The organism is Nocardia sp. TBRC8007 (assembly GCF_056629435.1).
Window position 1 is genome coordinate 115,344 of sequence record NZ_JBWSOR010000006.1, and the last position, 57,671, is coordinate 173,014.

At 64.1% G+C, this 57,671-nt stretch carries 32 protein-coding genes, 1 tRNA gene and 1 pseudogene (2 of these 34 cut by a window edge); 15 read left to right on the forward strand and 19 right to left on the reverse strand.

Annotated features, from left to right (window positions below; translation table 11 throughout):
- The 4 genes from ACX4ZE_RS08955 to ACX4ZE_RS08970 form a co-directional block, all read right to left on the reverse strand.
- Positions 1–706, reverse strand: partial view of an amidohydrolase family protein gene (locus ACX4ZE_RS08955; protein WP_480272864.1) — the 5' portion only. 107 nt of this gene lie to the left of the window's left edge; the window shows 706 of its 813 coding nt (coding positions 1–706); it begins with the start codon at positions 704–706; its stop codon lies off the left edge, out of view.
- A 121-nt stretch (positions 707–827) separates the two neighbouring features.
- The gene (locus tag ACX4ZE_RS08960) at positions 828–2,687 is read right to left on the reverse strand and encodes a hypothetical protein (protein WP_480272865.1); all 1,860 of its coding nucleotides are present in this window, start codon (positions 2,685–2,687) and stop codon (positions 828–830) included.
- A 112-nt stretch (positions 2,688–2,799) separates the two neighbouring features.
- Positions 2,800–4,125 carry a cryptochrome/photolyase family protein gene (locus ACX4ZE_RS08965; protein ID WP_480272866.1) on the reverse strand — a complete coding sequence of 442 codons (1,326 nt, stop codon included), beginning with the start codon at positions 4,123–4,125 and terminating at the stop codon, positions 2,800–2,802.
- A 52-nt stretch (positions 4,126–4,177) separates the two neighbouring features.
- A complete protein-coding gene (locus tag ACX4ZE_RS08970; RefSeq protein ID WP_480272867.1) occupies positions 4,178–4,816 on the reverse strand; it encodes a lipocalin family protein in 639 nt (212 codons plus the stop codon).
- A 359-nt stretch (positions 4,817–5,175) separates the two neighbouring features.
- Here ACX4ZE_RS08970 and ACX4ZE_RS08975 point away from each other — a divergent pair, with 359 nt between their 5' ends.
- Positions 5,176–5,400 carry a hypothetical protein gene (locus tag ACX4ZE_RS08975; RefSeq protein ID WP_480272868.1) on the forward strand — a complete coding sequence of 75 codons (225 nt, stop codon included), beginning with the start codon at positions 5,176–5,178 and terminating at the stop codon, positions 5,398–5,400.
- Positions 5,401–5,488: 88 nt separating this feature from the next.
- Complete coding sequence (locus ACX4ZE_RS08980; RefSeq protein ID WP_480272869.1) at positions 5,489–6,334, forward strand: MerR family transcriptional regulator; 846 nt, start codon at positions 5,489–5,491, stop codon at positions 6,332–6,334.
- 577 nt (positions 6,335–6,911) lie between these two features.
- On the opposite strand, the gene ACX4ZE_RS08985 is transcribed toward ACX4ZE_RS08980, so the two are convergent.
- On the reverse strand, positions 6,912–8,261 hold the full coding sequence (locus ACX4ZE_RS08985) for a TIGR01777 family oxidoreductase (RefSeq protein ID WP_480272870.1): 1,350 nt from the start codon (positions 8,259–8,261) through the stop codon (positions 6,912–6,914).
- Between the two features lie 238 nt (positions 8,262–8,499).
- Between ACX4ZE_RS08985 and ACX4ZE_RS08990 the strand changes: the two genes are divergently transcribed.
- The gene (locus tag ACX4ZE_RS08990) at positions 8,500–9,306 is read left to right on the forward strand and encodes a nuclear transport factor 2 family protein (protein WP_480272871.1); all 807 of its coding nucleotides are present in this window, start codon (positions 8,500–8,502) and stop codon (positions 9,304–9,306) included.
- Positions 9,307–9,430: 124 nt separating this feature from the next.
- Here ACX4ZE_RS08990 and ACX4ZE_RS08995 read toward each other — a convergent pair whose 3' ends face one another.
- Together ACX4ZE_RS08995 and ACX4ZE_RS09000 are read right to left on the reverse strand one after the other, a co-directional pair.
- A complete protein-coding gene (locus ACX4ZE_RS08995; protein WP_480272872.1) occupies positions 9,431–10,237 on the reverse strand; it encodes a VOC family protein in 807 nt (268 codons plus the stop codon).
- 1,162 nt (positions 10,238–11,399) lie between these two features.
- Positions 11,400–11,473 (reverse strand) — tRNA-Met (locus tag ACX4ZE_RS09000).
- 550 nt (positions 11,474–12,023) lie between these two features.
- On the opposite strand from ACX4ZE_RS09000, the gene ACX4ZE_RS09005 reads away from it, so the two are divergent.
- A complete protein-coding gene (locus ACX4ZE_RS09005; protein ID WP_480272873.1) occupies positions 12,024–12,560 on the forward strand; it encodes a transglycosylase family protein in 537 nt (178 codons plus the stop codon).
- A gap of 128 nt (positions 12,561–12,688) precedes the next feature.
- On the opposite strand, the gene ACX4ZE_RS09010 is transcribed toward ACX4ZE_RS09005, so the two are convergent.
- The gene (locus tag ACX4ZE_RS09010; RefSeq protein ID WP_480272874.1) at positions 12,689–15,685 is read right to left on the reverse strand and encodes a UPF0182 family protein; all 2,997 of its coding nucleotides are present in this window, start codon (positions 15,683–15,685) and stop codon (positions 12,689–12,691) included.
- 228 nt (positions 15,686–15,913) lie between these two features.
- Between ACX4ZE_RS09010 and ACX4ZE_RS09015 the strand changes: the two genes are divergently transcribed.
- Positions 15,914–16,498: a PPA1309 family protein gene (locus ACX4ZE_RS09015; RefSeq protein ID WP_480272875.1), complete on the forward strand. Its 585-nt coding sequence runs from the start codon at positions 15,914–15,916 to the stop codon at positions 16,496–16,498.
- 4 nt (positions 16,499–16,502) lie between these two features.
- On the opposite strand, the gene ACX4ZE_RS09020 is transcribed toward ACX4ZE_RS09015, so the two are convergent.
- On the reverse strand, positions 16,503–17,543 hold the full coding sequence (locus tag ACX4ZE_RS09020) for a YlbL family protein (protein ID WP_480272876.1): 1,041 nt from the start codon (positions 17,541–17,543) through the stop codon (positions 16,503–16,505).
- A gap of 126 nt (positions 17,544–17,669) precedes the next feature.
- Here ACX4ZE_RS09020 and ACX4ZE_RS09025 point away from each other — a divergent pair, with 126 nt between their 5' ends.
- The 3 genes from ACX4ZE_RS09025 to ACX4ZE_RS09035 all read left to right on the forward strand — a co-directional run bounded on the left by ACX4ZE_RS09025 (position 17,670) and on the right by ACX4ZE_RS09035 (position 21,435).
- The gene (locus ACX4ZE_RS09025) at positions 17,670–19,082 is read left to right on the forward strand and encodes a zinc-dependent metalloprotease (RefSeq protein ID WP_480272877.1); all 1,413 of its coding nucleotides are present in this window, start codon (positions 17,670–17,672) and stop codon (positions 19,080–19,082) included.
- An 85-nt stretch (positions 19,083–19,167) separates the two neighbouring features.
- Positions 19,168–20,043 (forward strand): hypothetical protein, encoded by an 876-nt coding sequence (locus ACX4ZE_RS09030; protein ID WP_480272878.1) that lies wholly within the window; start codon positions 19,168–19,170, stop codon positions 20,041–20,043.
- Between the two features lie 48 nt (positions 20,044–20,091).
- Positions 20,092–21,435, forward strand: coding sequence for an ABC1 kinase family protein (locus ACX4ZE_RS09035; protein ID WP_480272879.1), 1,344 nt, complete (start codon positions 20,092–20,094; stop codon positions 21,433–21,435).
- Between the two features lie 424 nt (positions 21,436–21,859).
- Here ACX4ZE_RS09035 and ACX4ZE_RS09040 read toward each other — a convergent pair whose 3' ends face one another.
- Positions 21,860–22,183 (reverse strand): WhiB family transcriptional regulator, encoded by a 324-nt coding sequence (locus ACX4ZE_RS09040; protein WP_480272880.1) that lies wholly within the window; start codon positions 22,181–22,183, stop codon positions 21,860–21,862.
- Between the two features lie 591 nt (positions 22,184–22,774).
- Positions 22,775–24,922 (reverse strand): ATP-dependent DNA helicase UvrD2, encoded by a 2,148-nt coding sequence (locus ACX4ZE_RS09045; RefSeq protein WP_480272903.1) that lies wholly within the window; start codon positions 24,920–24,922, stop codon positions 22,775–22,777.
- A 134-nt stretch (positions 24,923–25,056) separates the two neighbouring features.
- On the opposite strand from ACX4ZE_RS09045, the gene ACX4ZE_RS09050 reads away from it, so the two are divergent.
- Entirely contained in the window at positions 25,057–25,287 is a 231-nt protein-coding gene (locus ACX4ZE_RS09050; RefSeq protein WP_480272881.1) for a mycoredoxin, read from the forward strand.
- 34 nt (positions 25,288–25,321) lie between these two features.
- Here ACX4ZE_RS09050 and nudC read toward each other — a convergent pair whose 3' ends face one another.
- Together nudC and ACX4ZE_RS09060 are read right to left on the reverse strand one after the other, a co-directional pair.
- Complete coding sequence (nudC, locus tag ACX4ZE_RS09055) at positions 25,322–26,227, reverse strand: NAD(+) diphosphatase (protein ID WP_480272882.1); 906 nt, start codon at positions 26,225–26,227, stop codon at positions 25,322–25,324.
- Between the two features lie 46 nt (positions 26,228–26,273).
- A complete protein-coding gene (locus ACX4ZE_RS09060; RefSeq protein ID WP_480272883.1) occupies positions 26,274–27,329 on the reverse strand; it encodes a potassium channel family protein in 1,056 nt (351 codons plus the stop codon).
- 169 nt (positions 27,330–27,498) lie between these two features.
- Between ACX4ZE_RS09060 and ACX4ZE_RS09065 the strand changes: the two genes are divergently transcribed.
- Positions 27,499–27,912 (forward strand): DoxX family protein, encoded by a 414-nt coding sequence (locus ACX4ZE_RS09065; RefSeq protein ID WP_480272884.1) that lies wholly within the window; start codon positions 27,499–27,501, stop codon positions 27,910–27,912.
- On the opposite strand, the gene ACX4ZE_RS09070 is transcribed toward ACX4ZE_RS09065, so the two are convergent.
- Together ACX4ZE_RS09070 and ACX4ZE_RS09075 are read right to left on the reverse strand one after the other, a co-directional pair.
- The gene (locus ACX4ZE_RS09070; protein WP_480272885.1) at positions 27,869–31,633 is read right to left on the reverse strand and encodes a UvrD-helicase domain-containing protein; all 3,765 of its coding nucleotides are present in this window, start codon (positions 31,631–31,633) and stop codon (positions 27,869–27,871) included. The two genes, ACX4ZE_RS09065 and ACX4ZE_RS09070, sit on opposite strands and share 44 nt — an antisense overlap.
- Positions 31,634–31,685: 52 nt before the next feature.
- Positions 31,686–35,141: an ATP-dependent helicase gene (locus ACX4ZE_RS09075; RefSeq protein WP_480272886.1), complete on the reverse strand. Its 3,456-nt coding sequence runs from the start codon at positions 35,139–35,141 to the stop codon at positions 31,686–31,688.
- A gap of 53 nt (positions 35,142–35,194) precedes the next feature.
- On the opposite strand from ACX4ZE_RS09075, the gene ACX4ZE_RS09080 reads away from it, so the two are divergent.
- The 4 genes from ACX4ZE_RS09080 (at position 35,195) to ACX4ZE_RS09095 (ending at position 38,940) form a co-directional block, all read left to right on the forward strand.
- Positions 35,195–35,971 (forward strand): alpha/beta hydrolase, encoded by a 777-nt coding sequence (locus tag ACX4ZE_RS09080; protein ID WP_480272887.1) that lies wholly within the window; start codon positions 35,195–35,197, stop codon positions 35,969–35,971.
- A gap of 22 nt (positions 35,972–35,993) precedes the next feature.
- The gene (locus ACX4ZE_RS09085; protein ID WP_480272888.1) at positions 35,994–36,332 is read left to right on the forward strand and encodes an MGMT family protein; all 339 of its coding nucleotides are present in this window, start codon (positions 35,994–35,996) and stop codon (positions 36,330–36,332) included.
- 27 nt (positions 36,333–36,359) lie between these two features.
- Positions 36,360–37,115, forward strand: a complete 756-nt coding sequence (locus ACX4ZE_RS09090; RefSeq protein WP_480272889.1) for a VOC family protein — start codon at positions 36,360–36,362, stop codon at positions 37,113–37,115.
- An 82-nt stretch (positions 37,116–37,197) separates the two neighbouring features.
- Complete coding sequence (locus ACX4ZE_RS09095; protein ID WP_480272890.1) at positions 37,198–38,940, forward strand: NTP transferase domain-containing protein; 1,743 nt, start codon at positions 37,198–37,200, stop codon at positions 38,938–38,940.
- A 53-nt stretch (positions 38,941–38,993) separates the two neighbouring features.
- Here the strand turns inward: ACX4ZE_RS09095 and ACX4ZE_RS09100 are convergent, their stop codons facing one another.
- The 4 genes and pseudogenes from ACX4ZE_RS09100 to ACX4ZE_RS09115 form a co-directional block, all read right to left on the reverse strand.
- Entirely contained in the window at positions 38,994–39,794 is an 801-nt protein-coding gene (locus ACX4ZE_RS09100) for a M15 family metallopeptidase (RefSeq protein ID WP_480272891.1), read from the reverse strand.
- 403 nt (positions 39,795–40,197) lie between these two features.
- Positions 40,198–41,058, reverse strand: a pseudogene (locus tag ACX4ZE_RS09105) (IS701 family transposase); the annotation flags it as partial.
- Between the two features lie 804 nt (positions 41,059–41,862).
- On the reverse strand, positions 41,863–48,336 hold the full coding sequence (locus tag ACX4ZE_RS09110) for an SDR family NAD(P)-dependent oxidoreductase (protein ID WP_480272892.1): 6,474 nt from the start codon (positions 48,334–48,336) through the stop codon (positions 41,863–41,865).
- A 353-nt stretch (positions 48,337–48,689) separates the two neighbouring features.
- Positions 48,690–55,223 (reverse strand): SDR family NAD(P)-dependent oxidoreductase, encoded by a 6,534-nt coding sequence (locus ACX4ZE_RS09115; RefSeq protein ID WP_480272893.1) that lies wholly within the window; start codon positions 55,221–55,223, stop codon positions 48,690–48,692.
- A gap of 1,353 nt (positions 55,224–56,576) precedes the next feature.
- Here ACX4ZE_RS09115 and ACX4ZE_RS09120 point away from each other — a divergent pair.
- Positions 56,577–57,671: the 5' end (the start) of a nitrate reductase subunit alpha gene (locus tag ACX4ZE_RS09120; protein ID WP_480272894.1), read on the forward strand. The gene runs 2,616 nt beyond the window's last position; only the first 1,095 of its 3,711 coding nucleotides appear in the window; it begins with the start codon at positions 56,577–56,579; the stop codon falls past the right edge of the window.

The window sequence follows — 57,671 nt, forward strand, 5'->3', positions numbered from 1 at the left end:
TCATCGGGAAGTTCGTGCCGAACATGACCTTTTCGCGCCCGTGCGCCTTCAGATAAGACACCAACTCCGGTGGATAGCGGCGGACGGTGTAGGCGGAGGTATCGATGTATACGTTCGGGTACTTTGTCGCCAACGCGATCATCTCGGCGGTCCACGGGTAGCCGATGTGCCCGGCGACGATGGTCAGCTCCGGGAATTCCAGGGCCACGTCATCGAGATATGGGATGGGACGACCAGTTTCGGAGGTGCGCAGCGGCCCGGTGTGTCCGACCTGGGTGCAGAACGGTATGCCGAGTTCCACGCACTCGGCATACAGCGGGTAATATCGGCGGTCATTAGGTGGTAGTCCCCATAACCACGGCACTATCCGCAGCGCCTTCATCCCTGATTCTGTCACCGCCCGACGTAATTCCCGCACCGCTGCCATCGGCTTGCGCAGATCTGCCGACGCGACACCGATCAGCCTGCCACCCGACTCCGCGACAAACGCGGCTACTTCGTCATTGGAGATCAGTGCCCCTCCTGGCCCGTACCAGGCGCTGATCAAAGCGAGGTCGACGCCACCCGCGTCCATTGCCGCCAATGTCGCCGAGACCGGCGGCTGATCGGTCGCCAGTGGCGCGCCCCAGCGGCGCAGCGAATCGAACATGTCGTGCTCGAGCATACGCAGCGTAGGATGTTGCGCCCATACATCGATGATGGTCATCTATATTCCTCACAGCGGTCCTGTCATTACCTGCCACGGTATCCGCCGCAGCTATCGGCCACCCGGCAATCAGCGGAGTCTCCGCAGGTCGAGCCCCTCGACCTGCGACGCCTTCGACAGTTCAGTTGTCATACGACGCGACGCCGACCGGTCCTGCCCCAATACACAGATCCAGTTCTGTTGCTCGAGTAGAGATCCGAAGTGCCGAACCACTGCCTTTGATGCGAACGAACACTGTGTGTAGACCTTTGCGGACCGACGCCGCAACTACCTCACCGTGCTCCAAACCGACGAGAATACGACCGTCGCGGTCGGCGAGATAGTTGATCTGGGCGGTCCATCCGTGCTCCAGCATCGGCCCATTGAGTGGCAGCCGGACCGGCGCGGTCCCGTGGATCCGGTAACCGCAGTCCGGCTCTGGTCCGGGGAGGATGGCGCGATTCCACCAGACCGCCGCTTCCACGATTTCTCCGGTGTCGGCGATCATCCGCAAATGTGACGTCGAATCAGCGAAGGTGCCCGTTTCGGCGACAGGAGCGAACACCTCGCTGACCAGATTCTGCGGATAGGACACTGGATTCAGGACATTCCACGGCACTTCCTGGTCGAGCAGAGGGACGCCGTCCCACTCGTTCAGCGCCGACCGCAGATTCGTGACATAACTTCTGGTCGGGCCTTCACGCCACAATTGAACATAGGTGTAGGTGGAGCACAGACTGCCCACTACGAACAGCACCGTCATCGAGATCATTGTCCAGGAACTGGGAAACCATCCAGATATCCAGCCGGACGACGGCGCAGGCCGCGGACGAGCGCGCACCAGCAGCGCGCCCGCGGCAGCCAGCACGACAGCCAGGTCGGCGAAATAGCGCAGGGATTGCATGAGTTCCGCCGCGGTGTTCGGTCCGCCACGGACCAACGCCACGGCCAGCTCGACAATCAAGACATAGGCCACAACCGCAACCACGATCGGCCATGCCCTGAGCCGAGCGCGTAGCACCGACACCACCAGCCCGGCCAGCGCGAGCCAGGCCGACACTACTACCCAACTCGGCGGATCCGCCCACGGCGTCGCCGGTAGCCACCGTTCCCAGGCCCAAGGCCCGCCGAACAACGCGGGAACGATCCCCATGGACGCGGCACTCGGCAACAGGTCCCGCAACTCATCCACGCTATTGTGCAGTCCGGGACTACCGGCCACCGTGAGATATCCGACCAGCCAGCACGCCAGCACCACACCCGATCCGGTCCACAGGGTCGCCCCGCGGCACGCCACCACACGTACCGTACCGTCGTGCCCATCGACATATCGAGCCAGTGCCACGACTGCGAATGCGACGAACGGGACAACCACCGACTTTTCGAAGAACAGCAGTGCCACCGCACACACCACGATCCCGGATAACGCATACCGCCGCCTGCCGCTTCGGACCAGCAGCACCGCGTCGGCACTCACCCAGGCGAGAGCGAACTGCAGCGGAAGCGCGTTCAAGGCGGCTGCCCACCACGCGAATGCCGGAAGCGTCAACGGACAGAACAGATAGAAGGCCATCGGGAGCAGAATCATCCACCGCGTACCCGCTAGTACGATGAGCATACGCAGTACAGCGACCGCTGCCCCGAGCTGCAAAACCAGTAGCGATACCACCGGTCCGACCCAAGCCAATGGCGCCAGCGCAGTCACCGCCCATGCCGTGGCAAAGGCCAACGGCATGAAGTGGCCGTCATGGTTGTACAGCAGTAGATCCGCGGACCACAGTGGATACCTGGCAGCTCGGCTGACCAAGATGAGATCGTCCCAATAGAAGTATCCGCTGTCGGCTACCCACCAGCGAAGCACCAGCTGCAGCAGGATGAGACACCCGGCCGCGATAACCACCGGCTGTGTGCTCCGAATTTTCCATGGAAACCGAATGGCCGCCGCGGCCCGCAGCGGAGGGATACCCACAGACACTGGCGAGGCAGGCGCGGCGGTGTCCATAGCCACTCCACCCTAGCGGCGCCTGCACAAGATCCCGTCGACAACCACACCAGAATGTTGCCCATTTGTAGCTCATGTTCGAATAGGCTCCCTGGTATAGCACGAAGTCGCGCTACATTCCAGCGACGTCGAGAAGCGGAGCCGGATAGCAGGTCAGGTCGATCCGCTCGCGCCAGGGCCGATGCGCACGGGCGTCGGATAGATGCGCCAGCTCAGGAATCCAGCGGCGCACGTACGTGCCATCTGGGTCGTAACGCTCGGCCTGGCGCAGCGGGTTGAGCACCCGGTTCGGCCTGGTGTCCGCTCCGGTACCCGCGATCCACTGCCAGTTGAGCTGGTTGTTGGCCAGATCCGCATCCACCAGCCAGCGCAGGAAGTGCTCGGCGCCGATGCGCCAGTTCACGCGCAACGACTTGGTCAGAAAACTGGCCGCGATCAGCCGGGCCCGGCCGGGCATCCAGCCTTCCGCGCGCAGCTGCCGCATACCGGCGTCCACAATCGGGTAGCCGGTGCGTCCATCCTGCCAGGCGTCGACAGCGTGCGGATCATCGCGCCAACGGTTCGAGCGATCGCGGTAGTCCGACCATGCCGCGGCCGGGCGGGCCGCCAGCAGTTGGTGATGGAAGTCGCGCCAGGCCAGCTGCCTGACGAATGCGTGCCCTCCCGCGGAGGCGGTATCTACCCGGTGCACCAGCTCTACTGGAGACACACAACCGAAATGCAGGTACGGCGACAGCCGCGAGGTAGCGTCGGCCGCTAGGTCATCACTGCGGCACGCGTAGTCGTTGATAGGCCCGGAGAGCCAATCGTGCAGCATCTTCTGCCCAGTACGCGCGCCTCCGACAGCCAACTGCGGCGACGACGGTCCGGTACAGAGCTTGCCCGCCTCCGGCAATGGCAGGCTCGCTATCGGCGGCACAGTGAGGTCGCGGGGCGCACCGAGCGGCTTGCGCCGGGGGGCTGTGATCCAGCGCTTGAAGTACGGAGTGAAAACAGCGAAATGATCGCGCCCGGTAGTGGGCAGGAGCACTGCCGGATCCGCGACGGTGATGGTCATCGGATGCGTGTGTACCCGGCAGTGCCGCTGGGCAAGACGATCACGCAACGCGCGCTCACGTCGACGACTGTAGCTGCTGACATCTGCGGCGATGTGCAGACTTTCAGCATGTACCTGCGCGACCACCGCATCGACAACATCGACTACATCACCGCGCCGCAGCACCAAATAGCCACCGATCGCACGGAGTTCGGCATCCAATTCGGCGAGCGCGGCGATGAGGAACCGAATCCTGTTCGCAGCGGCGCCGTGCCAGGCGATGATGGCTTCATCGAGTACGAACAACGGCACGATCACCGCGCCCTCCCGGTGCGCGGCGGTCAACACTGGGTTGTCGCGGACTCGCAAGTCCCTAGTGAACAGCGCGATCGTTACGGTCATCGAAGGTAATCCTGATCCACGGCGCGGCGCCCGCGACGCCGCGCAGGTGAACCTACAGCGTGCACAACGGCAGAATGCGTGATTCACCACCCGTCGTCGGTGAGGTCAAGTACGTGCACAGGTTCTGTCCTGCGGCTGTAATCGACGCGCGCACCTGCTGCCAGGCATTTGCATCCAGGGTGGCCGTACGGGACAGAACGAACCCCGATATCCGGCTCGGGTCGGTGACCACCGCCCAGGAGTAATCGGGGGCAAGCCCGGTGACGATATAGTTGGTCGGCCCCCCCGGACTCCCTGGAGACAACATGCCGGGGAAACCGACATGCAGCTGTGCCCCGGTCTCCTTGTCGTTGACGACTGCGGTGCCGTCGATCTCATTGAGCGTGTTTGCCCAGGTGACACAGGAATTGCGCACCGCGATATTGCCCTGGGGATCGAGCGAGTAGTTCGCTCGGGTGTCGCGCGCGCAGGCCAAGTTGAAGTATTGCGGGACGGCGGCGAGCTGAAGCCATGTGCCCAGATACCGGTCCAGATCTAGATACGGCACCGGCGCAGGCCCGGCAATCGGAACCGCATCGGTAGCAGGCACAACTCCGGCGACCGGAACCGCCTCGGGAGTCGCCGCCGCACCAGACGCGGCCAGAGTCATCCCGGCCAGAGCGATTCCTGCTGACGTGAACCTGACTGACATGCCCTTGATTGACATGCCCCTGACTGACATGCCCCTGACTGACTCGGCCACCGCGCGAGCAAGTAGGCGGATAGAGGTGGATGACATTCGGCGACAGGTCACGCTAACTCCTCGAAAAATCGACGATGCGGACCCACGTCATTATATAGCGATGCATAATTGATGCAATGTTGTCGACTGCAATGCCATCGTCCACGATGCACTGAAAGAGGGACGAAATCGACGAGGCGGATGATCGCTCCCGTATCGCGGGTATCGCTACCGCCGCATACGGTCTCGCAGTAGTACTGCGGCCAGCGGTCCTGCTCGCCCCCTGCGGATGGCCCGGCGCCGATATCGGGCGTACTACCGCGGCTGGGATGGTCGGAACACACGACCTCGCCTCCGGTCTCGCGCTGACTTTCGCACCGATGCCGGAAGCGATTCGGCTGACCATCGCAGTCCGGGTCGCCCCGGATCTGAGCGACACCGTAGTGCCCGGACGCGCATTGCGCGGACAACCGCAACACCCCAAGGCCATTGCGGTCACCGTTGGCTGGGGCCTGCTGTGTACCGCGACCGCCGCCGCGACTGGTCACGGGTGACGCCATGCCACGCTCACGTGACCCAACCGGGAAGCGCAACCTCCGAGGCGGGACGGCTCGCACCGGGGACGATAGGCAGAATAGAACGATGTCCGCCGGTTCCGCCCCCTTATCTGATGCGGCTGGATACACAGTGCGTGCGGTCGCCGAACGTCTCGGCATCCCGACCGCGACACTGCGTAGCTGGAACCGTCGCTACGATATCGGTCCTCGGCAGCACCAACCGGGCAAACATCGGCTCTACACCGAAGACGACATCACCATGCTGGAGCGCATGCTCACCCTGATTCGAGAGGGCCTGAGCCCGGCCGGAGCCGCAGCGGTAGCACGCAGACCCGCACCCGCGCTCGGCGAACACTCATCCCTGCTGACCGCGGCCTTCGCGTTGGATACCAGGTCGGTATCGAATCAGTTGGAGGCGCATATCGACACATTCGGTGTAGTGGACACCTGGGACCTGCTGTGCCGCCCGGCTTTTGCCGAAATCGTCGAGCGCCAGCTCGACGGTGAAAGATGCATCGATGTCGAGCATCTGCTGTCTTGGTGCGTCATCTCGGTACTGCAACGCACCAATCCGCCGCCGCAGCACCCCAGTCCGAAACCGGTGGTATTGGCTTGCACCAGCGGTGAGACTCATTCGCTTGCCATGGAGGTGCTGCGTGCGGCGCTTGCCGAACGTGGCGTCGGAGCGCGCATGCTCGGCGCCGACGTCCCCACCAACGCGCTCATCGACACTCTGGCCAGGCTCGACCGCCCCGCCGCGGTACTGCTGTGGTCACAGCGGGAGTCGACCGCGTTGTCTTCCGCAGTGCGTGCCTGTCTCCACGCGGGCGCCACGACTGTCGTCGGCGGATCAGGATGGGAAGCGGTCCTCCTCCCCGGCGACGTCGTCCGCATCGACAACCTCTTGGATGCGGTCGACCGGCTCGGCTGAATACATCCTTCGTCGATCGGTGAGCACCACCGTGCGCCCACCTGTACGGCCCCGGCACAAGTGTCCGCCACGCGCGACCGAGCTCACTCTGCCCGTGGCATGCGCGGACTCCGAAGCCCGGTTCTCTACCGAATCAGTTTCCATCCGAGATAAAACGACGCATAATAGATGCATATTTGCCTCAATAGCCGGTCGGCAGCGATCACAGTGCGAAGAATCACGACGATCCAGCACCTCCGCACGAGGTCGCACCCGCCTCGGCGGCCACACCGACACCCATCACGTCACCACAAGTAGTGGTGAAAATAGGTGAACTGGATATCACTGCCCAGGGCTGCGATATGAGCTGTCAGTTCACTGTGAAAGACGCGGACTGGCAGTACGCGGGAGCACGTGGCGCGGCCGGATTGCTCGCCACCCCTCCAACACTGGTCCGTTGGCGTTGTCCACAGCTACCTGCCGAGGTGCTGCGCTGCCACCGTCCGGCTCGCGCTGCTGGGTTCGGTGCGCGGAAGCCGGGTTCCGGTGCAGCTACCTGGCGCACGGCAAATCCGGTTGGTTCGGCCGACACAGTAGTTCAGCCGATGGATCTGCCGAGCAGATGCCGCAGCGCCGGTTCCAATGTGGCCGCACGGAATCGGTGCCCTGCCTGTTCCAGCCGAGCTGGAACGACATGCTGGTTCGCGGAGGCCAGCTCCCGGTTGCCCTCATGACCGAGCAACAACGTGGAAGCGAAGCCAGGCACCGAGAACAGCGCGGGACGGTGCAGCACCCTGGCGAGGACCTCAGTGTACTCGGCGTTGCGGACCGGTTGCGGGGCAACAGCATTGACCGGACCGGACAGACTCTGGTCCCACAGCGCGCGGTGGTAGATATCGACCAGGTCGTCGATCCCGATCCAGGACAGCCACTGGTACCCATCGCCGATGTGTCCGCCGAGCCCCGCGGCGAACAGCGGACGCAGCAGCCGCAACGTACCGCCGCGTGGGGACTGCACGATCCCGGTACGCACCCGAACCACGCGGGTACCCGCTTCGACCGCGGGTAGCGCAGCGGCCTCCCAATCTTCGACCACATCGGCGAGAAAACCACCACCGCGCAAAGCGTGTTCGGTCAGTATCCTCTCGCCACAGTCGTAGCCGTAATAACCGATCGCGGAGGCACAGACGAAAACCGGCACCCTCGACCGGGCCGCGACCTCGGCGAGTTTACGTGTCGGTTCGATCCGGCTTCCTGCGATAGCACGTTTGTGTCCTGCGGTGAACCGGCCCGCAATCGACGCTCCCGCCAGGTGCACCACCGCGTCCACACCATCCAGCACATCCAGTGCGGGAGCCATCGGATCCCATCGCCTTTCGTCCGCGAGTCGCGGCACGCGGCGCACCAGCCGTAGCACTCGGTGCCCTCCACTGGTCAAAAAGGCAGTCAGCGCTGAACCGACCAGGCCGGACGCCCCGGTCACCGCGATGGTTCGGGCCACAAACCCTTCCGGGAGAGCACGCATGTGGGCCGTCAGATCGTCAGCGAGCTGTCGATGGCGGTAAGCGAACATAGGGCGCAGCATCGCGGCGGGCACCGGTGCTTCGACCCGATCCACTATCCTGGTATGCGTCTGATCGACGATCTCGAAATCATGCGTGTGCCGCCAGGGCAACAATCCGGCGGGCAAGGAGCCGATACCGGCTACGCTGACCACATCGACGAACCGGTGCGGCGGATCGTATCCTCGCGGATCGTGCCGCGCCACCCAACGCAACCCACCCGGCAGCCCGAGCACCGCCTGTCCATCCGATAAGGAAGCCGCTTCTACACGTGGGGACACCGGTTGCCAAGGCGGGGCCAACCGGGTCAGGGCACCAGGACGGGCGTACCAGGCGAAAACTTCGGACCGAGGGATGTCGATGACACTCGAATACTCGATGCCCATGACTCGACTGTAGTCCGAGAGACGCAATATGCAGCGCTTACGCATCGCTCGAGGGCAATCGATCGGACCATCGCCACGGGTTACAGTCGGATCGACAACCCGGTGAGATACCGCCGATCTGGTGTCGGTCGCCGACTGCGCGGCGGTCCTCGCTGGGCTGGCCACCTGGACTGGCCACCTGGAATAGAACTCGTTCTATTATAGGCCAAGTCAAGCCCGCGCCAACGGAGGTATCGCCATGCCGCTGGACCCCGCAGCCACAGCGCTACTCATGGCCGTCCAAGCGTCACCACGGGCCGTCGCCGCCCACGACAAGTCCGCATGGGTCGACCTGTTCGCCGAGGACGCCGAAATCGACGACCCGGTCGGCGCACGTCCGCACATCGGCCGCGCCGCCATCGCTCGCTTCTACGACACCTTCATCAAGCCGAACGCCATCACATTCGAGGTCGACTATGACGTTGTGCACCCACCGACAGTGCTGCGCGATCTGATCGTGGTGACCACGATGTCTACCGGCGCCGTCATCGTCGTACCGATGCACCTGCGCTACCAGCTGGTCGAAGAAGGGGGCGGATGGAAGATCACCCACTTGGCCGCGCACTGGGAACTGGCTGCCATGATCTGGCAGTTGCTGCGCACCGGGCTGCCCGGCCTGACCGCCGTACTGGCACTCGGTCCGCGGCTGCTCGCCAATCAGGGGCTCGGCGGGCTACTCGGAATGATGCGAGCTCTCGCCGGTGTAGGACGCACCGGAAAAACCACCGTGGTAAGAGTTTTTACAGCCGCCGCGAACACCGATCTGACCGGCGTACGCACCTTGCTCGGCTGTCGACCCGATATCGAACTACCAATTGGGACGCCGGTCTCGGTGGAGGAGTTCACCAACCGGGCGCGAAACATGCGCTGGAGCAAACTGATCGCCGCTGGACGCATCGTCACCGCGAGCGTACTGATCAGTGAAGCGCGTGGTGTGGCGGTCGTGGAATTCGGCGCCAGAGCCGACCACATCACCAAGCTCCGGTTCTACCTCGACGCAGCATGATGCCTGCGTGACAGATCCAGGGCCGAAGGAGCTCGCTAGGGTTCGACGGAACTCGATACCGAGATGGAACCGAGACGGTGATACGTGGGTGGAGTGGCGAATTTCACCACCCCACCGCTGCGGATCAGACGCCGGTCGACGAGCCTTCGACTCTGGTCATGGTGTCGATGATGCCGAAGATCTCCCCCTGTCCGCCCCGCACAACACTCATTCGACCATAGGGGCTGTCGTCCGGGCCCGACATGATGGTAGCGCCGAGATCGCGCGCAGTGGCGAGCGCGATATCGATATTGTCGACCTGGAACCACGCCAACCAGTAAGACGAGTTGTCGCCCGGCATCTTGGTCGCGTCGTTGATGCCACCGACTTCGTGGCCATCGGGCGTCAGATTGAAGGTAGAATAAACGAAGTTGTGCCCGTCGCCGGTTTCGGTGTAGTGCCAGCCGAATACATCAGCATAGAACTCCTGCGCCTGCTTGTATTCGCCGGTGTTCAGTTCGTTCCAACAGTAAGCACCGTGTTCGTTGTAGATGTCTGCACCGTTGTGCGCCTTGGCTTCCCAGACTCCGAAAACCGCGCCGGCCGGGTCGGCACCGACGAGCATACGACCGGCGTCGAGCACGTCGAACGGCTCCTCGATCAACGAACCACCTGCGGCGACGATCTTTTCGGCGATGTTGTCAGCGCTGTCAGCAGCGAAGTATGTGGTCCACACCGCGGGCATCGGTATTTCTTCCGGCTTGGGGCCGATGCCCGCGGCAGCGCGACCCTCGCGCATCGCCATCAGGTACCCCCCCGCCTCGGGCGGGCCGTCTTCGATCTCCCAGCCGAAGAGTTCGCCATAGAATTCACGGGCGCGCGCGGGATCATCGACCTGGCAGTCGACCCAGCACGGTGTTCCCTGCGGCCAGCTTCCATCATGAGTGGGCATTGCGGTGCCTCCTGACATGGGTTGCTGAAGTGCGGCCGAACCAACCGACACACGGTTAGTCAACCATCCGCACACCCACGAGGTGGCCCGAATCGCCGACAGCTCCGGTTGAACTCGACATCGGAGACCGCCTCACGCGCCGGAAAGACCCCTTACATAAAACAGTCCCCGGCAGTCTTCCTCGAATCCATGAACGTCGGTCGTCGCCTCTGCTCTGGTCTTCGATCGGCTTGCCGGGGGCCTAGCCGGATCTTGAAAAGCGTCATTCACGTCCGCGAACGTCTCCGCCGACATGTACGGCTCTTTCTCGGTGTTCCGGTGTAATAGCTAGTTTCCTCCTAATTCGCCCACAGTCAATAGGCGTATAGCCACTAATTTGCCGTATCTGCTCTGGTCAGCGCCCCCTCGAGTACGCCGCTGGGGCGCTTGGCGTCATCGGTGCGGCTGGGTGCTATCGATGCGCCGAGCGAGCACCGCCGAGAGCGGTTCAGATGTAAGTGGTGGTCACCGGATCGCTATGTGGTACGGCGAACGGCTCGACGCAAGCCGGGCACGTGCACTCGGCAGTGAACCGAATGGATGGCCGAGCCCGTCCCCAGGTGGAGGCGTATAGGTCGAGGGTAGCTGTCCCCGAGAACTTCCGGCGTGGCGGAACAGCACATGGATCCAGGCGCCCGCCGATTCTCCCGTACTGGAACCGGTCGGAGCGGAAGTCGAAATAATCGTCGATGGGTGACCAGCAACTCGCGGAATCCGGAGCAGCACAATAGCGATCGATCCGACATCATTCTCGGTGTGTAACCGGGTCGCCGATCGGAGCTTCGGAAAGCTCGTCGGACGAATGTCGATACACCTGAGGCAAATGCGATTTGCATTCCATTCGAAAGCATATGGCAGCCTCGGCTCCTATCGTCAACTCGAATGATCTTCCAGCGGAATGCGGTCGGCGCGCAACCATTGATATCGAGCCCGTCGTGCCGGAGCACGAAGACGACCCGAAGGGTCTAGCCGGTACCCCACGTACACGGTGTAGGAGCGAAGGATCTCGTTACCGTGTCCGGAAGTCGGTAGGACAAGCCCGCAGCCGAGATAAGGCGAAGGAGCGGAAGAAAGAAAGTGGCCCCGACTTGAAAGTTCGCAACTTTCAAGTCGGGGCCGCTAGTAGCGGGGACAGGATTTGAACCTGCGACCTCTGGGTTATGAGCCCAGCGAGCTACCGAGCTGCTCCACCCCGCGTCGGTGAACACCACATTACACACGGGTTCCTGAAATCAGCAAATCAGCTGGTCAGCGCAATATTTGCCGTATTGCGCCGACGGGTACGCGACCAGTCGACTCTCGACTCTGCCAACACGGCCCCGCCTCCGACCTCGATCGCAACGATCGAACCTCCGCCCATTCATGGGCCGTCGAACCCACCCACTCGCACACGAAAACTTCACAGTGAAAGTTTCAACCGTGTCATTAAACACTATATCGTAGTGATATCCATCACATAACAATGGTGTAACTAATAGTGTTTCCATTGTCGGGAAAACCTTTCCCGCCTGCGAAGATGCGGATATCCGCGTCATTCGTTTCATGCAATTCTGGATGTTATCAAGACGTGATCTGCCGAGATTTCTTCGTTACCGTCAATCCAAGGCCCGGATCAACCGTGATGGGCTCGAACTCGAACCGTTGAACACCGGTAACCCTGTCCCGCGGTTCGAGGCTCCCCGACGACCTGGGGACAGGGACACGGCAGTTCATCGCCGTGTCGGCGGGCGCAGGGAAGGAAACGACCATGACTGAGAACCGGAAGTTCAGCGCCCGCGCCCTCGGCTTCGCCGCCGTCACCGGCGCTCTTGTTGCCATCCCGTTCACATTCTCCACCGCTTCGGCCGCCGCGACACCCACCCACGACTGGGATGGTGTCGCCCAGTGTGAAAGCGGTGGCAACTGGGGGATCAACACCGGAAACGGCTACTACGGTGGCCTGCAGTTCTCGCAGAGCACCTGGACCGCGAACGGCGGCCGAGGCTATGCGCACAATGCGAGCAAGGAAGAGCAAATTCGCGTCGCCGAGAACGTGCTCGCCACTCAAGGCGTCGGCGCATGGCCGGTATGCGGTCAATATCTGCGTCCCGGCATCTCCCTTCCGGAGCCGGTGCCCGCGCCGGGCGGGCCCACCGTACCCGCTCCCATGCCGAACAGCACCCAGTCCATCCTCGAGCAAGCAAAGTCCGCCGCAGTCGATCTGGCCGAACAATACGGCCTAGGCAACCGGCTCCAGCGGATCCTGGACCAGAACAGCGCGCTACTCGACTCGATCGGTCGCTGACCGCCTCCGGCTCCGGCTCAACAATCCACAGCAGCCGGACACGCGACCCGATACAGAACGACAGACGCCGCCATCGCGATGATGGCGGCGTCTGTCGTTAGTGTGCTCTATCTCAACAGCGGCCTATCTCAACGGCTCGCTTCCTGATAGGCCTTGACAGCGGCGTCCAAGTCGTCGAGTGCTTGACCGAATTGCTGGAAATCCCCAGTGCGCATGGCATTTCGGAGATTTTCGATCTTCTGGTCCAGTTCGGCTGCCGCGGCGTCTTTGGCGGTGGACGATCCCGTCGTAGGCACCGGAGTAGTCGCGGATGGCGGAGTCCCGGTTGCCCCATTACCACCTTGATCAGTCGACGGCGAAGTGGTGCCGGGTTTCGGCCTGGCGGCCGATTCACCACCGAACGGTGTCGCCAATGCGCCAGCGCCTGGAATCACCTGATTCAATGCCTCGGCCAAAGTGGAGGCGTAACCTACCTTGACGCTGCCTGCCGCATCCCGGTAACTCACCAATACGCGCAGCAGCTGCGGGAAGGTCGCGGTATTAGGGCCGGTGTTACGTTCGTTATAGAACGGCTCCACATAGAGGATGCCACCGTCAGCAATCGGCAAGGTCAGCAGGTTACCGTACTTGATCTTGTTCGAGTTGGACAGCAGTGTCTTCTCCCGCGAAACTTCGGGCGCCGTCGTCATACGGTTCTGTGTCTGCTGCGGACCCAATGTCTGGGTGTCGGTGGGCAAGCGCAGAATCGTGAATTTACCGTAGCCCTCCGGGTCCGACCGCACCGAGATGTACGCCGACAGGAACTGCCGATTGTATCCAACCATGGCGCTGGTCAGATTGAATGTCGGCTTGTTCGTCTTCGGATCACCCAGCAACACATAATATGGCGGCTGGTTGGCGGTGGCCCCACCTTCCGCGGTCGGATCAGCGGGTACCGACCAGAATGCGTTATTGGTGAAGAATTCTCGTGGATCGTTCACGTGATATTTGGTCAACATTTCCCGCTGCACCTTGAACAGGTCTTCCGGGTAGCGGAAGTGCGCCCGCAGTTCCGGCGAGATATCGCTCTCCGGCTTCACCGCACCGGGGAACACTCCTCGCCATGCTCGCAACACCGGGTCCGTCGGGTCCACCTCATACAGCGTGACCGTGCCGTCGTAGGCATCGACGGTCGCCTTGACCGAGTTACGGATATAGCTGACCGACTTGCGCGGCAACAACCGGCCGGTCCTCTTGTCGATGCTGTCCTCGACCGCACCCTCCAGCGAAGTGCTCTGCGCATAAGGGTACTTGTCCAAAGTGGTGTAGGCATCCACGATCCAGACGATGCGTCCACCGACGACGGCGGGATAGGCATCGCCATCCGCGGTCAGCCACGGGGCGACCTTCTGCACCCGCTCGCGCGGGTTGCGATTGAAGATGATCTTGGAGTTCTCCCCGATCGCCGAGGAGAACAGAATATTACGCTCAGCGTACTTGGCTGCGAAGGCGAGCCGGTTGAACCAGTTACCGATCGGCACGCCACCCTTACCGGTGTAGGTGTACTGCGCGATATCCGAGTCGTACTCGCGGGGGCGCTGGCCGTCCACCGCGCCGACGATCGCGTAATCCGGATCGGACTGCGAGATCAACTCACCGAAATACACCCGCGGCTGATCTACCTTGATCTGCTGCTTGTCCACCGGAGTGAACAAGTCGCTGACCAGGAAGATCGGGTAGCCACTGTCGGTACTGCCGCCAGCCGCGTTCGGATCGTCGGACTGCGGCTTGTTGACCCGGTTGGCAGGCGCGGCGACGAAACCGTTGCCATGGGTGTAGACCGTGTGCCGGTTGATCCAGTCGGTCTGATTACCGCTCAGCGCCGCAGGGGATAGTTCGCGGGCCGCGACGATGTAGTCCTGCATATCGCCGTTGATGTTGTACCGGTCGATGTCCAGTGACTCGGGGAAGCCATAGAAATTCTTCAGCTGGCGCAACTGAGTGAAAGTCGGCGAAAGAATATTCGGGTCGAGGAGCCTGGCATTGCCGATGGTCGCGGCGTCCGCGGGAACATTGAGCGGGCTCTTGCTGCTCTCGCCCTTGTAGTCCTGATAATCGATCTTCTCGCTGGTGATGCCGAATGCCTGCCTGGTCGCGGCGATATTGCGCTGGATGTATTCGCTTTCCTTGTCGGCGGCGTTCGGGCGCACGGAGAATTGTTCGACCACCAACGGCCACACCGCACCGACCAGGATCGACGACAGCACCAGCAGCGCCGCCGCCATCGCGGGTACGCGCAGATCACGCAGCACGACTCCGGCGAAGAACGCCAACGCGCAGATCACCGCGATGGACAGCAAGATGAGCTTGGCCGGCAGCACCGCGTTGATATCGGTATAAGAGCCGCCGGTGAAGGTGGGCTCTTTGCGGCTGCTGGAGAGCAGCTCATAACGGTCGAACCAGTACGCGATGGCCTTCAGCAACACGAAAATCCCGGCAAGCACGGCCAGTTGGATGCGCGCGGGGCGGGTGAGTACGCTCTCGCGCCCGGTCAACCGCAAACCGCCGAAGATATAGTGCGTGACCAGGTTGGCGAAGAATGCGATGATTACCGCGACGAACAGCCAGTTCAACACCATTCGGTAAAAGGGCAGGTCGAAGGCATAGAAACCGACGTCGAGGCCGAACTCTGGGTCCTTCTCGCCGAAGGAGCCGCCGTTGAAGAACAGTTGTAGCGTCACCCAATTCGACTGGGCCACCAGGCCGGACAGCAGACCCAGCAGCACCGGGATGCCCACACCGAACAGCCGCAGCCTGCTCATCACGGTGGTGCGGTACCGCGCGATCGGATCGTTCGGGCCCGCCACCGGTACGAATACCGGTCTGGTCCGATAGGCCAACAGCTGCGCCAGCCAGATCGCCACCCCGATGAATGCGGCAACGACGAGGAATAAGAGGATGCGAGTGCGCAGCACGGTGAGATACACATTGCGGAAGCCGACTTCACCGAACCAGAGCCAGTTCGTGTAGGTGTCGGTCAGCCGCGGCCCGAGTAGCAGCAGCACCGCCAGGACGATGGCCGCCACCAGCAGTACACGACTGCGTCGGGACAGCGAAGGTAAACCGGTGGGGGGCCGCATGCCCACGATGCCACGCTCCGAAGGTCCGGCGACGCTCGCACCGATACACTCAGCCGTTGCGCCGCAGTCCGATGTTGGGTTGATGTGATGTTCGGGTTGATCTTTCCGGATCGCCTCGGCCCACTCTACGGAAATCGGGCATGATTCATGTGACGGGGGTTGTATTTGTCACGCGGAACAGCCGATCGTCCGGGTTGACGGGGATCCTGGACGGCGGTTTGGTTGGATAGTCACGTGACCCAAGACCTGCGCGCCGAACTGGTCCTCGCCCGCTCCATCCGGGAAGTGGCGGAATTCGTCGATGCCGAGGGCTGGGGGCGCCCGCCACAGATGTTCGCGCTGGTGCCGACCACGGATCTGGTCGCGGCGCGACCGGAGTTGGCGGATCAGCTCGACGCGGGCGACGAACTGACCCCGGTGGCTCAGGACGCCTTTCCAACGGATGTGACCGGCGGATCCATGGCACTGGACGAATTCCTGGCCACGACCAGCTGGCCGCCCGCCGTCCAGGGTTGTCTGCTGGTGCAGGAGATCGTGGTACTCCCACCGGACGCAGAATCGACACTGGACGACGCACTCGTCCCAGTGCTGGCCGACCTGGAGGCCTCCGACGCGGCCGCCCGCGCCGCCGCCGCGGTATACCCGCAGCGACGGCAGGCGCGGCTATTCGCCGCAGTACTACGCGAGGGCGCGTCGCTGTGCCTGCTCCAGCTGCGCCCTGAGGAAGACGCCGAGGATACCGAGGGCGACCTCGACTTACGCACCTATCCGAACCTGGCGCCGAATCTCATCGAGGCGCTGCACCACACCCTGGAGTAAGCATTCATCGGCAGCCGACCGGCTCTTTGCCCGCGTTGAGCTCGTTGAGTGACTCGATCGCACCGGTGAGGTTCTCGACCTTCACCAGCCGCAGTCCCTCCGGAGTCCGCTGCTCGGCCTCATTACAGTTGTCCGCAGGCACCAGGAAGGTATCCGCGCCCTTCGCGCGCGCGGCCATCATCTTGTACTGGATACCACCGATCGGACCGACCGTGCCGTCTTCCTTGATGGTCCCGGTGCCCGCCACGAACCTGCCGCCGTTCAATTCCCCCGGAGTCAGCTTGTCGATCAACGCCAAGCTGAACATCAAGCCCGCAGAGGGACCGCCGATATCGGCGAGATTGAAGGTCACCCGCATGGGTGGCCGAGCGCCCTCCCGCAAGGTCACCCCGAGATAACCCTTGGCCTTGTCGTCGGGGTGTGCGCCAAGGGCAATGGTCGCCTGCTGCTCGGTGTTGTCCCGCCGGTACACCACAGTCACCTGGCTACCGGGTCTCTGCGCCGACACCGAGGTGATCACGTCCTTGGGCGTGGTTATGGGCTTGCCGTCGATGCTGACCAGTTCATCGCCCGCACGCAGCACGCCGTCGGCCGGGCCGGATTCGGTGACCTTGTCCAGGAGCACGGCTGTCGGCAGTTTCAGATAGTGCAGCGCGGCGATCTCGGCATTGTTCTCTGAGGATTCGAAATCCTGCTGATTGCGCTTATCGATAACCTCACGCGAGACATCGGGCGGGTAGACCTCTCTACGCGGCACGAGACCGTGGCTGCCGCTGGCCCAGAAGCCGAACGCCTCGAAAATGCTCAACCCATCCCGCACCGAGACCGTGGTCATATTGAGATGCCCCGTAGTCGGATCGACCTCCACCCCCCGAACATCGACAACCTCTACCTTCTTGCCCTCCCCATTATCCTCCGCGCCGAGGGTATTGACTGTCGGGCCTGGTCCGAGCGCCACGAATGGCACAGTGAACGTGCTGCCGACAGCACCGAGCACGAGGACCGGAAGCAAAGCCGCTACCAGGGTGAGGATCCGACGATTCACTCCGCCCACAGTAGCGATCACCGTTGCCATGATGTGGCACAGGCAGTCGTTTCCCCGAACGCACCACCACCAGTTTCGCACTGCGCGAACATCGAGACGATGCGCTGAACGCGTAACGTAAAGGACATGAACGACCTCCCCTTCGGATTCTCGAACCGCGACGACGACGAACGTAAACGCGGCGACGAACCGAGCGGTCCCGGCCAGAACGATCCATTCGGCTTCGGGATCGGTGGGTCCGGCGCAGGCGGATTCGACCCGGCGCAGCTGGGCCAGATGCTGACCTCGCTCGGCCAGATGCTCAGTGGCATGGGACAGCCCGGATCCGCGCAGGCCGGGCCAGTGAACTACGATGTCGCCAAACGGCTGGCCCGCCAGCAACTCGGCGCGAATGTCCCCCCGGTGACCTCAGGCGCCATGAGTGCGATGGCGGATGCCGCACACCTGGCCGAGCTGTGGCTCGACAGTTCGACCACGCTGCCCGCGGGTGCGACCAAGACGGTCGGGTGGACCGCCAACGATTGGATCGAACAGACCTTGCCCACCTGGCAACGGCTGTGCGATCCGGTAGCCGAGCAGGTCTCCGGGATGTGGACCGCGGCGCTACCCGAAGAGGCCAGGCAGTTCGCCGCGCCGATGGTCGGCATGCTCAGCCAGATGGGCGGGCTTGCCTTCGGCTCGCAACTCGGCCAAGCACTCGGCCAACTGGCCAAGGAGGTACTGACCTCGACCGATATCGGCTTACCACTCGGTCCAGCAGGTACCGCGGCGCTGTTACCCACGGCGATATCGGAATTCAGCGCAGGCCTGGAACAGCCCGAGAGCGAGATCCTGGTGTTCCTCGCCGCGCGGGAAGCGGCACATCAACGACTGTTCGGGCACGTGCCATGGCTGCGCCAGCAGGTACTCGGCGCGGTCGAGGACTACGCGCGCGGCATCCGGATGGATTTCTCCGCGCTGGAGCAGGCCGCGCAAAACATCGATCCGACGTCGCTGGCTGATCCCGCGAAGCTGGAAGAGATCCTGTCGCAAGGCACATTCGAACCGCAGACCACGCCGGAACAGAAGCAGGCGCTGGAACGGCTGGAGACACTGCTGGCACTGATCGAGGGCTGGGTACAAGTGGTGGTCTCCGACGCAGTCGGCGATCGGTTGCCCGGTGCGAGTGCGTTGGCCGAGACACTGCGTAGACGGCGCGCCACCGGCGGCCCCGCTGAGCAGACTTTCGCCACCCTGGTCGGCTTGGAGTTGCGCCCGCGCAAGCTGCGCGAAGCAGCGACGCTATGGCGCAGGCTCACTACCGACGCGGGTATGACCGCGCGCGATCAGCTCTGGGCACACCCGGATCTACTGCCGGATTGCGCCGATCTCGACGCGCCCGCAGGCTTCATCGACTCGGTGATCGGCGGTGAAACCACCGCATTCGACGACCCACTGGCGCAGCTCGCCGAAACCGAAGCGCGGGAGAAGGCCGAGCGCGAGCGCAAAGACGGTGGAGCAGGGACCGACCGGGGCAAACCGGGTGGCACGAACGCCTGAACCACCCTGTGAGTGACTCGCCGCCCTGTGGACAACTCCCGATTCAGCACCGAGTCACCCACCCGACGGTGCACATACTGCTGCTATGGCAACAACATGTCGCGGTCCGCGGTTGCGTCCGAGGGTGACCGTCCTGGTTCGCCCGACCGGCATCGTCCAGCTCGGATGTGATCCCGAGACTGCGGTGATGCTCGGCCCGGAAGGTATGGACGCCGAAACCGTTCTGACTTTCCTACGCCTACTGGATGGTCTGCACACGAAGCCACAGATCATCTGGCAGGCCGGGGAACGCGGCATCGAGCCCGGACACGCCGGAGCGCTGCTCGCCCTGATCGACGAAGCCGGGTTACTCGAGCACCCCGAGGATCGGGCCGGGCGAATCCGGACGGTGCGAGTGCATGGGCTCGGCCCGCTGTCCGACGCGATCTCGGCCGGGCTGCACACGCTGGGAATGCGACCGAGCCGCTCCAGGGACTACCCGTACGGTATGACGACGGTACGCACCTGGGATGTGGATCTAGTGGTACTCGCCGATGCACTGATGCCGGATCCTCGGCTAGTGAACGACTTGCTGCTGTATCGGATACCGCATCTACAACTACGCATCCGGGACAACAAGGGCGTCATCGGGCCATTGGTGCTGCCCGGCGCCACCAGCTGCTTGCGCTGCGCGGAGCTGATCCGCGCGCAACACGACACCGACTGGCCACATCTTGCCGCCCAACTGCTCGGCCGAGTCGGCCACGCCTCCCCCGCCGGGATCACCGCGACCACCGCGGTAGCGCTCGGCGAACTCGAGGCGATACTGGAGTGCTCGCCACACCGCCCGCCTGCCACATTGGACGCGACCATGGAATTGAATCTGGATTCTCACATTCTCGACCGACGAGTCTGGCACCGCCATCCCGCGTGCGTCTGCGCACGAGTTCCCGCAGACCCCGGCGCAGAGGCGAACCGGTGATCAAGATTGCCATAGCAGAACTGCGACCGCGTCCGCCATGATGGGTACGTGTCAGAGATTGCGCGCCGTCGCTCGTCCCGCAACGCCCAGTTGGCCAAGATTCCGCTCGGCATTGCCGGTCGGGCCGCCGTAGGATTCGGTAAGAAGCTCGCCGGGGGCGACAAGTCGGAGATCAACGCCCAGCTCAACCAGAAGGCCGCTGAGCAGTTGTTCACCGTACTCGGTGAACTCAAGGGCGGCGCGATGAAGTTCGGGCAGGCGCTCAGCGTCATGGAAGCCGCGGTTCCGGAAGAGTTCGGCGAGCCCTATCGCGAGGCACTCACCAAGCTACAGGCCGCCGCACCGCCGATGCCCACCGCGACCGTCCACCGTGTGTTGGATCAGCAGCTCGGCCTGCAATGGCGCACCCGCCTTCGTGACTTCGACGATGTTCCAGCCGCAGCGGCCAGCATCGGCCAGGTACACCGGGCGGTATGGTCGGATGGACGGACAGTCGCGGTGAAGGTGCAATACCCCGGTGCGGACGAAGCGCTGCGCGCGGATCTCAAAACGCTTTCCCGGATGACCGGTTTGATCTCCTCGGTTATTCCCGGCGCGGACGTGAAGCCGATTCTCGCCGAGATCTCCGAACGCACTGAAGAGGAGCTCGATTACCGCAACGAGGCGGCCAATCAACGCGCCTTTGCCAAAGGCTTCGACGGCCACAGCGAAATCGTGGTGCCGAAAGTAGTGGCGAGCTCGCCGAAGGTGGTCATCACCGAGTGGCTCGACGGCACCGCCGTTTCCGCGATCATCAAGCAGGGTGTCGAGGACCCGGAAGGCACCCGCGCACTACGCAATAAGGTCGCGGGTCTGATGGGGCGGTTCCATTTCTCTTCTCCGGAAATCGTCGGGCTACTGCATGCCGACCCGCATCCGGGTAATTTCATGATGCTGCCCGACAGCAGACTCGCCGTAATCGATTTCGGCGCTTGCGCCCCGATGCCCGCCGGCTTTCCTCCGGTATTGGGCAGGATGCTGGCCCTCGCGCTAGAGGAGAGGTTCGCCGAACTCACCGAGCTGCTCTACGACCATGGCTGGGTGATTCCCGGCCGTGTGGTCACTCATCAGGAAATCGCCGACTACCTGCGCCCCTTCACAGACCCTATCCAAAACGACTCGTTCCACTTCACCCGCCGTTGGATGCAGCGAGTGGCAGGCAAAGCTTCCGAATTCTCCAGCCCGGAGATGAAAACCGCACGGGCACTGCGGCTTCCAGCAGAATATGTGATGATCTTCCGAGTGCTCAGCGGTTCTGTCGGCATCCTGGCCCAGCTGGACGCCGAACTGCCTTTCATGCAACTCGTCCACACGTGGATGCCCGGCTTCCGCGAGGAACGCAGCACCGCGTAGTTGGCAGTGCTTGTCTCGCAACCTCCGCTGTGTTTGTCTTGCCTCCGAGCGAACGGGACTCGCGTCTGCGGCGCATGCGCTTCGGTCGCTCGGACGCGAGAAGAGCCGCGACCGGTACTCGTAAGATTCGCATTCGATGGAGCTGGGGTGCGAGAGAAACGCCGACCTCGGATGAACCGGATGGTGGTGTCAACTGCGGGGAAGGCGGATGCGGGGTTGTGCGGGAAACGCAGGACGGCCGCTCACCGATATCGGTGAGCGGCTGTCCTGCTTTCTCGTTCGTTGGCTCGATGCGTGTCGGAGTAGAACGCATCGAGCACATCGACCGGAGGGAGGGAAGTCGTTCCCGGCTCACGCGGTATTCCGCTTCTGGATGAGCCGGGCTTTCGGTAGTGATGCCGACGACTGTCTACTGGTCCGACACTCACGCCAGAACCGCGACCTTGCGCGGGCGCCCGCGCGAACGCTTGCGGGCGATCACAACGCCCTGGTCGAAGATTTCTCCGCCCCAAACACCCCACGGCTCACGCCGGTCCATGGCCGCGCTCAGGCAGCCTTTACGGATCGGGCAGGAAGCGCACAGTGCCTTGGCCTGCTCCAACTGGACCGGGCTTTCGGCGAACCATAGGTCCGGATCGCCGGCACGGCAGGGCAGCGTTGTGGTGGCCTCCTGGCTCGGTTCGGTCGACGCCACGGTGCGGCATGTCACGTCAGTAGCGGCCTGCGGCCAGCTCTGTGCGGTGAACACGTCGTTCTCCTTCAGCTATGTGCAGCGGTTCGTGTGGTTGTGCCGCGAAACCGCTGCCGGTGGCTGAAGGCCGGAAAAAATCGGCCACGGTTTCGCTGTGATGCGATCCGTGGCCATGAGGTCGGGAAGAGATCCCTACCTAGGTCGACACCTGTGTCGAGTCCTGATCACGGTCGCTGAATATGCGGTGCGGAGGCGTGCTGCCTGCGGACCCACCGACCCGAGTTCGGCTTCGGCCACGCAGGTTCCGCCTGCTGCCTCAGCAGCAGGCGGGTGCCAATCGCCGCTGGGCTTACCCTGGGTTTCAGTGCGGACGAATAACGGCTTAGCGGCAACATTCGGGTATGCGCCGAACATGCCTCCGGGAGCACTGGTTCCGATCAGACCGATCCCCTGCGAAGCAAGGATCCCCCGGGAGGCCGCTATGGGTGCGTGGACCGCGACGCCATTGACGCCGTAGGTCGTGATGTTGTCCATTGCTCTGCCTCCCTCCTGTACTCGTGCTGTGTCGATAGCGGCGCACGCCGAGATGTCCTCCCGGTGCGTGGATCCCACCTTAAAACAAGTTCTTCGATACCGACAACATATTTTCTACCTGCGTTTTTGCGAGATCGATCGAAGTCGGGATGTGACGATCGCCAGCACGTCGGCACCGAACTGCCGCATCTTGTAATCCCCCATGCCTGGAATGGCCGCCAGAGCTTGCTCGTTCCTGGGAAACTGCTCGGCGATGGCGGTCAGCGTTGTGATACCGAGTACCGACTGTACGTGGATCGACGACTCCGCTGCTCTCGCTCGCCGCCAGTCCTGTAGCGCGGCGAAAAGTTCGGCGTCCAACTCCGCCGGGCATCCCGAACAACGCCCGAGCAGGGTGTCGGTGGCATTCAGCAGAGATCGGCCGCACACCCGGCACTCAGGCAGTCGCTTCTGATCGTGCTCGCCGACAACAGGCGCGATACGTGAGGCGGGCGAGTGGTCGGGGACGAGTCCGGTGAGAAAACGCGAGCGTCGCCGGGTGCGCTTGCCGCCTACATTCCTGGTCAGCGCCCATGACAACCGCAGCTGCTCGCGTGCCCTGGTGATTCCGACATACAACAGCCGCCGCTCCTCCTCCAGTGCGGCTTCGTCCGCGACCGAACCGTCGTCGGCGAAGACGTGCGCGATCGGCAGAGTGCCGTCGGACAGGCCGACGAGGAATACCGCATCCCATTCCAACCCCTTGGCGGCGTGCAGCGATGCCAAAGTGACACCCGGCACTGTCGGGGGGTGCCCGGCCTCGGCGCGAGTCGCGAGTTCGCGTAACAGCCCGGTCAGGTCGAGCCGATCGTCGTGCGCGACTAGTTCCTCGGTCAGTCGCACCAGGGCGACCAGCGCGGACCAGCGTTCCCGCGCTCGGACGCCCGCGGGCTCAGTGGCGGTGAGGCCGACCGGGGCCAGCGCCGCACGCACCAGTGCGATCAGCGCACTACCGCTGCGTGCCTGGTCGGGAAGATCGTCGCGGGCCGCGGTCTGCCGCAGCGCACGCACCGCCTGTCTGACCTCGGTACGTGTGAAAAACCTCTCGCCGCCGCGCACCTGATAGGGAATGTCCTGGTAAGCAAGCGCCTGCTCGTAGCTCTCCGAGTGGGCGTTGATCCGATAGAGCACAGCGATCTCTGCAGCAGGGGTGCCCGCCTCGATGAGCTGAGCGACCTGGCTCGCCACTGCCACGGCCTCGGTAGGCACATCGATGAATTCGGCGAATGTCGGCTCGGGTCCGTCTGGCCGCTGACCGATCAGACGCAGCCTGGTGCCCGCGAGACGACCCCGCGCGGCCCCGATCACCCGGTTGGCCAGCGACACCACTTGGGGAGTCGAACGGTAGTCGCGCTCCAGCCGGATCACGGTCGCGTCCGGGAAGCGGCGGGAAAAATCGAGCAGATATCGCGGTGTGGCGCCGGTGAACGAATAGATCGTTTGGTTGGCGTCACCGACCACGGTGAGATCATCGCGTTCGCCGAGCCACGCGTCGAGCACCCGCTGCTGCAGTGGCGTGACGTCCTGGTATTCGTCGACGACGAAACTGCGGTAGCGACCGCGGAATTCGTCGGCCACCACCGGATAGTTCTCCAGCGCTGCCGCGGTGTGCAGCAACAGATCATCGAAATCGAGCAGCCACCCTTCCGACGTGGCCTTGAGTTTCTCGTAGCCGGCATAAACGTCGGCGACCCGCATCGGATCACGAGGCGTCTCGCGGTCGCGATCGAAGACCGCCCCGGCATAATCCTCCGGCGCGATGAGCGAAGCCTTGGCCCATTCGATTTCACTGAGCAGATCGCGAACGCTGTCGGCGCTCGTGGAAAGCCCCGCCCTGCTCGCCGCCTGCGCGACGATCGGGAATTTGGCCTCGACCAGCCGCCACGGCACCTCACCGACAACTTGTGGCCAGAAATACTTCAATTGCCGCAACGCCGCCGCGTGAAAGGTACGCGCCTGCACCTGGGTCGCGACACTGCCGAGACCGAGCGCGCGCAACCGCGTGCGCAATTCTCCCGCTGCCCGCGCGGTAAAGGTCACCGCGAGCACTTGGTCGGCCTTGACGTGTCCCTGCGCGATCAGATTCGCGATACGGTGGGTGATGGTTCTGGTCTTGCCGGTGCCCGCGCCCGCCAGCACGCATACTGGACCGCGCGGCGCGCGTACCGCTGCGGCCTGCTCGGGATCGAGGTCGGCAAGGTCGAGAGCGGACACGCGGTCCATCATGACACCATTCACCGACACCGGCCCTGGCGCCGACGACCGACTATCGCCGCAATACGAGCTACCCCGGTCGGAACAGTGAGCCGGTGTCCTGCGTTGCATGATCCGTGACCGAAAACAGCTCCGCTCTGACGATGTACTCGACTACCTGGTGCGGCTACTGCCGCAGGCTGAAGAAGCAACTGGATGAGGCAGGCATCGACTACATCGAAGTCGACATCGAGCAAGATCCGGCGTCGGCCGAATTCGTCGGAAGTGTGAACGGGGGCAATCATGTCGTGCCCACAGTGAAATTCGCCGACGGTTCGACCGCGACGAACCCGTCGTTGGTCACGATCAAGCAGACTCTCGCCGGACTGTCCTGATCACCTGGTGCGTGTAGTCCGCGGTAGCGAGCGCTCACGCTGCCGCGGCCCAGGATTCGACAATGGTACGCGCGATCGAGATCGAACCGGGCAGCAGCAGTCGGGTACTCTGATCCCGCGCCGACCAGTCACCTGCCGCCAGAGCTGCCCGTACCTCGGCGCGAGTGAACCAGCCTGCCTCGGCGATCTCCCCATCGGAGAAGACCAGCGGTTGCGCGGGGTCGGCGACAGCCGCGAAGCCGAGCATCAACGAGCGCGGAAACGGCCACGGCTGACTACCCAAGTAACTGATCTCGCGCACATCGAGACCGACCTCCTCGCGCATTTCGCGTTCCACGCAGCGCTCCAGCGATTCGCCCGCTTCGACGAATCCGGCCAGCAGAGAGAACAGCGACTTCGGCCAGCTGTGCTGACGAGCAAGCAGCGCACGATCGTCACCATCGTGGATCAGACAGATCACCGCGGGATCGATGCGCGGGAACTCCTCGTGGCCGCTCTCTGTGACGCGCGACCACCCTGCCTTGGATACGGTGGTCGCTGTTCCGTCCGCGCTGTTGAACCCGGCCTTATCGTGCCAGTTCAGCAATGCGAACGCGGTGGAGAGCAGACCGGCGGTGCGGTCATCGACGCTGCCGCCGGCCAACGCTCGCAGATCGATGAGCCTGCCCTCCAATTCCGGATCGCGCACCGCCCACACATGGACGCCCTCCTCGACACCGAGGAACACCGCGTCCTGGCTCGGCTCGGCGGACAGCTCGCAGGCCGCATCCAGCATCAGGACGCCGTTGTCGAAGCGCACTTGACCGCGTCGGTTGATCCGCAACAGCTTCGCGGCACCCCAGCCCGCACGCAATGCCTGATCGTCACGCCGAATCTCCTCGGCCCGGTCGATGACAGAACGGGACAGTAGCGGAACATCGTTGAGCTGAAATGCCGGCACAGTTCGAGAATATCGCGACCGCTTTATCGCCAGACCCGCACCAGTATCACTTGCCCGAACGGCGGATGTACAGCAGTTTGTCGCCGGTCTCGATCGCGTCCACCTCGGGATCGCCGACCCGAACCAACACTCCGTCGCGCACCACACCGAGCACGATATCGCTGAGATGCCTTGGTGAGCCGCCGATCTCGGACTGCACCACATCTCGTTCGGCAACGGCGAAGCCCTGCTCGGGGATGAGAAGATCCTCCATCATCTCCACGACGGTCGGCGTCGTCGTCGCGATGCCGAGCAAGCGCCCCGCAGTCTCCGAGGAAACGACCACCGAGTCCGCACCCGACTGCCGGACCAGGTGAGTATTCTCCGCCTCCCGGATCGCGACGACGATCTTGGCGGTCTTGTTCAGCTCGCGGGCGGTCAGGGTGACCAGCACGGCGGTATCGTCGCGGTTGGTGGCCACCACGACCGAGGAAGCATTCTGCACACTCGCCAGGCGCAGTACGTCGGACTGCGTGGCCGAGCCCTGCACTGTGACCAGCCCGGCATTCGTCGCCGTCTCCAGGGCGATGACATCGGTGTCGACCACAACGATATCGGCGGGCTGCACGCCGTCGCCGACCATCGCATCGATCGCGGTCTTTCCCTTCGTGCCGTATCCGACGACCACGGTGTGATTGCGCACGCGGTGCCTCCATCGCTGAATCTTGAAAGCCTGCCGGGACCGCTCGGTCAGCACGCTGAGGGTGGTTCCGACGAGGATGATGAGGAAGAGAATGCGCAAAGGGGTGACGAGGATGATGTTCACCAAGCGCGCTTCGGTCGTCACCGGGTGGATATCGCCGTATCCCGTGGTAGACAGCGATACCGTCGCATAGTACAACGCGTCCAGAAACGACAACTCGCCGCCCGTTGTATCACGGTAGCCGCTGCGCCCGAGGTACACCACGATCGCGGCCAGGAACAGCAGCGCTGTCGCGAACAGCACCCGCCTGGTCAGCGAAATCCACGGGCTGGTCTGAGCTTCCGGAATGCGCAGCACACCGACCAGGGTGAAATGCGGCCGACCGGTCAGCCCGAGCCCACGTGCGCGATCACTGAGCACCGGACACACCTGCCGCACTGTTGCTCGTGTCGGTCATCCCGGTACACCTCGTCCCTCCGGCACAGCACGGGAGCCTACTCGGTTCCCGCGCAGCGCCCCACCTCGACATCGCCCCACCTCGACATCGCCCCACCTCGACATCATTGCCAGGTAGGTGTAAGGGTGCCCTATGGCAGAAAATACGCTGACGCCCGCGCAGGATACCGGGAAACGTCCGGCACTCGCTCTCGCCGTCTTGCTGTTCGGTAGCGGAGTACTGCATTTCTTGCGGCCCGAATTCTTCGACTCGATCGTGCCGCGCACGCTGCCCGGACGCGCCCGCGACTATACCTACGCCTCCGGCGTGGCTGAACTCGGCGTCGCCACCGCCCTGGCGATACCGCGGACCCGAGGTATCGGCGGCCGCCTCGCGGCAGGATTGTTCCTCGCGGTGTTCCCGGCCAACGTCCAGTTCGCCATGGATACCTTGACCAGCGCGAAGGCGCCACGACTGCACAAAATCGGCTCGGTACTGCGGCTTCCGTTGCAGATCCCGCTGATCACCCAGGCCCTGGCGGTGAGTCGGCGGGCGCAGCGTTCCTGATCAGCTCGGCCAGTTCGTCCGGACCGGCCAGCCGCGAGGGCGCGATAGTGCGACCGGTGCGCACATAGTGGAACGCGGCGCCGACGCGGGGCAGCATCTCGTGCTCGGGTCGTCCGGTGCGCGCGGCCAGCAACCGAGCCCAGGCCACACGGTAAACGGCCAGTTGCATGGCGACCGCAGGCTCATCGGCCGGGCTCGGCTCTGCGCCAGTCTTCCAGTCGACCACGATCCAGCCGTCGTCCGGTTCGGCGAACACCGCATCCATCCGTCCGCGGATCACGGTGCCCGCGAGCGAGGTCTCGAACGAGACCTCGACCTCGATCGGGCTGCGATCGGCCCATGGTGAGTTCAGAAAGACTTCTTGCAATGCGGACAGTTCCGCGTCGACACCAGCAGTGGCCGCGCCGCCGTCCGCCGCGCCGGGTAGTTCGTCCAGCCCGAGCAGATCGGTCGAGCCGAACCATCGCTGCACCCAGGCGTGGAATGCCGTGCCGCGCCGCGCCAGCGGATTCGGCGGGTAAGGCAGCGGACGACGCAGACGAGCAGCGAGTTTGCCTGGGTCGGCACGCAATTCAACCAGTGCCGTCGCCGCGATCCGCCCGGGTAGCTCGACCGCCTCGGCCACCGTGGCCGCAGTGTGCTCGACCAGCAGGGCATCGACGTCGGCAGCCCAGCCTTCTGGATCGTCCGGGTCCGGAACGTGGTGGCGGTGTTCCGGCGCGTGCTCCTCCTCTAGTGGGGGTGCGGCGAAACCGGTCGCCGTGCGGACCGACTCATCGGCCGACAGATACTCTTGCACCGCCCGGTCATCGGGCTCGATATCCGCATAGGGGTCGGCGTAGTCGTATGCGGAGAAGTTGTCCGGAAGCGTATCAGCGAATTCGTCCAGCGGGTCCGGAGGAGGTTCCTGGTCGAGCTGGACGTGGATGCGGGGGCCTGCCGATTCGTCTCGAACCCTCACGCGTTCCTCGGTGCCGGGGGTGCCGTGGAACGATGCGGCAGTATCCGGCGTATCCACACCATGGCGTACTGGGACGGCCGAGCGCGCGCGCAGGTCGGCGAGGGCCGCGCGGACCAGGGCGGCGCCTTGCTCGACCGGGACGCGACGAGCACCGAGCGGATCTTGTGGCCACCGCGCACTGTCCGGGTTACCGGTGAAGGGGTTGACGGCTTCTGGTGCGGGTGGATCGGCCCAGGTTTCGACTACCAGCATGTCGTGTGCACGACTGTCCGAATCGGCCGCAGCATGTTTCAACTCCAGCAGAAAATCCGAAGGCCCCCTCGGCGAGCTGCCGGTTTCCGCCCAATGATGCGCCGAGACCAGCAGCACACGTTCGGTTCTGGTGAGCGCGACATAGAACAAGCGGCGCTCTTCATCCATCCGTCTGCGCTCCAGCGCTTCCTTGTGCTCGCTGATCGCACGGTCGAGATCCGTGCGGTCGTACAGCTCGGTGAAGTCGAGCACCGGGACACCGTCGGCGGCATCATCTTGTCTTCGGTCACCCCGCAGCGCGGTCGGCAGCTCGGCAAGCGTACCCAGCCAGGTGCCGGAACCCGCCTTGGACGGGAACACCCCTGCCACCACATGAGGGACCGCGACGATCTCCCATTCCAAGCCTTTCGCCGCGTGCACGGTCAGTACCTGCACGCGGTCTCTGGCCACCTCCACTTCTCCTGGCTCCAAACCGTTCTCGACTTGCTCCGCGGCAGTAAGGAACGCCAGCAGCCCGCCCAACGATGCACCGGTGTCTACGGCATACCCGGCCACCACCTCGGCGAACGCGTCCAGATGTTCGCGGCCGGCACCCGTCCCGGCCACCGCCCGCCGCGTCTGGGCCTCCACACCGACGCCGATGGTGCGTTCGACATCGGCGATCAACTCCACCAGCGGCTGTCCGGAGCGTTCCCGCAGCACGGCCAGCTCTCGCCCCAATTCCTCGATGCGAGCGAACCCCGTGACCGAATACTGTGTCGCCGGGCCTGGATCGGCGAGTGCGTCGGCCAGGCCGGCTTGTTCGGCCGGTTCCGGCGCCACCTCGCGCAGCGCCTCGTCGAGCGCGGCGTTGTCCCCGATCGCGACCGGTCCCTTGGTGGCGGGTCGCCGGATCGACAAATCCTTGGACCGCCGAGCGAGGGCAGCGATATCGGCGACGCCGAGTCGCCAGCGCGCACTGGTCAGCACCCGCATGGCGGCGCTACCTGCCCCAGGCTCGGCTATCAACCGTAGGGTGGCGACGATATCGGCGACTTCTGGCGTGGCGAGCAAACCGCCGAGGCCGACGATCTCCACCGGCAGCCCCTGCGCGCGCAGCGCTTCCGCGAGCGGCGCGGCGTCGGCGTTTCGACGCACCAACACTGCCGAGGTGGGTGGCTGTTGCCGCACTGCGCGGCGGGCCGCCCACTCCGCGGCGATCCGCTCGGCCACCCATTCACGTTCGGCCACCACAGTCTCGGTCAACGTCAACGCGACAACGCCCGGCTCCGCACCGGGCTTGGCGCGCAGTGCGTCGACGGTCACCCCACCGGAATCGAGCGCCTTGCGCCGCAAGGGTTCCGCGACCAGATTCGCCAGCGCCAGCGCCTCCGGCGGATTGCGCCAGCTGGTCAGCAGTGCCAACGTGGAGGCGGGGACGCCAGGCGCACTGGGGAAATCAGTAACGAACCTGGGTAGATTCGCCGCAGAAGCGCCCCGCCATCCGTAGATCGACTGCATCGGGTCGCCGACGGCTGTCACCGCGAGCCGTCGCGCCGCATATGGGGTCTCCTGGCTCGACAGGCAGGCCGGATGATCGATCGCCTGCTGCGGCACGCCACCGAACAGCGCAGCAAGCAATACCCGCTGCGCATGACCGGTGTCCTGATATTCATCGAGCAGGACCAAACGGAAACGACCGCGTTCGGCGACGGCGACCTCGGTATGGTCGACGGCCAGGCGCGCGGCCAGCGACATCTGCGCACCGAAGTCGAGGGCGCCTCGCCGCCGCAGCACCTCGCTGAGCTGCTGCACCAGTGGCAGCAGGTCTACCCGTTCTTCTTGGACCCGCACGATATTCCGCAATACTCGGCTCGGACCGCCGCGCTGGCGCGGCCCCGCGGGCAATGTGTGTACCAGTTTCGCCAACTCGGTGCACGCCTCAGCTAATTCCTCCGGTTCGACCAGATGCTCGGCCAGTTGCGCGGACAGCGCGAGCACTGCCTCGGTCACCGATACCGAGGTGCGGTCGGTCTCCAGGTCACCATCCCAGGTCCGAACCACCTGATGCGCCAGCTGCCAGAGCTGAGTCTGGGTGAGCAACGTCGCCGAGGGCTCCATCGGGAGCAACAGACCATGTTCGGTCAGCAGCCTGCCCGCATAGGAGTGATAGGTGCTGATCTCCGGTTCCGTACCGGTCAATTGCGCACGCAGTCGACCAGTCGAGTCGAGATCGCGCACCAACGGAGCGCCTGCGAGCCGAGCGAGCCGGGTGCGGATACGAACGGTCAACTGCTGCGCGGCTTTCCGGGTGAAGGTCAGCCCGAGCACTTCGTCGGGCCGGACAATACGGTTGGCGACCATCCACACCACCCGCGCGGCCATGGTCTCGGTCTTGCCCGCACCTGCGCCCGCGACCACCAAGGTCGGGCCTGCCGGAGCCGCGATGACGGCGGCCTGCTCCTCGGACGGCGGCGGCAGGCCGAGCGCCTGCGCGAGCTGATGTGGCGTTACCAGGTCGCCGCTCACGACGTTGCTCCGGCGGCAGGCCGCAGCAGTGCCACGGAGACGACTGGCTCACTCACTCGTCGGTCACCTGACGCCCGCCTGCCTGCACTGGGCAGCTGCCCGCGACCGTGCAGTGGCGGCACCCGTCATTACGCATGGCCAGATAGCTCGGCCCCCGAGTCGCCGCAGCCGCTTGGTGAATCGTGTTACGCCACTGTTCGAGTGCCTCGGCGTCCAAGGGTGGCTGTGCGCGCTGAATCGCGCCCTCACTTCGGCTCGGCTTGGCGACGTACACCAACCGCGCCCCGCCGGGTTCGCCCTCCGGCATTGTTCCAGTGGCCGTGCCCGATTCGATGGACGCACCCGATCCAGCAGCTGCGGCAGAGTCGCCTTCCTGGTCCGGCACCCCCATGGCTACCGCGACCTGATAGGTCGCCAGCTGGGCATGCTCGACGGCTGCCTGCTTACTGACCGGCGACTTGCCGGTCTTCACGTCGACGATCACGAAACGACCGTTCGCATCTCGCTCCAACCGATCGACCCGGCCCCGTATCCGTACAGGGCGCTCGTCTTCCGTACGCGCGGGCAGCACATGATCGACCGGTACCTCGACGCCGACCTGGATGAGTTCCGCGCGCGTGTTGCGCACCCAGGCCAGAAAGGTTTCCAGCATGGCCTCGGTACGCCGCAACTCTTGTCTGGAGTGCCAGCCGGTGCCTGGATCCACTGCCTGCCATGAGCGAGCCAACGCGGCACGCACCTGCGCCTCGGGCACCCGACCCGCCAGTGCTTGCACCAGGGTGTGCACCAGGTTGCCCTTGACCGCGTGCGGATTGTCACCATCGGTACCACCGTGCCGTTCCAGCGCCCAGCGCAGCGGGCAGGTGCGCAGCAGTTCGACAGTGGAGGGTGACAGCGTGATCGCGCCGTCATCGTCGGTCCACAGTGGCTGCCGCGAGCTGAGTTCGGCGATTCCGTACCACTCATCGGGATGAGCGCCGCGGACGCCCGCGTGTGCCAGTCTTGCCAGCTGCCGTGCGGCCCGATGCCTGCGCTCCGCGCCTGCGTCGGGATCGCAGACCACACCACGCAGTTCCGCCAGCAGCGAGTGCATCGCCAGGGCGCGACCCGGATCGACCACAGGGAGCGTGCCGTCCCCGCTGTCGTCACCGTGTCCGAGCAGCTCGGTGAGAAAACGTGAGGGCACCAGATCCCGTTCACCGGAAACCGACTCCACGGCGGTCACCAACAGCGAGCGTCTGGCCCGGCTACACGCGACCAACAACAGCCTGCGCTCTTCGGCGAGAATCGGCGCCGCACGACTCACCCGCTCTCCGGTGTCGGACACGCCCGCGGTGAGATCGACCAGATCCTCGGTGTGCAGCAGGGTGCCACGCACCCGCGGGTTGGGCCAGATCCCCTCCTGGACGGCTGCGACGGCGACCACATCCCATTCCCGCCCGGCGGCAGCGTGTGCGCTCAGCAGCGCGACCGCATCGACCGACGCGGCACGCGGCGCTTCGCTGTGCGGAATCTCTTGCTGTACAAGATATTCGACGAAACCCTCAATACTCGCGTGCGGTAGCCGATCAACGTATCCCGCAGCCGCGTCGAACAGCCCGACGACCGCGTCCAGATCACGATCGGCCTGCATACCGACCGCACCACTCCGCTCCGACTGAACTACCCAGCGCCGCTCCAGCCGGGAGCCGGTCCACAATGCCCACAACACATCCTCCAGACCCGCACCGCGGCCACGCACCATACGCGCCCGATCCAGCGCGCCGAGCACCCGGCGCAACGGCGCGGCCTCGACCTCGGTGAGCCGGTCCAGGAGCGCCGGATCGCCGGACCCGATCAGCAGATCGCGCAGCACCAGTGCGGAAGGGTGGTCGATCCGCGCGGCACGACCCGAGGCCGGATCATCCGCGCCCTCCGTGGATCGCGCGGACTCGAACACCGCACGCCGGATACCACGCTGCAGTCTGCGTAGCGTGATCTGATCCGCGCCGCCGAGCGGCCCGGTCAGCAGGTCGAGGGCGTCCCTCGGCTCGAACTCCGGTTCCGCACCACGCTCCGCGACCTCTCCTGCCAGTACCGCACGCAGGGACAGCAGCAACCAGGCCGAGCCGCGCCTGCGCGCCAGAGGGGTGTTGAGGACGGGCTGCTGCATCGGCACGCCTGCCGCCAACAACGCACGGCGTAGCGGCGCCGATGACAGCGGTACCGAACGGACCAGGACAGCCATCCGCGACCACGGCACTCCTGCGGTGAGGTGCGCGCGGCGCAGATGGTCGGCGATGAGCGCGGCCTCCTTCGCGGGCGTAGCGAGCACCCGGACTAGCACCTCGGCGCTTTCGTCGGGCGGTGTCACTCGATCAGGCACCGGAAAACGCTGTGGCGCGGTACCGGGCAGCCGGGCGGCGATCCGTGCGGCCGCCGCCCGCACCTGACCGTTGAGCCGATGGTTGTTCCGCAGCACGATACGCTGCCCGGCAGGCGCGTCGAGATCGGCGACGAACCGCGCGTCCGCGCCGCGAAAGGTAAAGACGGCCTGATCTGGATCGCCCGCGATCACCGTGGTCCGCGCACCGCGCCCGATCACATGGACCAGGAGCGCCGCCTGCGGATCGAGGTGCTGAGCATCGTCGACCAGCAGATATTTGATCCTGGCGCGTTCGGCGGCCAGCAACTCCGGATCGGCGGCCAGCGCGTCCAACGCCGCACCGATCAGTTCGGCCGCATCCAGTGCGGGCGCTGTCGCTTCCGGCGCTTCGACGCCAACCGACCAACGCAGCAACATCAATTGCTCGTACCGGAGGGCGAAACCACCCGCCGCGACCCATTCCGGTTTGGCGTGCTCATGACCGAGCCGAACCAGATCCTCCGGGCCGATACCACGCTCGGTGGCGCGCAGCATGAGGTCACGTAACTGCTCGGCGAATCCACCGAGCGCGAGCGCAGGCCGTAGGCGCGGTGGCCACAACTCTTCTGCTCCCTCGGCGATATCGGCCAGATCACCGCGCAGCATTTCGCGCAGCACCGCGTCCTGCTCGGCGCCGGTCAGCAAACGCGGTGGTGGATTACCGTGCGCCAGGGCATGTCCGCGTAGCACGGAGAAGGCATAGGAGTGCACTGTGCGCACCAGCGGCTCTCGTGTGGCGCCGGGCACACCGCCCTCAGCCCCTGGCTCCGGTCCGGCCAGCCGCGCGGTGATAGCGTCGCGCAGCGCGCCTGCCGCCTGCTTCGAATGGGTCAGCACCAGTAACGATTCCGGATCGGCCCCGGTCGCAATACGGCTTGCGGCGACATCGACCAGTAGGGCTGTCTTACCCGTACCCGGTCCACCGAGCACTTGCCAGGGTCGCCATCCTCGGCGCGGCGATTCAGGCTCGGCCGGGGCGTCCACCAGCGCGCGAACGTCGGCCCCCCAGGCACGCGGCCGGGGCGCCCGCACAGTTCGGCGCACAAGTCGCACCGCGCCATCCGATCGCACCACGCGGGCTATTGCAACAGATACGACCGACATACCGCTACATCTCTCCGCGCGACTACGCGGTGGATTCGCACCACAATGGACTGATGTCTGCTTTACACATCCATCGGTTCGGCCCGGCTACTGGGCCGGTGGTACTCGCTTTGCACGGGGTGACCGGTCACGGCAAACGCTGGGAAAACCTGGCCACCCAGCATCTGCCCTCGATCCGCGTACTCGCACCAGACCTGCGCGGACATGGTCGCTCGACCGGACTGCCGCCATGGAACTTCGAGACCATCGTCACTGACTTGGTCGAATTACTCGCCGGGGAAACCGACGAACCGGTGGTGGTGGTCGCACACTCGTTCGGCGGCACATGCGCACTGCATCTGGCCCATCACCATCCCGAACTGGTTCGGCGGCTCATCCTACTCGACCCTGCCGTCGCACTGGATCCGGAACGGCTCAACGAGATAGCGCTATCGGCGCTGGTCTCGGCCGATTACAACAGCATCGAGGAGGCCCGCCGGGACAAGCTGGAAACCGGCTGGGGCGACGTACAGCCACGGTTGCTCGATGCCGAACTGGATGAACATCTGGTGCCCACCGCGGACGGACGCTTCGGTTGGCGGATCAGCCTGCCCGCGATCAACTCGTACTGGGGCCAGCTGGCCCGCCACTGGGTGCTGCCACCCCCTGAACTGATCACCGTGCTGGTCCAGGCGATGAGAGTCGACCCACCGTATGTCACGCCGGAATTCCGCGCGGCGCTCACCGAGCATATGGGTGCCAACCTGACCGTGCTCGAATGGGATTGTGATCACATGGTCGCCCAGGCGTATCCCGCCGAAACCGGCGAACTCGTTCGCTCGGCACTTTGACGCCGATGGTACTGTAGCGCCGGTGCCGACCACCGACACCCAGATCGAGCAGGTGCGCGCACTGGTGGCCGCGATCCCGTGCGGCCGGGTAGCCACGTATGGCGACATCGCCGCGGCCGCAGGCCTGTCCACGCCACGCACAGTGGGCTGGATCATGCGCACCGATGCGGCCGACCTGCCCTGGCATCGTGTACTCGGCGCGAGCGGCAAACCCGCCACGCACCTGGCCCAACGCCAATTGCGCCTGCTCGCTGCGGAAGGCGTGCCGATCCGAGACGGACGCGTCGACCTGCGCACCGCGCGTTTTCCATTCCCTGATCCACAGACCAGCACAACGCCGCTCGCCAAAAGACCCGCATAACAGTCGAGCGGGCAGTACCGTTGACCCATGCCTACCCGCCTGGCATGCGTCGCGTTCGATGCCGACAGACCACGGCTGGTCGCGGACTTCTGGGCCGAGCTGCTCGGCTGGACTGTGACCCTCGATCGCCCTGACGAAGTGGATGTCGCCGCACCCGATGCGGACGGTCCCGAACTCACGCTGGCCTTTCTGCCCGCGATGCGGGCCAAGACCGGTAAGAACCGCCTACACCTCGACCTGGCCACCCGCTCGCTCGACCACCAGCACACCCAGGTGGATCGGGCACTGGCGCTCGGGGCGCGACGAGTGAGTGTCGGTCAAAGCGCGGTGCCTTGGACCGTTCTCGCCGATCCGGAGGGCAACGAGTTCTGTGTGGTCGAGCCGAGGGAAGAGTACGTGGATACCGGCGCCCTCGCGGCCATCGTGGTCGACACGCGCGACCCGATACAGCTCGCGGAATTCTGGTCGGCCGCCGCTGGATGGCCATTCGTCTACCGCGGCACACGAGTGGCCGGGCTCCGCGCGCCGACTGGGCTCGGCTCTTGGCTGGAGTTCGTACATACCCCCGACGCCAGCTCCAGCCGCACCAGGCTGCACCTGGATCTCACCTCGTTTCCAGCCGATGACCGCGCCACCGAAGTGGCCCGACTACACGCCGCGGGCGCCACGACAATCAGCCGAGGCGCCCCGACACCCGGCCATGACACCGACCTCCTGCTCGCCGACCCGGAAAACAACGAGTTCCGGCTGCGGAGACCCGCTCGCTTCTGGACGAACGCCTGACCTGCGCCGGTAGCTGCACCGTCTGCGGGTGGTGAAGAATTACCATGACCGCCGTGGGATATCCAGCTTCAGGTTGTGACGCGTGACGGCCGCCGTCGCGATCGTGCTCGCAGGTGGCCGGGCCAGCCGGATGGGCGGTGTGGACAAACCCGCGATCGTCATCGGCGGTCGTTCCATGCTGGAGGTGGCGCTCACCGCGGTCGCCTCCTGCACACACACCGTGGTGGTCGGTCCCTACCGCCCGGAGCTGCCGCCAGAGATCATCCAAGTCAGAGAGGTGCCGCCAGGGTCGGGTCCGGTCGCGGCGATCGACGCGGGGCTGCGCGCGCTCGGTCCCGCCGCGCCGCTGGTGGTGGTGCTCGCCGCGGACCTACCATTTCTGTCCGAGCAGGCCATCGCCGAACTCGTCCGGCATGAGACCGAATCCGGGGCGGACGCGGTATTCGCGGCCGACGAGTCGGGGCGACCACAATACCTGATCGGAGTATGGCGCCGCTCCGCACTGGCGGCCGCGCTGGCCGACCTCGACTCGCCGATCAATCAACCGATGAAAGCCCTGGTACCCGCCCACGCCGCGATCATCCCATTGCGCGGGGTCGGCGACTGCGACACCGAGGAACAGGTACGCCGAGCTGAAGCCGCGATCACCGCACCGCGACACACTTCGCCGCTTGATCTCAAAGAAGCACGAAAAGTCCTGTGCGACAATCTTTCCCGATTAACTACCTATTCGGCCGATCTGCGCTCGGTGGCCGGAGCGGCACTCGCGGACGGACTGACCGCCGCCGCCGCACTACCCCGTTTCGATGTATCCGCGATGGACGGCTACGCGGTCGCGGGGGACGGACCGTGGCGGCTGCGCCACGATATCGGTTTCGCAGGCGGACGACGTCCGATAGGGTTGCTGCTCGGCGAGGCGGTGCGAATCGCTACCGGCGCGCATGTTCCGGACGGCACCACCAGTGTGCTGCGCGACGAGTTCGCACGACGCACCGGCGAAATCCTTACCCGGTTACCGGACACACCGCCGCGCACGGACATCCGCCGTCACGGCGAAGACCGGAGAGCAGGCGATCTCATCGCACCGGAAGGCACTCAGGTCACCCCGGCATTGATATCAGCAGCCGCGAGTGTCGAAGTCACCACGGCATCGGTGCGCGGCCCTGTCCGTGCCCGCATCGTCATGACCGGCGACGAGATCCGCAGCGAGGGACCACTTCAAGAAGGCCAAACCCGCGATTCACTCGGCCCGATCCTGCCCGCGCTACTGTCCTGGTACTGCATTCGCACCACCGACCGGGTGCACCTGCGCGACACCCCCCACGGTTTCGACGAAGTCCTGGCTGACGCGGCGGATTGTGATCTGTTGGTGATTGTCGGAGCTACCGGCGGCGGGGCAGCCGATCAACTCCGCGCCTCGGTACACCGTGCGCGGGCCACGATGCTGGTGCCGCGCCTGCGCCTGCGCCCAGGTGGTTCCACCATCGTCGCCGAACTTCCCTCCGGAACTACGGTATTCGGGCTTCCCGGTAACCCGTTCGCCGCGGTCGCGACGCTTATGGCCCTGGCACCCGCCATCGTCGCGGGCCGCACCGACGCACCCCTCAAGAGTTCGCTGCGTGGACCACTGCGCAATGCTGCCGAGATCGCCGGCGAGGTGCCCCGCATCGTCCCCGCGCGCGCCGCCGCCGAGGGCGGCTGGATCGGCGACCCGGCCATCCGTACCGCGCACCTCGGCGGCTTGATCGATCGCGATGGCTTGGTCATCGTCCCACCCGGCGCCGCGGACCACACGATGGTCGAATTCCTCCCACTGCACCATTGACCGCCGCTACAGGTAACTGATCTGCGACGACTTCGAACTCGTGGTGGTGCGATTCAGCGCACCGGGAAGTTGAAATAGGTATTCGGAAAGGGCTCCTGCTTCAAAGTGAAATGCCACCACTCCTCGGGGAGATTAGTGAAGCCGTGCTCACTCATCACAGCCGTCAGCAGTGCGCGGTGGGCGCGCTGGGAACCACCGACAGCCGGGTTGGCGGTGTGCGCCAGCGGGTCGAAGCAGTCGAAGCCGGTACCGAAATCGAGAGCGTTGTCGCGGAATCGCTGCTCCGCAGGCAAGAAGCAGGCACGCAACGGATCACCCTTGTGATACTGCTCGGACTCGGCCGCAGGCAACGCGACGATGCCCAGATCCAATGTGCTGCCTCGGCTGTGGCTCGACTTCGCGGCGATATATCCGTCGCGGAACAGGTTGGCTTTGTCTACATTGGGGTAGAACTCCGCCTTCATCCGCACATCCTGGAGATCCTTCGCCCACGCGACGAATTCATCGACCGCGCGCTGCGGGCGGTAGCAGTCGTAGGTCTTCAGGGTGAGATTCATCGGCCGCAATTCCTGCTGCACCTGAGCCAGTGCCTGCGCCGCCTGCCGGGTCAGCAGGCATTTCGGCGCCTCGTATCCCGCGATGCGAGCACCGATGAAGTTGTGGTCACTGTAGTATCTGGCGTCGACGATGATCGTGGGATCGACATCGGTGATCGATACGAAATCGCGCTTGTCGGCAACTGGCTTATCCTGACCACCCCCGTCCTGACTACCCCCGCATGCCGCGAGTACCGCGACCATCAGAGAAACCAACGCCGGCAGGCCGAGGCGTCGTAAGGGTGAAGTATATTTCACGTATTGTCTCCTGAACCTTCGAGCTACTCTCACGTGCATGCTGCGGAGATCTTGCATTACTCCGCTCTGCTCGCTCTTACGCGCCCGTGGTTCACCTGAGCTGGGGTAGACGCTGGTCCCAGCGTAAGTGATCGCGGCGATAGCACGCCGGAGTCAGATCTCGAAGTGTGGTGTAACCGAGTATTCACCGCATGATTCGGCTTTCGGGCGGGCAGTGGGTTCTGCCGGTGTGGTTTCCTTCTGTTCGCCGGTGGCTGCGCCGGCACGGGAGCGGGATGATCAGACCGTATCAGTCGCCATCATCCGCTACAGCCGCTCAGGGCCGATCCTCTGGCTTGATAAATCGGCCGATGGCCAGGCTACCTCATCTCGGCTGCTTCTGGCGTGCGAGCATGTCGCAGTCGGTCTGGAAATTCTCCTCTGTGGACCAGCGACGGCCCGCGACTTTCACCAGCCGGGCCAGGGTCACCGATCCGGTCGCCCAGCAGCGGTAATAGGCCAGCTCGCCGGTGCGCTGGTTACGGCGGATCACCAGCCACCGACGTCCCGGTGGGGCCTGGTCGGTATCAGTGCCGATCTCGATCCACGCCCAGTCATAGATTCGGGGCCCTTTCGCGCCGTCCCCGACGGATAGCGACTGCCACGCCCGTTTCGGCAGACCGGCGGTGAGCGCATCGGCACGGAGGCGACCGGTCGCGGTGGTGACACGATGGCTGGTAGCGACAGCGAAAACATAACCAGTTCCCCGATATTCGAGGGCGGAGCGTAGTTTCGGATCTGCGCCGTAGACCTCATCGCCGGTCACCCACGCCACAGTGATGCCCGCATCCAGAGCAGTGAGGATCAACCGCTTCGCCAGTGCCGGCTTGGTCGCGAACCGTGTCCGGCCGGCCGTACCCGTGTATTGACGCTGGACACCGACGGTGGACACCTCCTTCTTCAGATCGCCGGTCTCGTCCACCACAAGAGTCGCGTCGGTATCGCCGAGATGCGAGACCACATACTCACGCAGATCGTCTCGCAGCCCGTCTTCATCGATCACCGCTGCCGCGAGCAGGTGTTGCATCGCATCCGGCGACCGGTCACCGGCATACTCGGCCATGGTCCAGCAGTTCTTCACCGGCAGCTCCGACATGAGCGCCTTGAGCATCCGGCCAGCGGTACCGCGGGTCTCCACCCGCGCGAACCGTCCACCGATCCGGCCGGTCAGCCGATCGAACTCCCACTGCCACCGCTCAGGCGCTACGATGACACCCGCGGCCACCGCCAATTCTGTTGTTGTCCACACAAACACGACATAATCACGCGGTGGCCGCCCACAATCCACCCCACTGACCAGCAGCATCACCGATCACGAAGTCCGGCTGGAGTACCAGGCCGGTCGAAAACCTTATGCGCGCATACCAGGCCTGGCGGCAGCGGCGGCTCATTACGAACGAACACTCCAAAGAAATGCTCAAAAATGCTCCAGAAATGCAACTTTCTACCCGGATCATTAATGGGAAATTTACCACCGAACGTGAATACCTCAATATATATATTTGTTGTTACCGAGCAGCCTCCGAATAACTTTTGCAAAGCATTCGGAGACTTTTCGTTACTCTTGATCTTTCGCACCGGAAACGCATCCGCTCGATCGGTTCGGAATTGCTGCGCGAAACCCTGGTCTCGAGGAAATCGGTCAAGACTGTCGAATCCATCACCCAGTCTGCCCCGAACCACGACGCCGGGCGGCTTCTTCCGGCCATGCTTGCCACCACCCAGCGACATATCACCTGGTCCGGTGCTTCATTCCTGTTCGAGTAATCGAATCGAGAGGATGTAGGTGTATCGACGAAAAGCGGGGGAAACGCCGTGTCGAAGATTCTCTTGGCGTGTCTACCATGGGATGACTCGGCCGCTCTCCGGTACACGAACATGGTCACGCTCGGTATCAGCGGCCGGACGTCAACTGCCCCGCCACCGAGATCCAAATGTTACAGGCTCCAGTCAGGGGTCGCGCCGACGTCGGCGGGTTCCGGACCTCGCGACCGACCGGCCGGTCGCGAGGTCCGGTAAACTCTGTCTGTCACACTAGAACTTCCCCTGCCATGGCGGGAGTGTGGTCTGTCATGGCCGTGTCGTCCGACGCCACCGGCAGCCCCGCCGAACCGGTACCCTCGACGATCGCCTCGGCCGCCGCGACACCGGCCTGCTCCAGAGTGAACGACCGCCCGATCTTCAACGACACCACATCCACATCCAGAGTTTGGTTGACCAACGAACTGAACTCGATGGCCATCAGCGAGTCCAAACCCAGCTCCGGCACCGGCACGGTCAGATCGATGGATTCCGCCGACACCTCCATCACCGACGCCAACAACTCGGCGAGCATATGCGCCACCACATCCTTACGCTTGACCTCATCCAGAGCGGCGAGCTCGGCCCGCAACCGGGCCGCGGCCGAATCCTGCTCCGCCGAAGCCGCGACCATATCCTCGACCCGGCCGGTCAACGCCATCTGCGCTCCACCGGAGGCCGCGACACGAGACCAATTCATCGGGGCGATATTGACCTTGGGGATACCCACCCGCAACGCTTCTTCCAGATACGCCGGTCCGTCGTCCATATCCATGGGGTCTAATCCGTAGCCGATCAGGTAGCGGGTGATGCTCTCGTCCGCCGTGACCATACCGGCACCCGCCATATGACCCCAACCGACCGCCAGCGCGGGGGCGCCCTGCCGGGCGAGCACATCGGCATAGGCGGTGATCGCGATATTGGCCGCGCTGTAGGAGTACTGACCGATAGGTCCGAAGATGGAGCTGGCGGAGGAGAACAGCACGAACTGATCCAACCGCGCCCCCACCGCGACGACACCATCCCACAACGCGCGCGCACCGAGGAGTTTGGGCCGCAGCACCTTGACCAGCCCGGCGCGGTCCATCACCCCGACACGTTTGTCGTCCACCGAACCCGCGGTATGGAAGACACCCTTCAACGGACGCTCAGAGGTGTGCGCACGGGCGATCACCGCGGCCACCGCCTCCGCGTCGGTCACATCGACCAGCTCGGTGACCACATCGATACCCTGACGCTCCCACACATCGAGTTGCTTGCGGGCCTCCTCGGTGGTGGCACCACCACGCCCGAGCAGAATCAAGTGCCGAGCACCCTTATCGACCAGCCACCGGCCGATCGCCAGACCGAACCCACCGAACCCACCGGTGACCAGATACCGCGCCCCGGAATCGATGACCACATCCGGAACCCGCGGACGCACCAACGGCACCTCCTCATCCAACCGCAGCACGGCCCGCCCGATCCGGGTGGAACGCGCGGCTTCTTCGAAAGCGTGCGCGACCTCAGCGGTACCGAACAGATGGTAGGGCAACGCCCGATAGGTGCCATCACTGATCCGACTGTTCGCGCCAATGACCTTTTGGACGGTTTGCTCCGGCCGCAGCTTCAACATCCGGTCGAGGTCGGCCGAGAAATATGCCACGTTCTTGTCGAAGTGCCACATCTCCAGCACACCACCGAAGTAGATATCGGCCTTGCCGAGCTCGACGATGCGGCCGAACTCGGCGACGGCGTCGAAGTTGCGGGTCAGGATCTCTCCTGGCGCGCTGCTGATCACCACGTCCGCGCCCCGACCGTCGGTGAAGGCAAGCACCTCGTCCACGAAATCCAGCGACCGCGAGTTCACCGCATGATCGGCGCCCTGCTCGAGCACATAGGCGCGTCGTGTTTCGGTGCTCGCGGTACCGATGACTCGCGCACCGTGCTGTTTGGCGATCTGGATCGCCGCCGACCCCACCCCACCGGCCGCACCATGCACCAGCACCGTCTCCCCCGGCTGCACCCGAGCCAGATCCAACAGCGAATGTTCCGCGGAGAGGAATGGGGTGGAACTGCTGATCCAAGCAGCGTCGACGTCTTTTCCGATGAGGAGGGTCCTGGCCGCGCTGAGCGTGTTGTACCGGCGGATGATGCCGGGACAGAATGCGTGCACCCGGTCACCGATCTGGAATCCGGTGACACCTGGGCCGAGCCGGACGACCGTGCCGGAACCCTCCATACCAAGTTCCATGCCGTAGTAAGTGCCTGCGAGTTCTCGCTCGCCCAGCACGCCGATAACCTTCATCGCGTCCTTGTAGTTGAGGCCGACCGCTGCCATCTTCACCTCGATCTCGCCGGGGCCAGGAGCACGCCGGTCGCATTGCCGCCACCCCAGCTGGGAGAAGGTCTTGGTCCGGGGCAGTTCCAACCGGAAGTTGACTTCCGGGTCGGTCAACGGCACGGCCTCGTCGAGATGATCGAGATGATCTTGCAAGGTCCGTTTCACCACCGGCACCCACCGCGCCCCGCCACGCAGGAACACCTCGTCGGCGTGATCATGGGTGAAGGCACCTGGGATGGTCAGCTCCACCCCGAGATCGGTATCGGCGACAGCGCCGTCGAGGTCGATCAACCGCCACCTCAACCAGGGCTGCTCGTTGAGCAACACCCGCCTGCCGCCTGCCAGCGCGGCATGGCCGGGGTCCGGCATGGTGTCGGCTTCCGGGTGGGTGAAGGCGTTCTCGGTGACCAGCGAGACGTAGTAGCCGTTGTCACCGAGACGATCGGACTCGGTCCCGTGTTCTTGCTGCCAAGCGTCGAGGAATTCTTCGGCAGTCACCGCGATCCGGCGCAACGTCCACAGATTGTCCATATCGTCATAACCGGTGCCCGCGACTACCACCACATGCAGCCGCTCGACACCGGCACGACTACGAGCCGACCGCAGTCGCCGGGTCAGTTCCGCTTCCAGATCCTCGCGACCCGGATCACCGACAACAAACAATTCCGCCCCCGCCGAACCAGAAGCAGCCACCCGCAGAACCTGCTCGGCGACCGGATTCACCGCGCTACCGAGCACCACGACCACGGTGTACAAATCCCCGACCGACGGCAACGTGACCGGATCGATGGGATTACGCATCTCCCAACATTCCTCATAGAAGAAATCGACCATCCGCTGCATCGGCGCCGGACGCGGCGAAATAGACCCGAACTTCATCCCCATGAGCCGCATACAAACGTTGTGATCAGCGTCGAGCAGATCGATATCGCTGATCAGCTCGCTGGATGAAACGAGTCGCACCACTACCACGACCTCCTCCGGCAGCGGCGCCAGTAGACGCACTTCGCGCACCTCCACCGGGACCAGGGCCCCTTCCTCCTTGCTGCGCGTGCCCACGAACAGCAGAGAGGCGGCCTGCAAGGCGGCATCGACGATCGCCGGATGCACCACGTACTCGTCCTTGGCAGCGATGACGCCGTCGAGCGTGGCTACCACCGTCGTATCCGAGATCCGGAGCGAGGTGAGACGCTGGAACATCGGTCCATACTCGAATATCGGCCCGGAGTCGAGTCCGTGCTCGGCCAGCATGGCATAGAACTCGGCCGGATCGGCCGTGCTCATCGCATCGGTGCTGGGGACATCGACCTTGATCTCGTCGAAGACACCCTCGACCAACCGGCCGGTGGCATTGACCGTCCAATTCGTGCCGGTCGTGCCACGAGAGCGGATAGTGAAACGACGGGTCGACTCCTCCACATCGAGCCGCATGATCGGTATCTCGCTGTCCGCGATGACCAACGGAGCCACCCAGCGCACCTTCTCCACACCAGCCTGGGTGGACTCGCCACGTCGCAGCACGGCGCTCAGAGCCATATCCAGATAACCGGTCCCCGGCATCACCCTGCTCCCACCGACCACATGATCGTCCAGCCACGGCAACACCTGAGTACTCAACTGCAACTGCCAACTCGAACTGTCGTCAGGGTCTTGATCACCCAACATGACATACCCGCTAGGTGTGCCGAACCGGTTGGACAGATCCACCGGGTAGTCGGTGCGGAGGTGGGTGTTCTGCCACGGGTAGACCGGTAGGTCGATATGCGGGGTCGGGGACGGCAGATCAGCGAACAACGCCTCGATATCCAACACCCCCGCGGCATACAAACCAGCGACGACCTGCCGGATACTGTCGGCGTCATCCTGTTTGCGGTGCAGCGTCGCGATAGTGGTGCCGGTCTCCCCGGCCCCACGCAGGATCTCACGAATATTAGCGCCCAACACCGGATGCGGACCGATCTCCACGAACACCCGACTCCCCGCACCGACGAGCTCACCCACCGCATCAGCGAACCGCACACTCTGACGCACATTCGCACACCAATACTCACCATCCCACTCACCCTCGGTGACCCGAGTACCGGTGACAGTGGAATACAACGGCACCCGCGGCGCCGCAGGCCGGATATCGGCCAACACCTCACGGAACTCCGCGAGGATCGGGTCCATCAGATGACTGTGATACGGCACCTCCACCTGCAACCGCCTGGCGAAAACCCCGTCCTCGGTGAGGGATTCGGCGATCTCGTCCAAACGCGCCACCTCCCCGGCCAAAGTCACCGCCGAAGGACTGTTGACCGCCGCGATATCCACCCGACCATCACCAGCGACCAGATCTTGCGCCTCGGCCAACGGCAACCCGACCGCCAACATTCCCCCCGACCCCGCGGTAGTAGCCTGCAACCGCGCCCGGTGATACCCCACCAACAACGCCTCCCGCAACGACAACACCCCCGACACATACGCCGCGGCCACCTCACCCACACTGTGCCCCACCACCACCGCAGGCCGAATACCCAACTCCCGCAACACCGCACACAACCCCACCTGCACCAAAAAATTCCCAGCCTGCGCCACCACCGTACTCGTCACCCGCGACTGCTCCTCCGGCCGCAACAACTCCTCCACGATCGACCAACCGGCGATCTTCTGGAATTCCGCATCGATCCGGTCCGCCTCTTCGGCGAAAACACCGCCTGCCTCTAGCAGTCCGCGACCCATCGCCCACCACTGCGGACCCATCCCCGTGAACACGAACACCGGCTCAGCGACCTTGGATGGCACCGCCCGGCTCACCCGCCCAGTGCCCTCGGCGAAGTCGACCAGACTCTGTACCAACTCGGCGTTGTCGGCGAAGGGAATCCCGGCCCGGAACGGATGATGGCTACGCCGCGTCCACGCCGCCTCGGCCAACCAGCCCACCTCCGCGCCCGCCGCGATCCGCTCGGCGAAGCCCCGCGCCAGGTCCCGCACCGCCTGCTCGCTACGCGCCGAAAGCGGCAACACCCCATAGTGTTTCGGCTCCCGCTGGTTCGGTTTCCGGTGTTTCGTTTTCCTGCCCGCGCCGTTTCCGCTGGTGGGGGTGGGTGGACGGTATTCCTGCAGGATGGCGTGCGCGTTCGTGCCACCGTAACCGAAACCGTTGACCGCGATAGTGACCCGATCGACCTCCGGACCGACCTCCTCGGCCTCCAACTGCAACCGGACATTCAACTCCTCGAACGGAATATCCGGATTCGGAGTATCCAACCACCCCTGCGGCGGAATGACCCGCTTCGACACCGCCAACGCCGACTTGATCACACTCGCGATCCCCGACGCCGCCTCGGTATGCCCCAACTGCGCCTTCACCGACCCCACCCCCAACGGCACACTACGCCCCTCCACCGCACCATACGTACGACCGATCGCCCGCAACTCCAACGGATCCCCCACCGGAGTCCCCGTCCCATGCGCCTCCACATACGTCACCTCACCCGGCGCGATCCCCGCCTGCCGAGCGACATCCCTGGCCAACGCCTCCTGCATATCCGCATTCGGCACCGTAATCGCGGTCGTACGCCCATCCTGATTCGACCCCGTCGCCTTGATCACCGCATACACCCGATCCCCATCCCGCAGCGCGGCCGACAACTTCTTCAACACCACCATCCCCACACCCTCACCACGCCCATACCCATCAGCAGCCGCATCGAACGACTTACTCCGCCCATCAGCAGCCAGAAACCCCGCTTTACACATCGAAACAAACGGCCCCGGCTGCTCCAACACACTTACTCCACCGGCCACGGCCATCTCACAATCCCCGCTGTCGATACCCTGGCACGCCAGATGCAACGCGACCAACGACGACGAACACGCGGTATCCACAGTCAAGGCAGGCCCGAGCAGATTCAGCGCGTACGCCAGCCGGTTGGAAATCATCGTGTACGTCGAACTGGCCGCCGAGTGCATATTCATGTACGGCAGCGACTCGGGTGAGGACAGGGCCGACAGGTGATCGATGGTGAACGCCCCGACATACACACCGAGCGAAGCCCCCGCGATCCGGCCTGCGACGCCTGCGTCGTCGAACGCCTCCCACGCCGTCTCCAGCACGAGCTGCTGTGCGGGGTCCATCTCCGCCGCCTCGCGTGGTGAGATACCGAAGAAGTCCGGGTCGAACGCCCACGGGTCCCTGGTCATGAACGCCGCCCGCTTGGTGTAGGCCCGCGCGGGGGTGCGTTTGTCCGGATCGTAGAAACGCCGCCAATCCCACCGCTCGGGCGGGACCTCGCATACCCCGTCTCGCTTGTTGACAAGCAGGTCCCAGAACGTTTCGGGGGATTCGATGCCACCGGCATAATGGCAGCCGATACCGACAATCGCAATATCAGACACAGTCGACTCCTAGTCAGTCGAAGATGAAGATATTATGTCCGCATACCAAACCCGACAACTACGGCGGAGCACCACGAAACGGACATTCCATTAGAGAAGCTCCAGAAGTGTTCTCCACTACCAGGAGCATTAATGGGAAATCTACCATCGGGCGCGAATATCGCAATAAACTAGTTATTGTCACCGAAAGGTCTCCAAAAAAACTTCTTGAATTATTCAGAGACCTTTTCGTTACTTTCGATCTATGGTTCGGAAACTCGCTGGATCGATCGGTTCGAAATATAGAGGGATGTCGGCGGTTACCGGATCTCGCTACCGGTCGGCCAGTCGCAAGATCCGGTATCCTCGGTCGGTCACACCGGCACTTCCGCCATCATGGCAGGGGTGCCATCCGGCGTGGCTGTGCCATCCGGCGTGGCCGGGGTATCGTCCGATGCCACCGGCAGCCCCGCCGAACCGGTGCCCTCGACGATCGCCTCGGCCGCCGCGACACCGGCCTGCTCCAGGGTGAACGACCGCCCGATCTTCAACGACACCACATCCACATCCAGAGTTTGGTTGACCAGCGAACTGAACTCGATAGCCATCAGCGAGTCCAAACCCAGCTCCGGCACCGGCACGGTCAAATCGATGGATTCCGCCGACACCCCCATCACCGACGCCAACAACTCGGCGAGCATATGCGCCACCACATCCTTACGCTTGACCTCATCCAGAGTGGCGAGCTCGGCCCGCAACCGGGCCGCAGCCGAATCCTGCTCCGCCGAAGCCGCGACCATGTCCTCGACCCGACCGGTCAACGCCATCTGCGCCCCGCCGGAGGCCGCGACGCGAGACCAGTTCATCGGGGCGATATTGACCTTGGGGATACCCAGTCGCAACGCTTCTTCCAGGTACACCGGTCCGTCGTCCATATCCATGGGGTCGAATCCGGAGCTGATCAGGTAGCGGGTGATGCTCTCGTCCGCCGCGGCCATACCGGCACCCGCCATATGACCCCAGCCGACCGCCAACGCGGGGACGCCCTGCCGGGCGAGCACATCAGCATAGGCGGTGATCGCGATATTGGCCGCGGTGTAGGAATACTGACCGATAGCTCCGAAGATGGAGCTGCCGGAGGAGAACAACACGAACTGATCCAACCGAGCCCCCACCGCGACGACACCATCCCACAACGCGCGCGCGCCGAGGAGTTTGGGCCGCAGCACCTTGGCCAGCCCGGCACGGTCCATCATCCCGACGCGTTTGTCGTCCACCGAGCCCGCAGTATGGAAGATACCCTTCAACGGACGCTCAGAGGTGTGCGCGCGAGCGACCACCGCGGCGACCGCCTCCGCGTCGGTCACATCGACCAGCTCGGTGACCACATCAATACCCTGACGCTCCCACACGGCGAGTTGTTCACGGGCCTCCTCGGTGGTGGCGCCACCACGCCCGAGCAGAGTCACGTGACGAGCACCCTTATCGACCAGCCACCGGCCGATCGCCAGACCGAACCCACCGAACCCACCGGTGATCAGATACCGCGCCCCGGAATCGATGACCACATCCGGAACCCGCGGACGCACCAACGGCGCCTCCTCATCCAACCGCAACACCGCCCGACCGATCCGGGTGGAACGCGCGGCTTCTTCGAAAGCATGCGCGACCTCAGCGGTACCGAACATGTGATAAGGCAACGCCCGGTAGGTACCGTCATTGATCCGGCTATACGCTCCGATGACCTTTTGGACGACTTGCTCCGGCCGCAGCTTCATCATCCGGTCCAGATCGAACGAGAAATACGCCACGTTCTTGTCGAAGTTCCGCAGCTCCAACACGCCACCGAAGTAGATATCGGCCTTGCCGAGCTCGAGAATGCGGCCGAACTCGGCGACAGCGTCGAAATTGCGGGTCAGGAGCTCTCCGGGCGCGCTGCTGATCACTACGTCCGCGCCCCGGCCGTCGGTGAATGCCAGCACTTCGTCGGCGAAATCCAACGACCGTGAGTTCACCGCATGGTCGGCGCCCTGCTCGAGCACATAGGCGCGTCGCGTTTCGGTGCTCGCGGTACCGATCACCCGCGCGCCATGCTGTTTGGCGACCTGGATCGCCGCCGACCCCACCCCACCGGCCGCGCCGTGCACCAGCACCGTCTCCCCCGGCTGCACCCGAGCCAGATCCAACAGCGAATGTTCCGCGGCGAGGAATGCGTTGATACTGCTGACCTCGCCTGATGCGATGTCCTTTTCGACAGGGTAAGCCTGGAGCGCGCTGAGCGTGTTGTACCGGCGGATCATGCCAGGACAGAATGCGTGCACCCGGTCACCGACCTCGAAGCCGGTGACACCGGGGCCGAGCCGGACGATCGTGCCCGCGCCCTCCATACCGGGTTCGAGGCCATAGAACGTGGGGGCGAGTTCGCGCTCACCCAGTACGCCGATAACCTTCATCCCGTCCTTGTAACTGAGGCCGACCGCCGCCATCTTCACCTCGACCTCGCCGGGGCCAGGCGCACGCCGGTCGCATTGCCGCCACCCCAGCTGGGAGAAGGTCTTGGTCCGGGGCAGCTCCAACCGGAAGTTGACTTCCGGGTCGGTCAACGGCACGGCCTCATCGAGATGATCGAGATGATCCTGCAGCGTCCGCTTCACCACCGGCACCCACCGCGCCCCACCGCGCAGGAACACCTCGTCGGCGTGATCATGGGTGAAGGCACCGGGAATCGTCAGCTCCGCCCTGAGATCGGTATCGGCGACCGCGCCGTCGAGGTCGATCAACCGCCACCGCAACCAGGGCTGCTCTGCATACAGCGTTCGCCTGCCACCGGCCAGCGCGGCGTGACTGGTGTCCGGCATGGTGTCGGCTTCCGGGTGGGTGAAGGCGTTCTCGGTGACCAGCGAGGCATAGTAGCCGCTGTCGCCGAGGCGATCGGTCTCGGTCCCGTGCTCTTGCTGCCAGGCGTCGAGGAATTCTTCGGCGGGCACCGCGATCCGGCGCAGCGTCCACAGATTGTCCATATCGTCATAATCGGTGCCGGCGACCACCACCACATGCAGCCGCTCGACACCGACACGAGTGCGTGCCGACCGCAGTCGCCGGGTCAGTTCCGCTTCCAGATCCGCACGACCCGGATCACCGGCAACGAACAATTCCGCCCCCGCCGAACCAGAGGTGGTGATACGCAGGATCTGCTCCGCGGCCGGGTTCGGCGCGGTGCCGAGCACCACGACCACGGTGTACAAATCCCCGACCGACGGCAACGTGACCGGATCGATGGGATCGCGCATCTCCCAACATTCCTCATAGAAGAAATCGACCATCCGCTGCATCGGCGCCGGACGCGGCGAGATGGACCCGAACTTCAACCCGATGATCCGCATGCAGACGTTGTGATCGGTATCGAGCAGATCGATATCGGTGATCAACTCCCTGGACGACTCGCTGAATGAAGTGAGCCGCGCCACTACCACGACCTCCTCCGGCAGCGGCGCCAGCAGACGCACCTCGCGCACCTCCACCGGGACCATAGCCCCTTCCCCCTTGCTGCGCGTGCCCGCGAACAGCAGGGAGGTGGCCTGCACGGCGGCGTCGACGATCGCCGGATGCGCCGGGTACCCGCCCTCGGCGGCGATGACGCCGTCCAGCGTGGCCACCACCGCCGTGTCCGAGATCCGGAGCGAGGTGACGCGCTGGAACGTCGGCCCGTACTCGAGCCCGTGCTCGGCCAGCACGGCATAGAACTCGGCCGGATCGGCCGTGCTCATCGTATCGGTGCTGGGGACATCGACCTTGTTCTCGTCGAAGACACCCTCGACCAACCGGCCGGTGGCATTGACCGTCCAATTCGTGCCGGTCGTGCCGCGAGAGCGGATAGTGAAACGACGGGTCTGGTCGTTTACGTCGAGCCGCATGATCGGCGTTTCGCTGTCCGCGATGACCAGTGGGGCTACCCAGCGCACGTCCTCTACACCGGCTTGGGTGGACTCGGTACGTAGCAGCGCGGCGCTCAGGGCCATATCCAGATAGCCCGTCCCCGGCATCACCCGGCTCCCGCCGACCACATGATCGTCCAGCCACGGCAGCACCTGAGTACTCAACTGCAACTGCCAGCTGGCGCTGTCGTCGGGGTCCTGATCACCCAACATCACATACCCGCCGGGTGTGCCGAACCGATTGGACAGATCCACCGGGAACTCGTTGCGGAGGTGGGTGTTCTGCCATGGATAGACCGGTAGGTCGATATGCGGGGTCGGGGACGGCAGATCAGCGAACAACGCCTCGATATCCAACACCCCCGCGGCATACAAACCAGCGAAGACCTGCCGGATACTGTCGGCATCGTCCTGTTTGCGGTGCAGCGTCGCGATGGTAGTGCCGGTCTCCCCGGCCCCACGCAGGATCTCACGAATATTAGCACCCAACACCGGATGCGGACCGATCTCCACGAACACCCGACTCCCCGCACCGACGAGCTCACCCACCGCATCAGCGAACCGCACACACTGACGCACATTCGCACACCAATACTCACCATCCCACTGCCCCTCGGTCACCCGAGTACCAGTGACAGTGGAATACAACGGCACCCGCGGCGCCGCAGGCCGGATATCGGCCAACACCTCACGGAACTCCGCGAGGATCGGGTCCATCAGATGACTGTGATACGGCACCTCCACCTGCAAACGCTTAGCGAAAACCCCGTCCTCGGTAAGAGACTCAGCAATCTCGTCCAAACGCGCCACCTCCCCGGCCAAAGTCACCGCCGAAGGACTGTTGACCGCCGCGATATCCACCCGACCATCACCAGCGACCAGATCCTGCGCCTCGGCCAACGGCAACCCGACCGCCAACATCCCCCCCGACCCCGCGGTAGCAGCCTGCAACCGCGCCCGGTGATACCCCACCAACAACGCCTCCCGCAACGACAACACCCCCGACACATACGCCGCAGCCACCTCACCCACACTGTGCCCAACCACCACCGCAGGCCGAATACCCAACTCCCGCAACACCGCACACAACCCCACCTGCACCACAAAATTCCCCGCCTGCGCCACCACCGTACTCGTCACCCGCGACCGCTCCTCCGGCCGCAACAACTCCTCCACAATCGACCAACCAGCAATCCGCTGAAACTCCGCATCGATCCGAACCACCTCAGCGGCAAAGGTGCCACCGGCCCCCCACAACCCGCGACCCATCGCCCACCATTGCGGCCCCATCCCGGTGAACACGAATACCGGCTCAGCGACCTTACTCGTTACCGTCCGCTTCACCGATCGGGTGCCCTCGCCGAATTCGGCCAGGCCCTGCACTAGCCCGGTATCGTCGGCGAAGGGAATCCCGGCCCGGAGCGGATGATGACTACGCCGTGTCCACGCTGCCTCGGCCAACCAACCCACATCCGCGCCCGCCGCGACCCGCTCGGCGAAACCGCGCGCCAGGTCCCGCACCGCTTGCTCGCTACGCGCCGAAAGCGGCAACACCCCATGGTGTTTCGGCTCCCGATGGTTCGGTTTACGGTGTTTCGTTTTCCCGGCCACACCGTTATGCCTGGCCACACCGTTACCGTTGCCACCGGAGCCGGCACCGTTTCCGCCGGTGCGGGTGGGTGGACGGTATTCCTGCAGGATGGCGTGCGCGTTCGTGCCACCGTAACCGAAACCGTTGACCGCGATGGTGACCCGATCGACCTCCGGACCGACCTCCTCGGTCTCCAACTGCAACCGGACATTCAACTCCTCGAACGGAATATCCGGATTCGGGGTATCCAACCACCCCTGCGGGGGAATGACCCGCTTCGACACCGCCAACGCCGACTTGATCACACTCGCGATCCCCGACGCCGCCTCGGTATGCCCCAACTGCGCCTTCACCGACCCCACCCCCAACGGTGTAACACGCCCCTCCACCGCACCATACGTACGACCGATCGCCCGCAACTCCAACGGATCCCCCACCGGAGTCCCCGTCCCATGCGCCTCCACATACGTCACCTCACCCGGCGCAATCCCCGCCTGCCGAGCGACATCCCTGGCCAACGCCTCCTGCATATCCGCATTCGGCACCGTGATCGCGGTCGTACGCCCATCCTGATTCGACCCCGTCGCCTTGATCACCGCATAGATCCGATCCCCATCCCGCTGCGCGGCCGACAACTTCTTCAACACCACCATCCCCACACCCTCACCACGCCCATACCCATCAGCAGCCGCATCGAACGACTTACTCCGCCCATCAGCAGCCAGAAACCCCCCCTTACACATCGAAACAAACGTTCCCGGCTGCGCCAGCACGTTCACCCCACCGGCCACGGCCATCTCACAATCCCCGCTGTCGATACCCTGACACGCCAGATGCAACGCGACCAACGACGACGAACACGCGGTATCCACCGTGATCGCAGGACCCACCAGATCCAGCGCGTACGCCAGCCGGTTGGAAATCATCGTGTACGACGCACTGACTGCCGAGTGCATATTCATGTACGGCAGCGACTCGGGTGAGGACAGGACCGACAGCTGGTCGAGGGTGAACGCTCCCATATACACACCAAAAGAAGAGCCGGTGATCCGGCCGGCAATCCCGGCGTCGTCGAACGCCTCCCACGCCACTTCGAGCACCTGCCGCTGTGAGGGGTCCGTCTCTGCCGCCTCGCGCGGTGAGATACCGAAGAAGTCCGGGTCGAACGCCCACGGGTCACTGGTCATGAACGCCGCCCGCTTGGTGTAGGCCCGAGCAGGGGTGCGTTTGTCCGGATCATAGAAACGCCGCCAATCCCACCGCTCGGGCGGAACCTCACATACCCCGTCCCGCCTGCTGACAAGCAGGTCCCAGAACGTTTCCGGAGATTCGATGCCACCGGCATAACGGCAGCCGATACCGACAATCGCAATATCAGACACAGTTGACTCCTGGTTCTACCGAAAACACTTATGCCCGCATACCGAAACCGACGACAACATCGGATCAACATGAAACGGACATTCTGTCGAAAACTCCAGAGATATTCTTTCATCGCCCGGAGCAATAATGGGCAATCTACCACCGGACGCAAATGTCACAATATATAGTTATTGTTACCAATAAGCCAAGAGATAATTTTTGTGAATTATTTGGAGAAATTTTCGTTACTCTCGATCTTTCGTCCATGAAACGCGTCGACACTATCGGCTCGGAGTTTCAGAGCGAAACCCTGGTCACAAACAAGCTCGTCCGGCACTCGTGTTCCAGCCACCAGGACTACCTCAGTCCGACGAGACCGCGACGGTGCTTCGTTCCTGCTCGAGTAGCCTCATTCCTGTTCGAGCGATCGAATCGAGGGGAGTCCATTCGGCGGGGTACGCAGTGCCGAAGACTCCCTTGACACACCTGATGCGAGATAAGCGGGAACCAGGTGGATTCGTTGGTTGCCCGGAGCGCGACCTGCTCCAATCGATTGGAGCGAGCGGACGAAGATCGTTACATCGATCTGAGCGGATCGCGCGCACAGGTTCGCCGAGCGCCTGGGCTGCCACAAGAACCAGATGCTCCGTCAGCTGCACCGATTCGATACCGATGATTGTGACGGACTGGATACCTGGTCTGGATCCAGACGTAAGCGCCGTATCACTGACACCGAATGCGGATGACCCATCGCACCGGCCTGGTCGACACCCTAGAGAAACCGAAACGCGCACACCGCCCGCACTGTCTGTCCGGTCGATAGGCATCCCGGTCTGAACGCGACACTCGCTCCGCACTACCGAGAAAGCTCCGCACGACCAAGAAGCATGCCCATAACACTGGAGCCGAGGAGGATACAGAGCCGATGCATACAGCACGCAGAGCCAAGGTCCCGACAAGTCGTCACACATTTCGAATACTTTCAGCGAATTGCGACCCGAGCAACAATATTTGTCCGGAAACCGGCACAGGAGCGGACGAATGTCCGGAAAATAGGTTTCGATAGGTATGTATAATCGTGTTAATAAATGTTAAGTGTGTGAGAATTAGTTGTTTCCCGAATATCAAAGCACCGCCTGCACGATAGTGTGCCGCGCCTGGAGAACCGATTTCGACCAGTTCACCACACAGCCGCCCTGGCCATCTCACACTTCGCTACGCGGAAGTGTCAGGCAACCGTGACGGCTATGTTGCGCTGATCTCACAACTCACCGTGCGCTCGAATGTGATGTGAGGTATCCATTTGGCCAGCCGCGAAGAAGTACATAAAATCGGAATAATCAGCCTAATTCGCACAGCTCGAAGGGGACGTCTTGGTTAATTCGCGTACCCAGGGGCACACGCCCTCCGCCGCGACTACCGATGCCGGGGAAGCGCTCCTGCGGCTGGGGAGATACTTCCATCGGGGCGAGGTGTCCGCCGACCACCGCGCACTACACAAAGTCGGCGGTCGCGGCGCCGACGAGTTCTACCGGGACCGCTGGTCACACGACAAAGTGGTGCGCTCCACACACGGAGTGAACTGCACCGGGTCGTGTTCTTGGAAGATCTACGTCAAGGACGGCGTGATCACCTGGGAGTCGCAGCAAACCGACTATCCATCGGTCGGCGCCGACAAGCCGGAGTACGAGCCGCGTGGCTGCCCCCGTGGCGCGTCCTTCTCCTGGTACACCTATTCGCCCGCCCGGGTGCGCTACCCATATGTGCGAGGAGCGCTGCTGGAGCTGTACCGGGAAGCCAAGTCCCGGCTGAAAGATCCGGTATCGGCGTGGGGCGAGATCGTGGAGGACCCGAAGAAAGCGCGCAGCTACAAGGTCGCGCGCGGCAAAGGCGGTTTCGTCCGCGCCGAGTGGTGGGAAGCGGCTGAGATCGCCGCCGCCGCGCACGTGTACACGATCAAACGGTATGGTCCGGACCGAGTGGCCGGGTTCTCGCCGATTCCGGCCATGTCGATGGTCAGCCACGCTGTCGGTGCCCGGTTCATCTCACTACTCGGCGGCTCGATGCTGTCGTTCTACGATTGGTATGCCGACCTGCCTGTAGCCTCGCCGCAGGTCTTCGGCGATCAGACCGATGTGCCGGAGTCCGCAGACTGGTTCGACGCCGGCTACCTCATCATGTGGGGCTCGAACGTGCCAGTGACCCGGACTCCGGACGCACATTACATGACAGAGGCCCGCTACCGTGGCCAGAAGGTGGTGGTGGTCTCCCCCGACTACGCCGACAACACCAAATTCGCCGACGAATGGGTGCCTGCGCGCCCGGGCACCGACGCGGCTCTTGCCATGGCGATGGGTCATGTGGTGCTGAAGGAATTCTTCGTCGATCAGACGAGACCGCGATTCCTCGACTACGTCAAACGCTTCACCGACTTGCCGTTCCTGATCACATTGAACGAACGAGACGGG

What these genes read in the sequence shown, in the direction of transcription:
- ACX4ZE_RS08975 (WP_480272868.1), top strand. Translation starts at nt 5,176, where the DNA reads ATGGTCGGAACACACGACCTCGCCTCCGGTCTCGCGCTGACTTTCGCA.
- ACX4ZE_RS09090 (WP_480272889.1), top strand. Translation starts at nt 36,360, where the DNA reads ATGCCTACCCGCCTGGCATGCGTCGCGTTCGATGCCGACAGACCACGG.
- ACX4ZE_RS09065 (WP_480272884.1), top strand. Translation starts at nt 27,499, where the DNA reads ATGGCAGAAAATACGCTGACGCCCGCGCAGGATACCGGGAAACGTCCG.
- ACX4ZE_RS08995 (WP_480272872.1), bottom strand. Translation starts at nt 10,237, where the DNA reads ATGCCCACTCATGATGGAAGCTGGCCGCAGGGAACACCGTGCTGGGTC.
- ACX4ZE_RS08985 (WP_480272870.1), bottom strand. Translation starts at nt 8,261, where the DNA reads ATGGGCATCGAGTATTCGAGTGTCATCGACATCCCTCGGTCCGAAGTT.
- ACX4ZE_RS09005 (WP_480272873.1), top strand. Translation starts at nt 12,024, where the DNA reads ATGACTGAGAACCGGAAGTTCAGCGCCCGCGCCCTCGGCTTCGCCGCC.
- ACX4ZE_RS08980 (WP_480272869.1), top strand. Translation starts at nt 5,489, where the DNA reads ATGTCCGCCGGTTCCGCCCCCTTATCTGATGCGGCTGGATACACAGTG.
- ACX4ZE_RS09075 (WP_480272886.1), bottom strand. Translation starts at nt 35,141, where the DNA reads ATGTCGGTCGTATCTGTTGCAATAGCCCGCGTGGTGCGATCGGATGGC.
- ACX4ZE_RS09030 (WP_480272878.1), top strand. Translation starts at nt 19,168, where the DNA reads ATGGCAACAACATGTCGCGGTCCGCGGTTGCGTCCGAGGGTGACCGTC.
- ACX4ZE_RS09045 (WP_480272903.1), bottom strand. Translation starts at nt 24,922, where the DNA reads ATGGACCGCGTGTCCGCTCTCGACCTTGCCGACCTCGATCCCGAGCAG.
- ACX4ZE_RS08970 (WP_480272867.1), bottom strand. Translation starts at nt 4,816, where the DNA reads ATGTCAGTCAGGTTCACGTCAGCAGGAATCGCTCTGGCCGGGATGACT.
- ACX4ZE_RS09080 (WP_480272887.1), top strand. Translation starts at nt 35,195, where the DNA reads ATGTCTGCTTTACACATCCATCGGTTCGGCCCGGCTACTGGGCCGGTG.
- ACX4ZE_RS08960 (WP_480272865.1), bottom strand. Translation starts at nt 2,687, where the DNA reads ATGGACACCGCCGCGCCTGCCTCGCCAGTGTCTGTGGGTATCCCTCCG.
- ACX4ZE_RS08965 (WP_480272866.1), bottom strand. Translation starts at nt 4,125, where the DNA reads ATGACCGTAACGATCGCGCTGTTCACTAGGGACTTGCGAGTCCGCGAC.
- ACX4ZE_RS09050 (WP_480272881.1), top strand. Translation starts at nt 25,057, where the DNA reads ATGTACTCGACTACCTGGTGCGGCTACTGCCGCAGGCTGAAGAAGCAA.
- ACX4ZE_RS09025 (WP_480272877.1), top strand. Translation starts at nt 17,670, where the DNA reads ATGAACGACCTCCCCTTCGGATTCTCGAACCGCGACGACGACGAACGT.
- ACX4ZE_RS08990 (WP_480272871.1), top strand. Translation starts at nt 8,500, where the DNA reads ATGCCGCTGGACCCCGCAGCCACAGCGCTACTCATGGCCGTCCAAGCG.